Origin of the sequence: Congregibacter sp. (genome assembly GCF_047617445.1) — a bacterium.
GTDB lineage: Bacteria > Pseudomonadota > Gammaproteobacteria > Pseudomonadales > Halieaceae > Congregibacter.
On record NZ_JBLGBE010000006.1, the window covers coordinates 1 to 56,464 of the forward strand.

Sequence of the window (56,464 nt, forward strand, 5' to 3'; positions counted from 1 at the left end):
CAGCGCGCTATCGAAGACGGCGAGAGCGGTGACTACGCCCTGTTCCATCGTTTAGTGGAGCGTCTGGCCCATTCTACAAGCTATGCCGGCGACGATAGCGATCTGGCATTGCCTGCGAAGCCTCAGGAGCGGGTGACGCGCACCTTCTGCGGGACCTGAGGCCACACGCGCCGTATAATCAGGGCTTAGGCATCCGCCCAACTCCCATTCTTGAAAGGCAGCTGCGTTGAGCATCGAATTTTTTGGCAAGACCCTATCCGGCCCCTTCACCATTCCCTCAGGAATCGTGACTACTGCACCGTCAATCATTCAGTACTTTTTTGACCGAGTGCCGCAGATAGGCGTCATCACCACCAAGAGCATTGGCCTGACGCCCCGCGCAGGCAACCGCGAGCCGGTTTATTCCCAGTACGCACCAGGCTGTTTTGTAAACGCCGTAGGTCTGACGAATCCCGGCGCAGAAGCCGCCCTGGCTGGCATTCGGGATCTAAAAATCCCAGCAGATCGCTTTCTCTTAACCTCAATATTCGGCGGCAGTGTCGAAGAGTTTGTAGAAGTCGCCAAACTGCTGGCTCCGTTTTCTGATGGGCTCGAGCTCAACCTGTCTTGCCCTCATGCCAGCGGCTACGGCATGGCCATGGGACAGGACCCGGTGGTGGTCGCAGAAATCGTCGCGGCGGTAAAAGCGGCGGTAGATGTGCCTGTGATTCCCAAATTGACACCCAACACGCCAAACATTGGCGCCATCGCCAAAGCGGCGGCGGATGCCGGTGCTGACGGTTTCTGCGCCATCAATACTGTGGGGCCAGGCTACACCTCGTCCCATGGCGAGCCGGTGTTGTCCAATGGCGTCGGCGGCATGTCCGGCAAAGGGGTACTGCCCATCGCGCTTAAGTGCATTCGCGAGATCCGGGAAGTCAGCGATCTGCCTATTATTGGTTGTGGCGGCTTCTCCAGCGCATCCGATATAGATGAAGCCTTCAAAGCGGGCGCTGACGTGATCGGTGTGGGCTCTGCACTCACCGGCATGAACAGCGAAGAGATCGGTGACTATTTTTCGCAGATTGAAAAGGACCTTGAGCGCAACACGGACTTCGCCGAAGCGATGATTCGCTACGACATCGACATGAAGTTTGAGCCCGTCACGCTGGTAGACAACAAACGCGTTTGCGAAGACATTGCGCTCCTCACCTTTAATCGACCCATCAACATTCAGGCCGGCGAATTCATCTACCTATGGATACCCGGGCTAGGCGAAAAGCCGTTTTCGGCACTCGTCGACAACCCCTTCACCCTTGTGGTGGTTGATGTAGGCCAGTTTACCCATGCCTTGATGGACTTACCGCTAGGCACCGAAGCCTATGTACGGGGCCCCCACGGCGTTCCCGTAGCGCCGCCAGAAGATGCACATATCATAGCGGTTGCTGGAGGCACCGGATTGGCGGCGGTGTATCAAATCGCTCGAGATTTTGGCAACTCAGAGTTTTTCGTAGGAGCACGCAGCGAAGACCGTCTGTACTTTTTGGACGAGTGCGCCGAAGTCGCCGAGCTGCACGTAGCCACTGACGATGGCAGCCGCGGCTATCACGGTCGGGTGACCGAGATGCTGCGCGAGCGCTTAGCCGACATGAGCGAAGCAGAGCTTGCCAAGCTTGTGTTTTACAACTGCGGGCCAGAGCCCATGGTCCGGGCCGCCATTGCCGTGCAGCGCGAATTTGTTAAGGAAGAACAAATACTTAGCGCCGTGGACTATTTGACCAAGTGCGGCGTGGGGATCTGTGGTGCCTGCGCAACGCCCGATGGGCGCCGCATCTGCGTTGATGGCCCCTTTTTGAGCGATTTGAACCCTTAACTAAGCCCTAGGGCTAAACCGCTAAAAACTTTACCTGGATCAAGGTAAAACCAATCTCCAAAGACTAGTCTCATAATGAGTTAGTTTTTGGAGACTTCCGTGCGTTACCTACTCGTCCTTGTTCTCTGGATTCCGACACTGTGTTTTGCGCAGGGCTCTGCACAGGAATCTGCCCGGGACATTGTCAAAGCAGCGGTGGTTTGGGGGCACGAGGAACTGACCGTCCGCGATGACTGGGTGTTCCTGCACCATGCCTTTTACGATCAGGAATGGACGGAAATGCGCGCACGTGAATTAGCCTTTGACGTCCCGCTCTCAGACACGCAGTTCACTCTTTCCAATCTTCGTAATCCTCGCCAATGCGCATTTCCTGGGTGCTTGCCTGGCGCAACCTGTGGCGACATCGCCGTCGCAACTGGCTCACTGTGGGTGCCATGGTGCTGTGCAACACCTTGCTGGTCGGGCTGATCTCGCTGCAATTTGGGGTCTACTCCATGATGATCGACAACATGATCGGCTCGGTCACCGGGCATCTGCAGATACAGCATCCGAAGTATCTCGAAGACGAACGCATGCGACAGACCGTGCCAAATGCAACGGACTGGACAGCCAAGCTCGCGGCGTCACCGTACGTGCCACGGGCTTTGCGCTGGCTGCCGGCACAGAACGCTCCTTTGGCATCCGAGTGGTGGGCGTCCAACCGTCCCGGGAATCGGTGGTGTCATCTTTGCCGGGGCTCGTAAAACAGGGTCCTACCTTAAGGATGGCTCCGCCGCCGAGGCTGTCATTGGCGCCCGTTTGGCAGAAAACCTAAAAGTTACCCTGGGTGACGAGTTGGTACTTCTGGGTAGTGGTCGCGATGGCTCAGTGGCAGCCGCCATCGCCACGATCGTGGGCATCATCGAGAGTGGATTCCCCGAGGTTGATCAAACGCTGGCGCAAGTACCTTTGCCATTTTTCGATGATACTTTTTCCATGCGCGGTGAAGCACACAAGGTGGTGATTCGTCTCGACGCGCTAAATGATCTAGCTGGCGTCGCCGCAAACATCCAAACACTACCACCACACGATAAGTCACTTTCTCTGCAGTCCTGGGAAGAGCTGCAGCCCGGACTAAAGCAAGCAATCAAATCAGATATGGTGAGTGCCTGGTTCATGTACGCGGTACTGATCGTGCTCGTTGCGCTGTCCGTGTTGAACACGCAACTGATGTCTGTACTGGAACGCACTCGCGAGTTTGGCGTCATGCTGACTCTCGAACTAAGTCCCGGACGGCTGGCGTGCTTGGTGGGCATGGAAACCTGTTTGTTGGGTCTGGTGCTTGGCTTACCGCTGGGGCTAGTACGCACGTTTTATCTTAGCGTCCACGGCTTCACTTACCCGGGCATGGAGGAGCTGGCCGCGCGCTTCAATCTCTCCGGTCGCATGTACCCACAGATCAGTCTGATATCCGCTTTTTGGGGTCCGCTCACCGTTTTTGCAGGTGTATTACTAGCCGCGGTGTATCCCACAATGCAGATTTTTAGTATGCGCCCGGTCGAAGCGATGCAGGCGGTATGAGTAATCTACCGCTGCTATTTGCGTTGGCATGGCGCAATTTATGGCGCCGGCCCCGACGCACGGGCGTGATGCTTGCCGCCATCATCATGGGCGTGTGGGCGATGATTTTCATGAACGCACTCATGCGTGGCATGACCGATCAAATGGTCAGTAATGGTCTTAACACCCTTCCCGGACAGGCGCAGCTGCAACACCCGGACTACCGCCGAGACCCCAGCGTGGTCAATAGTATTGCCAAGCCCAGCGAGCAGTTAGCCAGTTGGCTGAAAGCCGAACCCCATATCCTGGCCTGGACCACACGAGTGCGGGTTCTGGCCGTTATTGCCAGCGCCAGAGAGACTAGGGGCGTACTGCTAATCGGCGTCGACCCGGCGGGGGAGCTGGCAATGGGTGCCGACCCCAAAGACGCCATCGAAGGCCGTTTACTCCAGAGTCCCGACGATCGCGGTGTCGTGATTGGCCGTCGCCTCGCCCAGCGACTGGAGACCGATCTTGGCAAACGCATCGTCTTGTCCTCTCAGGATCCGAATAACGAACTGCTAGAACGCGGCGCGCAAATTGTAGGTATTTACACGGCACGACTGGAAGCCAGCGAAGAAGCCTATGTCTACACCGAGCGCAGTCCCTGCTAAATATGAGCGACAGGATTTCTCAGCTGGCGGTAACGGGAGACAACTATCGCAGCGTGAGTGTCTGGCTTGGGGGACTACGCGCCGCAGCTGGCGACGTAGTGACTTTGCCCTGGAACGAGCTGGACAGCTTTTTGGGCACCATGCTCGGGGTACAGGACGGCTTCGCGTTAATTTTTACTCTCGTGATATTTGCTGTGCTGTCTTTTGGACTGGTCAATACGCTGGTCATGGCGGTATTTGAACGTACCCGGGAAATCGGCCTGATGCAGGCACTGGGTATGAGTCCGCGTCTCATTATTGCTCAGGTCATGCTGGAGAGCGCGTTTTTGCTGTTTGTCGGGCTGTGCATCGGGTGCCTCATCGGCGTGGGCACACTCCTGTTGTTGCGCGATGGCATCGGTGGCCTCGATCGTCCGGATGAGGGCCAAATCACCGTCGAAGGCCAGCGCCTGGATCAGCTTTCAAGCAACGCCCTCGCCAAGGCGTCTGCACTCCATTGGCTTTCTCTACGGACAACGGCTACTGAACTCCGGCAGTGATTGGCAGGCCGTTGCAGTGCAGCGCCGGGACCCCCCAGGGAAACGCCAGCGCCCGGGCACGCTCCTACGCGCTTAAGTATCACGGCTTCACGGGAGTTCGATCTGCTCCTAGCCGAACACTTTGAGCAGTCGATGCTCGGCGTCGGCGGATCCACTAACTTGGGCGATGCCATCCTGCGCGGGGACCTTATGCTTACCGACGGGATTGATGGCTGGACGGCCAGCGGAGTACTCAATAGCTCATGGTCCTGGGTAACGCGAGGTCGCAATATGAGCGGGCCCATTGAGTACTTTTTTAACGGATTTGGTCTGCGCGAATCAGATTACGGCGAAGCGGGGTTTTTAGGCTCGCCGGACCTTGTGGCTCGTATTCGGCGCGGGGAACTGTTCACGGTAGGACGACACTATCTAGCGGCGTCCGTAGGCATTGAGATGCACCCCCTGATACAGCTCACACCCAGCCTGTTCTATAAGCTTGGGGGCAGCTCTGCCTTGGGCCAGCTGAGCATCAACTGGGACCTTGCGGACAACTGGCAGCTCATCGGGGCCGTCAATATTCCGGTCGGGCCCACCGGCACCGAGTTTGGAGGGCTGTCTCTTCCTTTGGGAGAAGAACCTCGAACTCTGGGAACCGGTGCTTCGGTGCTCCTTCAACTAGCCTGGTACTTTTAAGGTCCGCTTAAGCCAGCGCCTGATCCTTCACGGGCAGGTTACGGATTCGAACCCCGGTTGCAGCGTAAACAGCATTGAGCACGGCCGGTGCGGCTACCGCGATAGTAGGCTCACCTACACCCCCCCAAAATCCACCGGATGGCATGACGGTCACTTCAACCTCGGGCATCTGGGCAAGTTTTAATGAGGGATAGCTGTCGAAGTTCTCTTCAACAATGCGACCATTCTCGACAGTACATTCCCCATAGAGCGCGGCGCTGAGTCCATAGACAAAGGACCCACCCACCTGCGCCTCGATCTGCTGGGGATTCACCGCGAAACCCGGATCGGTAGCCGCCCAGATCTTCTTCATCTGCAGCTTGCCATCAACCACTGCGACTTCGGCACACCCAGCGACATAGCTACCAAAGGCCTTGCACACGGCAAGACCCAATCCGTGACCCTCGGGCATTTTTCGGCCCCAGCCGGCTTTTTTCGCGACTTCTTCGAGTACCGCCAAAGCGAGAGGACTCTCTTTTAGTAACTCGCGTCGGTAATCCAGCGGATCTGTGTTGGCTTGCCGCGCAAGCTCATCCACAAAACTCTCCATGTAGAAGACGTTCTGATTGATGTTCACGCCACGCCAGAATCCAGGCCGCAGGTGCGTATTGCGCATCGCGTGATCGGCGAGCAGATGTGGCACGGCGTAGATCATCGAGTGATCGCCCTCGGGTGCCATAGACTGGAACACCACTGGGTCTTTTTCTGGCTCACCCAGTGCTGGCCTAAAGAAAGCTAGTATCGATTGCCCGGAGATGCGCACATGCAGTGCATCAAGCTTGCCATTGCTATCGATTCCCGCTGTCATACGACTCTGGGTGATCGGGTGGTAATAGCCACGCCGCTGATCTTCCTCACGGCTCCACAACAACTTCACCGGTGTCCCCGGCATCTGTTTGGCGATCTGCACGGCTTGTTCGGCAAAGTCATGGGCGCCACGGCGACCAAAGCCACCACCAAGAATCATTCTGTGTACTTCGCATTGCTCGGGGAACAAACCCGCCGCATTGGCGACTGCCTCAAGGGCGGCTTCGCCGTTCTGCGTGGGTACCCAGGCCTCGCAGGACTCCTCGGTCCATAGCGCAGTGGTATTCATAGGCTCCATGGGCGCATGGTTCTGATACGGGTAGCTGTAATCAGCGGTCAGCGTATTGCTGGACTTAGCTAGAGCAGCTTTAACATCGCCATGTTCATTTCCCACAAATGCATCATCTGCAGTCAGACCTTCTTCGAGCATCTTGCGAATGCTCTCGCTGTTGACCTTGCCAACTTCGCCGGTCTCCCACTCGATCTCAACAGCATCCAGTGCAGTCTTAGCTTGCCACCAGCTGTCGGCCACCACGGCGACGGCGTCATCGCTAACCTCTAGCACAGCGCGTACGCCGGGCATGCTTTTAGCTTTGCTGGCGTCATAGCTTTTGCGCTTGCCAGTGTGTACCGGGCAGGCATGAATGGCGGCGTGCAACATGCCCGGAAGCATAACGTCGGCACCGTATTGCAGTTTGCCGCTGACCTTGTCGATAGTATCCAGACGTGCCACAGGCTGACCCACGAGCGTCCAATCCTTGGGGTCTTTAAGGGTTACAGAATCTGGTGCGCTAAGCGTCGCAGCCGTCGCAGCAAGTTCACCGTAGGTCATGGTCGCGCCACTAGCCGTATGCGTCACGACGCTCTCTTTCGCAGCACACTCTGCCGCAGGTACGCCCCATTCCTTGCTCGCGGCCATAATCAATAGCTCACGCGCCAGTGCACCACCTTCTCGGACATACTGATGACTACCGCGAATCCCGCGGCTGCCACCGGTAGCAAAACTGCCCCACACCCGTTTGCGAGCGAGGCTTTCAGCAGGTGAGGCGAACTCCCAAGTTACCTTGTCCCAATCACACTCGAGCTCTTCGGCCACAAGTTGTGCAAGACCGGTGAGTGTCCCCTGCCCCATCTCTGCGCGAGCAATACGAATGGTCACCGTATCGTCGGGGTCGATTAAGACCCAGGCGTTTACCTCCGTCGCGCCATCTTGAGCAACCGCGCTCACACTGCCCAGGGGCAACTGCATGGCCACCATGAGGCCGGCGCCGGCCGCAGCGGAACCCACCACAAAGCGTCGCCGACTAATATCCACAACACCTGACTTCTCAGTCTGACCGTCTTGAGCTGAGCCCATCAACTTACTGATATTCATGATTGTGCTCCTTCATCACCGGCGGCGATCGCGGCAGCTCGATGGATCCCCTCACGCACCCGAGGCAGGGTGCCACAGCGACAGATATTGGTGATCCGCTGGTTGATGTCTTCATCGCTGGGATTCGGGTTCTCAGACAGTAAGGCAGCCGCCGCCATGATCATGCCGGGCTGACAGTAACCGCACTGCGGCGTGTCGATCTCTACCCAGGCTTGTTGCACTGGATGACTCGCGTCCTCAGACAGGCCTTCGATAGTAGTGATGGATTTACCTTCGGCGGCGCTCGCCGGGTATACGCAGGAACGCATAGCTCTGCCATCAATATGTACGGTACAGGAACCACATTGAGCGATGCCACAGCCATATTTAGTCCCGGTGAGACCCAGATGATCTCTCAGGACCCACAAAAGAGGCGTGCTTGGATCGGCTTCCGTCTCCATGGACTTACCATTGACCTTAAGTTTGAGCATGTTGAACCCTTATTTGGCGACTCGCTGAGAACACCAGACTATAGCGCTCCGAGCAAAAAATACAGCTGGCACAGCATACCGGCTTGCCCGTTCACGGCCGCATGTTAGCCTGCAATTCCTTCCAGGACCCGAGGTCTGCGGTATGCGCTGGCTTTTAAGGTTACTCATCGCCATGCTTTTACTAAGCGTCCTTGGGCTAGGCATCTTCCTGGGCCCAGCACACCTGCAAATCCGCAACATCGCACCACCGCTGCCCACGGAAGCAGATCTACGGGCCCTCGCAACAGTACCGGGTGGGCCGATCTCTATACGCGTCGTCCAATCATCTTCACAGATTGGACCTAGCAGAACGCTCGGTCATACCGCCGTAGTCATTCAGTGGCCTGACGGTCGTAGCTTCATGATTGATGCAGCAATGGACCGCCAAGCCAGTGAAGATTTCGGCGAACTCGTCGCGAAGTTATCACCCAACATGGAGCCGGTGGCATTTCATGGCACGACTCCCGAACTACTGGGAGAAACAATAAACTCCATCGAGGGCGTCGGCTTTACCCACTTGCACATCGATCACGTACAGGGAGTCGATGCCTTTTGCGACGCGCGGGGTCAAGGGGCCCGCGTCTATCAGACACCATGGCAGGCCGAGGAGCATAATCTGCATACCAAAGACAGCGCTCGGCAGCTCGAGTCCTCCTGTCTTGAACAGCTTGTACTCGAAGGGGAAGGCGGTCTCATCACTATGAGCAAATTCCCGGGCCTGGGGATCGTGGCGCTAGGCGGTCACACTCCCGGATCGACACTTTTTGCCGTGCATGTCGATGGAACCCTGTGGCTAATGAGCGGTGACATTTCTAATGTTAAGAGCAATCTTTTGACGAACACCGATAAGGGGTGGCTGTACAGCAATATCATGGTTCCCGAGAATACCGCGCGCACCGAAGAGCTGCGCCTGTGGCTGGCCGCATTGGATCGCCAGCAGAACACCGAGGTGATAGTTGCACATGATTTTGCTGCAGCGCTGGCCAGCGGTATGCTTCGGCTGCAAACAGGGTATCAATAGCAAGCCCGCAGGAGATCGCTCGAGCGGTAATTGTTATGACCAACGTCATTTATCCAACCACCAATTTTAAAGCCACCGAACAGATCGTGGTGGAGCGTGGTGAAGGCGTTTACGTCTACGATAATAAGGGCAAGCAGTACCTCGAAGGCTTGGCCGGGCTGTGGTGTACATCGCTGGGCTATGGCAACCAGGAACTGATTGACGCGGCGACCGCGCAGATGGGCCAGCTGTCCTTCTACCACGCCTTTGGCGGCAAGACGCACCCCACCATGATGGCACTGGCCGACAAGATTCGAGAGATGATGCCTGTAGAGAATGCCAAAATATTTTTTGGTAACTCAGGCAGCGATGCCAACGACACCTTTATCAAAATTCTGCGTTACTACGCTAACGCTACGGGCAGGCCCGAGAAGCGCAAGATCATTACGCGAGAGCGCGGCTATCACGGCGTTACCGTTACATCAGGGGCGCTCACCAGCCTCCCCGCCAACCTCACGCATTTTGATGCGCCCGTCGAAGCCCTAGGAATTTTGCGCACGGACCATCCTCACTACTACAAAGGACGTCACCCGGGCGAAACCGAAGACGCTTTTGTCGATCGTATTGTTGGCAATCTCGAAAAGCTCATCCTTGCCGAAGGAGCCGACACTATCGCTGCCTTCCTTGCAGAGCCCATCACCCGTGCCAGCGGCGTTATCGTGCCGCCTGCCGGATACTACGAAAAAGTACAGGCGCTGCTGAATCAGCACGATATCCTTTTCTGGGCTGATGAGGTCATCTGTGGATTCGGGCGCACGGGCAACGACTTTGGCTGCACGACCATGAACATCGAAAAGCCCGCACTCATGACCCTCGCCAAACAGCTATCCTCGGCTTACGTACCTATTAGTACATCCGTGGTTCGCGGCATATCTACGAAGCACTGGTAGAGCCTGTGTCCGAGGTAGGCGTGTTTGGTCACGGCTACACGTACTCAGGGCACCCTTTGGGCTGCGCCGTGGCTTTAAAGACCCTCGAAATTTATGAGCGGGACAATATCTTTGCTAAAGCCGCCGAGACCGGAACGTATCTTCACGACAAGCTGGCGCCCTTTAGAAATCACCCCCTAGTGGGCGAGGTTCGAGGCAGAGGCTTAATCGCCGCTCTTGAACTTGTGAGCGATAAATCAACGGGAGAAGGGTTTCCGCCGTCGGTTGCTGGATTCCTTACTAATGCCTGCGCAGACGCGGGACTCATCGGCAGACCGGTTGCGGGTACGGCCTTTGCACTGTGCCCACCGCTCATCATCACCAAAGCACAAATCGACGCATTGGTAGAAAAGCTGGGTATCGGACTTGATGCCACGCTGGAACACGTTCACAGCGAAGGGCTGATTAAAGCGGCGAGCTAGGCGCTCGCCTTAGCTTCCAGCTTATTCAGAACCCGTACGAAAGTGTCGGCTTCCTGTGCGCCCAGCACAGAGTATTTATCGTTAAAAATAAAGGCCGGTACCGCGTGAATCTCACGATCAAGCCACCAGCGCTGATCCTCGCGGACTTCCTCAGCGAGGCTCCCCGTTGCAAGCACTTGCTCGGCCTCGGTCCTGGGTAGACCCACACTCTCGGCGACAGACAACAGCACCGCATCGTCACTGACATCTTGTCGTTGACTGAAGAATGCAGAAAACAAAGCAAGCTTTAGCTCGGTTTGTTTTCCCTGGGCCTCTGCCCAGTGCAGCAACTGATGCGCCCGAAAGGTATTCACGACGCGCATGCCATCAAAGTAGTCAAAGTGAAATCCGAGAGAGTCGCCGATGCTCGATAGTCGCGCTCGGGCCTGCTGGCTCTGCTCGGCAGATGAACCGTACTTCTGGGCGATGTGCTCTCGAAGATCCTGCCCTTCTGGCGGCATTTGCGGATTCAACTCAAAGGGGCGCCAATGCACACTCACATCAAAACGACCGGATAAGGTCGCTAAGGCTTTTTCGAACTGCTTGTAGCCGATGACACACCAGGGACACACGACGTCCGACACAATATCGACTTTCAGGGCTAGGGATGTGATAGAGAACTCCTCTATTTAGAAGGTGAACAGCTCCCGGAACTTGACCAAATCTTCGGTCATGGTGGAGCCGCCGGGCAGCATCTCTTGCAGGCGCTCATCGCAGCGCATCGTCAGATCATAAAGGGGAATATGCTGATCCACAAAGATCGTCTCGAGATCCGGATAAAGCTCTTTGAGTGAATCGACCAGATCCATGGAAGAAAAATCCCGATGCGATAGATTGTACACATCCGAATCCATCTCTCGCTTGATCATTCGCGCAAGCAACTCCACTAGCCGGTAGACGCTGATATGGCTCAGCGTGTGGCTGGGGTCACCGTGTACCGCCACACGATTGGTGAAGTGTGCGTCAAAGACGAACTGATTCACTGTCGTCTCAAAACGCAGATTCTTGGAGTATCCGTACACGTTGGCGCAACGCAGTAGCTGTACCGGGATCTTCTCCATGAGGCGCATGACGTGCTCTTCACCACGCATTTTAGAAATGCTGTAATAGCTGCTGGGCACGCGGGGATGATCGGTATCGGTGATTTCGCCTTGTCCGTAAACCGATTGGCTGCTTAAGTAGATTAAACGGCCAATGCCCACTTCCTCAGCGGTGTAGATGACCTCGGCAGTGCCCCAGTGATTGGTCTGCTCAAAATCATGGGCGTTTTGATCGGCAAAGGGCGTCTCCACTTTTGCCGCCAAATGAATAACCACGTCCATGCCCTCCATGCAGCTGCGCAAGCTGCGGGAATCCAGAATGTCGGCCTGAATAAAGCGCACATTGTTGTCCGGCACTTTGCGCAAACCCGTAAACAGGTTGTAGTTGCCCTTGCACAAATTGTCGTAGACCAAGATGTCTTTAATGCTGGGCTCGGCAGAAAGCCTGTATACCAGTTCGTTGCCGATATAGCCGGCGCCACCTGTCACCATTACTTTCATCAGTTGCCGCCTGATACCAAAGTTGTATTAAGACCACACTCGGTTTTGTTCATACCGAACCAGCGTGCGTTACGCGAGTTACCTTCGCCAAAGGCCTTCATGGTGCAGGGCTCACAGCCGATACTGAGGTAGCCCTGCGCTTCCATTGGGTGCTCGGGAAGATCGTGATTCTTGCGGTAGAAGTGCACCATGCGCGAGTCCCAATCGAGCATGGGATGGAAGCGCGTGCAGCCGTGCTGAGCGGGCTCTTCTACCTGCATCGCCGCACGCACGGAGCTTTGATCCGAGCGCACGCCGTTAACCCAGATGTCATGCTCGCGAAGCACCGGCTCCAGCGGCTGCACCTTGTTCAAATAGCAGCAGTGATCAGGGTCCGACGCATAGAGAAACCGCTTCTGTCGATCCAGTTGCTTGATCTTGGGTACCTCCGGACGAAGAGGAATCACCTTGAGACCGAGTTGATCGGCAAGCCGATCGGCAAAGCGAATAGTCTGCGCAAAGAGAAACCCCGTGTTGGTGTAGTACACAGGAATATCGCGATCTACCCGGCTGATCATATGCAGCAGGGGAAGACTCTGGGATTGAAAGGAGCTGGTGGTGAAAACTTTTTTACCGGCATCCAGATAGGCGTGAAGTTGCTCAACCACCTTATCGGCTCGCGCTTCCAGATCTTTTTTGTCGAGAATATCCACTAGCTGCCTGCTGATATTTGTGAGACGGGGAGTCTACTGGTATTCAGCGCAGGAGTATTAGACGGCTTTGTTTCTTGCTAATGCTTGGACGGAATATCAACCCATCAACAAGCGGTAGTAGTGAGGCGCTTTATCTACGGCCAGTACGATGGAGACCGCAAGGCCAATGAACAAGATGACGTTACGCCACCACTGTGCTTTGAACTCACGCATCACGCTGTCATTGTTAGCCAGAAGAATCACAATCACAAAAGCTAGGGGGATAACCACGACGTTAATGCCCATGAGCAGAATGACCTTAAGTAGGGCCGGAAAATCCCAAAACGGTGCCAGCGCAGCTGCCGCCAATACAAACACGGTGAGCACGCGGTGATACAGCTTGTTGTCTGCAGAAAACCGCCATTCCTGACCGGCCATGTCCAGCATGAAGTAAATGGTGACCTGTGCCGCCACCACAAGCGTGGTCATAGCCGCTGTGAACAACCCAAGGGAGAAAATCGCTGGCCCGAGCTTGGCAAAAACACCGGGTAGCGCATTTCGAAACACCGCCGATGCCTGACCAACATCGGCAAAACTCGCATGATCCGCCAAAGAGTGCAGTGCATAGCCTCCGGCGACGACCACAAACACCGCATAAGCGCCAAAGATGAAGCCCATGTTAATGATGGCTTGTCTAAACGCCTGAGCTAATTGCTCTCGGTTGCCCCCATCATCCGCGCAGAGATACGGCATCCCTAACAAAGCAGCCGGCGCTACCGCCGCGCCCACCATAGCGATGATCGAGCTGGTAGCAATGCGCGGTGTCTCACTGCCCGGCGCAGGAAGGTCCGCCGGTAGCGACGGTATAAAGCCGGCAAGGATCGCTGGCAGCTCTACCAATCCGCGCAGCGCGACCACAAAAAAGCACACGAGCATCAAGACCATGAGGAGGGTCATGATGCGCTGCATACGTTCGTAACCGCGGGAGAACACCAGCCACAGAACTGCAGCGGACAGCAGCACTGACAGTAATACCTCAAGCCTAAGTCCGAGCGATCCACCGGCTGCATCGGCAGGCACACCCAGCAAGGTCATAAACGCCGATGACATTACCGAGATCTGTCCCATGGTCACCAAAAAGTGTACCGGCACAATGAGCAGCAAAATAATCCATGCCAGGCTGGCGCTGATGCGAGTTCGAACGAGCGCAAACATGCCCTCATCGGGGTTCAGCGCACCAATACGAGATGCTGTGTCAACCGACACCACAAACACCGGCAGCATTGCCAGAATCACCCACAGAAGATCGTAGCGAAACCAGGCCCCGGCCAGTAAAAAAGAGGCTACCGCACCAGCACCCATGGTGCCCGCGGCCATCACCGCGGCGGGGCCCACAAGGTTGCTAAACAAACGCAGAATCATGGATGTATCACTATTGGTTTCTTATCGATAGACCCGACATCGTGCCGGCCGACAGAGGCTTAGGGTGCGATCAGTCTGTTGATCTCTGGCCCGAGCAGAGTCATGGGTAGCGGACCCGCGCGCAAAACCGCGTCTACCCAAACCCTGGTGGGCTCCTCATCCGCGGTCGCAAGATATTCACCATACAAACGTTTGAATGCCCAAAAGCCGGTAAAGTAATCGGTAAGCTGCAGCGGTGAGTTCACCACGCGCTGCCATAAGTTAGTCGCAAACTGGGGCGCTAACAGACCCTCTTCCCGGGCAAAACGCAGAACCTGCTCCTCACCCCAACCGGCAGTATTGACCTGCACACTCACATAGGCGCGGGTGGCATTCTCTAAGCGCTTGCGAAGATGTGCAAGCCGGGTCAAAGGCGCATTGTCGGCCCATCCAGCGTCCAGCATAAGTTCTTCCACAAAGCTCCCCCAACCCTCGACGTAGGACCCGTTGGAAAACAACGAACGCAGCATCGGTGCCTCAGTCACCGCAACCTTATATTGCAGATAGTGCCCGGGAAACATCTCGTGAGACAGAATCATGGTGTTGAAGTGCGTATTAAAGGAGCGGTAAAACCCGTCCTTTGCTAGCTGGGGAGCATCGTCAGCGATGGAGGGTATATAGAACAACGTGTCTGCCTGCGTATCAAAGGGGCCGCTGGGGTAAACCCCGCCTACAGCAGCACCGCTAAAATGCGCAGGCGATAAGGCAATCAACAGTGTTGTGGGTTTTGGGATAGTCGCTATGCGATTCGCTGCGACAAAGCTTTCGGCCGCGAAGGTCAATCGCGTAAAGCTCGCCAAAAAATCCAAACTATTACTTTGGCGATCGCTTTCCATCGCTACGAGGGAGGCATCAAGGCGTTCGTCGTCAGTAAGCTCCAGTAGACGATACTGTGTTGCGCGGTCGGTCTGAGCTTGAGCCCAGCGAGATGCCTCGTAGTACATCAAGCCCCGGACGCTGCGCAGCTCCTCTCCCACAGCCGCCACCAGGCTCTCCGGCGTATAAAGCCCCGAGGTGCGTCTTTGCAGCTTCGCGGTGTAGGCTGCGACTCCGATAGACGTCGGAATTTTTGTCACCGGCAGAACATCGTCCTGCAGATGACTTTGCAGATCCGCCATGGCACCAAGCGCAGCATCGATCGCATCATCAAAGCTTGGCCCCTCGGGCACTGCCGGCCAGTCGGCAACCAACTCACGCAAACCGTCATCATAAAACTGCTGGCTACTCTCGAGCACATTTAAGGCTCTGCGCGTGCGCATGGCGTTCCCGGACTGCAACGACAGCGTCCCGAGCCGACAAAGTCGCTCCACGCCGTCTAAACGGCTGATCAATGCCTCACTGCGCGATTGTGCAGAAAGCTGATCGCGAACCAACAAATGTGTAAGCGCCTGGGACACCTGCTCGGCGTACCATTGGGGCTGGTTAGTGAGCGGCGCGTCTTCCTCCCAATTAGCCAGTTCGTCTTCGACCTGAGCCCTGAGCACCAACGCATCAGTTTGCAGTAATTCATTCACGGCCTCAGTGGGACCCGAAAGCGCAACATCCAGGGCACCCATCACCGCGGCATTCAACGCCAACCAGTTGCCAACGCGCTCCTCGCTAAAGTCTTCAAAGGCTGCAGCGCTCTCAACGTCGCCGTAGGCAAAGGCCTGCGATGGGTAAAAGTCTTTCCAGGACTGAATGTAACTGAAAACTAGCTCGTCAATCACAGGCGGAGAACTGTTCGCGCTGGCAAACGTGCCGCTAACGTTGGCTAACAGAGCGAGACAGAACCACTGACACACCTGTCTCGCCCGCTTTACTGGTCCTCCCAGGACCTGTCGAGGACTAAGCGCTGGCATGGCTACAGATTCTGGTCTGCGATTTTTGAGTAATTGCCGTCCGCAATCTGTCATCACAGCGACCTTGTTTGCGCTTGCGCTCTCCATTTTACTTAACCTGTTGTTTGTCAAAGATATGCTGAATTTGTGGCTCTACGCGCAACGCCCGTGGGCGATGCCTGTTGGTCTCGGGCGCGTGCCTTAGATAGTATGCCTTTGATCCGGCCAATAACAGGCGCATCATTGCGGGACAAATTTTCTCGCTCTTCACTAATACGCTGCAAAAAAAGCCGAGTAAGCACCATGACAGAACCTCAGTTCAGCTTATACGACCTGCGGGTCGAAACGATTGAAGGCGATAAGCCTTTTGTCTGTGGCCATGAAATTGGCAGCGCTTTTGAAGTACGGGGAGAAAATCTCTTCTTCGAGACCGACAAACCTTTTTCGCTCTATGCCCTGTCCGCCCTGCTTCCCCTTTTGCCCACTAAACAACGTCCACTTAATGAATACGACTGGATGGCAACCGATCATGTCATCGCCTGCCCGGATCCCCACTGCGGCGCCAGATTTCGCATTAGCCGCATTGGAAAGCAGGTGTTCACGCGCTCCGATACCACCATCGAACCACTTCTTGAGAACAATCCATGGAAGGAATGATTGCGCGCTATCCGCTCACGCAGGACTATCAAATATCCCGTGTAATCAAAGGTGGTTGGCAACTATCCGATGGTCATAGCCAGGAGATATCCAATAACCCTGTCGCTGATATGTTCGCGTTTGCAGAGCGTGGCATAGATACCTTTGACTGTGCAGATATCTACACCGGCGTCGAAGCGATGATCGGAGACTTTGTGACCGCCAATGAGGCGCGGAGCAATCCCGCATCGATCAGAGTCCACACCAAGTACGTACCCGACTACGACCAGCTGGGTCGACTCAAGAAAAGCGATGTAGAAACGGTCATCGACCGCTCCCTTGCACGACTCAATCTCGAAAGACTCGACATGGTGCAGTTCCACTGGTGGAACTATGCGGCGCCGGGGGCGGTAGAGGCCGCCGGCTGGCTCAAGGATCTACAACAAACAGGAAAAATCGAGCTGCTATCGACGACCAACTTCAATACCGAAAACACCCGGGAAATACTCGACGCCGGGATTAAGCTTGCCACGACGCAGGTCCAGTACTCGTTACTGGACCCCAGGCCGGAGAAGGCACTGCTGGGACTCTGCGCAGAGCACGATATGCACCTACTGTGCTACGGCACGCTAGCCGGCGGGTTTTTGAGCGAGCGCTGGCTGGGCGCAACAGAGCCGCACTCGTTTAGCAATCGCTCGCTGATTAAGTACAAGCTCATGATCGACGAGATTGGTGGCTGGGATCTGTTCCAGTCGCTGCTGCAAACGCTGGATCGTATTGCCAAGAAGCACGGCGTTACCATTGCCAGCGTGGCTTCGAACTGGGTGCTCGCCCAGGCGCAGGTAGCCGCCGTGATCATCGGCTCGCGTAACGCCGCGCACGTAGATCGTTATAAAGAGGTTTTTGATTTGCAAATGGATGATGAGGACCGTGCGGCGGTACAGGCTATCAAGACACAGATGAGCATTCCCCCGGACGACGTCTTTGATCTGGAGCGGGACAAGACCGGTCCCCACGGAAGCATCATGAAATACAACCTCAACGCGCAATAGAGGACGAGGTTATGAGCGTCAACGCAGAACGCTACGATGACTGGATACGCTCCAGCTTTATCGAGATTAACAGTGAGCTCGAAGAGCTTTACTTTGCCCAGGGCGATCCAGCGGATGTGAGCTTGGGCGGAAAGAACCGGCGAAAGCTTTTGCACGACGAAGGCCGCGAGCACATCACCGGCCTGCATAACGAAGGCAATACCGACGAAGGCTTCGAGGCGGCTTTTGCTCTGCTGGGTAACGTCGGTCTTTATATGGGCGCCTGCAGACGCCACGAAATTACGGAACCCTCCCGGGAGCAAAGCTCCCCACTTATCGAGGCATCAGGACTGGCCTTGCACATTGGCGCCTCGCTGGGAGTAGCACCCCGCTTTGCTACCAGCCATCTCTCGACACACAATCTGGCCCGCGACGGCGTGTACCGCAGTTTCACTACGCTCAAAGACGAGTTCCTGTTTTTGGACTTCAATACCCGAGGAATATTTGCCTACAAGCGTGCCGCAGATGCGCTAGCGCGAACCGTACCCTTAGGCATCACACACCCGGTTACTGGCGATTTACTATTGGCCGCACGCCATGCTCTGGAAGATGTTGCCCGTTACAACGAACAGTTGTTTGAGCAGCTTGATCCAGCGCGGTTCTTTTACTCTGTGCGGCCTTACTACAAGCCCTATCGCGTTGGGAAAAGCGAATATCGCGGCGCCAACGCCGGGGACTTTGCTGGCATTAACGAGATCGATCTGCTGCTGGGCTTATGCCAAGCAGAGGACCCCTCTTACTCGCAGTTACTCGTGGATAAATTTCTGTACATGATGCCCGAGGACCAGGCGCGCTTGCGAGATTGCATGCGCCGCGAAAGCCTCATGGACCAAATACTTCTGGGCTTGCAGTCGCCCCAATCATGCGGCGTCTATTTTGAGCAAAATGCCCAGCTGTTTTTAGAGGTCTGCGAAGCCCACGGTCACGCCGCGTCCCAGCATCACAATCAGCTTGTGCAGCGCTTTATTGAGCAGCCTTCTTCTGCTCTCGATCAAAAGCACCTGGCGCATATCACCGCCAGTGGACCACCTTTGGAAGTGTTGATGGCCGCCTTGCAAAAACTTCGGGATTTACGTACCGCCGCACCCCGGGACGATATTCGAAGCCGACACAAAGACATCGCGAGTATTCGCGCGGCAGTCGGTGAGGCCAACTGATGACAACACACTTGGACCTGGCTCAAGGATGGCCGGATGGTAAAGGCTACCTGCTGAATCACTCCGCGGGGCTGCCGCCGCTCAGTGCAGCCGATGCACTCAATCAAGGATTGTTTGGACCGTGGGTTGCCAGCGACGATCAGGTTTGGACTCACTGGATGACTGCCTTCGATCGTTTTCGTGCTGCTTTGGCGCAAGTCATTAATCACGAGCCTGCAATGATCTGCCCCCAAGCTAGTGTGACCTCTGGCTTGAGTCAGGTGCTCAACTCACTCCCTGCCAAACCCGGTCGGAATCGGCTGGTCATTGCCGAGCGCGCATTCCCCTCTCTCGGCTTTGTCTTATCCGTTGCTCAGCGCCATGGATTCGAGCTGGTGATTATTCCCCGATCAGAAAATACGCTCGACCCCGCTGTTTGGTCACGCTACCTGAACAAGCACGTGTACTGTGTAGTGTTTACACATGTGCACTCCAATACCAGCGAGTGCCATGACATAGCGCCGCTATGTGCTCTGGCCCGCGATAGCGGTGCCATCAGCGTGGTCGACGTAGCCCAATCCATCGGTGTTCGCCCGGTGGATGCCCGAGCCTGGAATGCAGACTTTATTGTGGGCTCCTGCCTCAAGTGGCTGTGTGGCGGTCCCGGGGCTGGATTCATGTGGGTGAACCCCGAGCGACTTGCTAACTGTGAACCCTCAGAGGTGGGATGGTTTTCTCACAGCAACCCCTTTGAATTTGATATCCATCACTTTGAATACGCGGGTGATGCATTGCGATTTTGGGGAGGCACCCCCAGCGTCGCGCCAGCGCTAATTGCCGCGCATGCCATCGAGTCACTTCTGGAGATCGGACTTGAGCGTCTAGAAGCCCACAACCGAACGCTCATCGACCAAGTCTGCCGAGAAATTGCACCGCAGTATTTGGTATCGCCCCCCGAGGCGTTTCAGCGAGGCGGCACCGTAGTGCTGGATCTCAAGTCAGCTCAGGATCAGTTTGCGCAGCAACTGCGCGACGCCAAGCTGCAGTTCGATGTTCGTAAAGAGGGCATCCGTTTATCACCGCATTTTTACAACGGTGACGAAGATATGGCTCAGGTGCTCAGCTGCTTACCCAGAGACTAAGGGCTCACTCGCGCTGCTCAGCCCGTCGCATAGGCATTGCATCAATCATCGCGTAGAGCGCCTCAAGGTCGAGTCGATTTCCCCGGGCTTTTACACCGCCATCTAAACCGATAAGCAGTGCTTCGTTGAGGCCAGCATTGAGCTGACTTCGAATATTCGTCGATAGCTCATCGCCTGGCGTCTCGGGATAGTTTGTCTGCACAGTCCCGCCGTGAAGTACAAACCAAATCAATCGACGCTCGTCGAAGGCCGCTGCATTAGTAGACAGCCGTTCAAACAAGGCCTCGGGATTGTGCGGTTCGTTAAGGACCAAAATACGATGTTGCCATTGAAGGTCGCGAAGATCAGAAATCATCGTGGGCTCCTGAGCCAAAGCACGCATACAAAGCCCTGCACACAACACACTGAACAACAATTTCTTCACAGGATGTGGGCTCTCAAACAGGCATTCCAAGGTAGCATCCACGGCGCAAAATCTGCCGACAATTCCCACTCCAGGGAGCCTGGCGAGGGCTGAAAAATCACTTACCCGGCGTCAGGAAGTTTTTATAACACAGTAAAAAAGGGGTTTAGGTGAAAAACCCAGTAAATGTTTGAGAAAGAATTTGTGGCCATGGGTTATTAGGAACCGGAGACGATATGAACGCAAAACGGGCTTAAGCTTCTCGCGCTCACTGAGCGCGTTGTGCTTCCTTCAATTGCCCTATGACAGCCATGAGGTTGTTCACGTCCGGCTCGATCTCATTGATCGCCTGATAGTACTGCAGGAGCCCGGCATCCGAGCTGGGTAGCGGTACAGGCTGACCCCGCTGAACGGTGAAGGCCTGAGCCCTCACTATTAGCACGCTGGCTAGATGCCCCCCGTAATACTCCGAGATGCCACTGTCCGCCGCGAGCACTCTCGCATCGTAACGAGGCACAATCGTCCCAAAGCCGGGCGTGTGCCCAACTACGACCCGGTCTACCTCAAACTGTTGCTGCAAATTAGCAACATGTGCAGCTATCTCAGGCGACTGCGCACCCATTGATAGCCCGCGGTACCAAAGTGGCCCGTTCTCATCATCGATGATGCTTACGTCTCCGGCGGTCGGTGTCGTAAGCGCGACTCTCACCGCATCGTTCATGCTCTCGAGGGACTTATCCAGATATTCCGGACTGATACCACCATGTAAAAACAGGCTGCGATTAATGCGGATCACCGTATTGTGATTTGCTACCCAGGCACCAAATTCGCCATTGGGGTGCCAGTGTTGGCGGTGCTCCACAAAGCCTACGGGGTGCTCAGCCAACCACTTTTCTTCGAAGGCCTGATCCAGCGCTGGCCCGCCTTCCTGTTTAGAAAGGTAATCCACTACCTGCTGGTAATACCCTTCTTGCAGGTTTCGAGACTTGCGAGTCTTAAGCGCTGCGTACTCTCCCGGGTCCACGTAGCGAAGATCACCCGTCATGTTCATCACTTCGTGGTTGCCAATCAGGGCATGCACACGCCCGCCAGCTTTCTTAGCTTCAGTTTCAAGCTTCATCAAATGCCGGATAATTTTTGCCGTGTCCGGCCCGCGATCAGGCACGTCGCCAAGCTGCACCAAGTGCGTAGCCCCGCCAATCCAGCGGCCCCGCCGGTTAACCAACTCGGCCTGCTCCAGAACCTTCATATAGTTATCGTAGTCACCGTGAACATCAGCGACGGCAACCACGCGATCGACACCCTGCCAGTCCCACTGCTCTCCCAACGCGGACGCAATTGAGAACGCGCTAAGGACAAGAGCGAGACAAAAACCCTTGAGGGGCCTTACCGACAAACGGGAGGAGAAATTAAAAACCATGCTTAGCGACACTCCTCAACAATCTCCCGACGCACTTTCTTGGGGTCATCAAGTACCGAGTAGAACTTGTCCAAATACTTGGCGGTACGCTTCACAGACTTTTCGGATACATAGGTCGTATCTGCAGCGATGGCATAAATCGCCTCGCGATTGGACTGCAAAAGTGCGATCGCATTTGCAGTCGTATCTTCGGGCGCGCAATAGCCTCGATACATCCGCTGCTTTACATTGCTCTGCCCAATACCTCCTGCAGGCTCTGCGTAGGAGGTATTCACGAACCCCGTAGAATCGTAGTCGTAAGGCAAGGGATACAAAGCGCCACCCTCCTCAGCCTCAAGAAGCTTGATGTTGTGACAGCAGGTCTCGCCAGGCGCCGCAGCGATGAACGAATAGTCGGTATTGGAGACAAGGTACATAAAGAGCGCGACAAGCGCGCTTCGGTCTGGATCAAGACGGCTTTTATTCGCCGTAATCTCTTTATACACCAGCATGTCATTTTGTTTAGCCAGGCGATCCTGATGCTGGATAAAAAACCCAATCTGCTCACGGGTCTCGCCACCCTCAGAGTCTTCATAGGCAACATTGAGCATGCGGGTGTCCAGACTCAGGTCGGATAGCGTCCGGAAAATCTCGTAGGCCTGATGCTCCCGACCAATGTATTCGGCGTAACGATCAGAGTCCTTACATTGCACAACGAGCTTGAGCTTGTTCTGCTTAGCGAACAACGTCCCCTTAAGTTGGCTCTTTTTTAAATTCACCCACAGTTGGGCGTGACTGCAGATATCTTTGCGAAGGCGGAAGTTACCGCGTACCGACAGTTTCGCGTCGAGCGTAGTGGGGCCAAGCTCAGGGTCTTCGTAGCTGAGACTACCGGTGTATTCTTTCTCTTTATCACGCTCTTTATCGATCAGCTCAAAAGGCGCAGCCAGTCTTAGCTCCAGTAATTCATCGCTATCAAATAGGGGCGCGGCAAAACCGCTGGATGTGAACAGCAACCCAATGGCAGCCAGGCGTCTTAGCATCACTTCAAATCCCCTCAGACAAAATTGTTCCTACAAACGACAGCACTCATGTAAGCCAACGGCACTCAAGCAGGTGGCAACGCACGAAAACGAAACTCATCTAATTGAATGTCATCCAGGCCGATCTGATCAAATGGGTTCTCCATTTGCACCTGAACGTTGTATAGCGCAATAAGAATGAAACCGTGAAGCACGCTCAAACCATAGGTCAAAAGCAACGGAGCATCCGGCAAGTGGTAAACGATCGTGGGCGCAAAGACGAAAGGAAAAAGGAACACAAACACCAGGCAGTACGCTCGCATGCTAATGGGCGTGCCATGCATTTTTAAGCAGATGGTGTTTTCCATCCCGTCATTCACATCCTGTACAAAGCGAATAATCTTCAGCGCCAGGCTGTTGGAAATCGCCGAATCATTCCTCTTGATGAAGTGAATAATCTCGTTGACTGAGTCTTCTGCCGGACGGATATCCGCCTCTTCAGATCGCAAAGCATCAAAAAACTGCGAAGACGCTCTGTCGAGTAGCTGAGATACCTCGGTACGCTGCTCTTGACTCAGCTTCTTGCACTGCTCAAAACAGTAATGCACGGAACACAGTGACGACTTGAACTGGCTCAAAAACTTAAGCGCGTTGTCGCGACGCTTAAAGGCTTCGCGAATGGTGAAGACCAAGGGAAAAATAACCGCGATACTGAAAAGCGTGATATTCAAGTCGTAAGCAATGTTGTAACGAAAACAGACGTAGGTGACTGCGATACACACCACGCTGAGCAAAAGCGTTTTGGAATCAATGATTGCAAGGTATTTATTCATAGCGCTCATAAGCTCATAGACTCCATTGGCGTATCACTAATTGCATGGTACCGAACGAGCTGTCTTTCAAGGTCCGTTTTGAGCGTCGCAAACAACGCGAATCTGCTCGCTGGGCTTACTACAGTGAGCGAACCGGCATGGGTGCTAATCTTAAACCTCCAGGCAACACTATCAGTGTTGTCGAACAATACCCAAAACAGCATAGTGACGCCAAGTAAATCGGTATAACTGGCAATCATGATGCATTGCACTCAAACCCTTGAATCGACGCCAAGAAAACCTGCAATATCGGCCTGCTGCCACATCGCATCGCGATAGCCAAGTGCAATAAGCGTCTCGACAAAGGGCCTTGCAAACAGTAAGTACGATGCTGCCGTAGAGCCCGCACCGCTTTCGGTTCCGCCGGTGGCGCGAAGCAAAAACCGCACGCTTGGCGGCAAGGATGCGGTGTTATCCGCCGCAATCATGTCCAGCTCTTCTGATGGCGAAATCACCTGTCGGTCGATGTAACGAAGGCTCGAACCTTGCTCCAAACTCTCTTTGGGTACCAGCTCCACCAGCTTATTGATACGATCCAAGCGCTCGATATCGCTCTCGAGACTATCGATAAACGCGCTGTTAAGCAGGTGTCCAATAATCTGCGCCATGGACGGCGAATGGCTAGGCCTCGCCGGTACTGCGGACTGAGGACGCTCGCGGTTAGCACTGACACCAACGATAAAGAGTCGATCTGCGCCCAGATGCAGCGCCGGACTTAAGGGCGCCAACTGCCTGACTGCGCCATCACCAAAATATTCAAATTCGATTCGCGTAGCGGGGAACATCGTGGGAATGGCGGACGATGCCATGAGGTGGTCGGTATTGAGCAATGCTCGCCGACCGCTGCGTCTATAACGGGTCCATTCTTCGATACCGGCCTTTGCCTGATAAAAACACATGGACCGGCCGGAGTGATAACCCGTAGCTGTCACGCAAACAGCATCCAAATCACCACGTGCAATGCCGCGATCTATTTTCTCAAAATTAATAGTGCGCTTAATGAGACCCCTCAGCGGCGAGTTATCCAGCAATGCCACGGGCTTGCCAACACCCACGCCACGATTCACCAAAGAGAGCATCAAGCGACCAGCACTTCGGGCAATTGCCCCCCAGCCGCAGCGATACACCTGCTCCGGCGTCAGGTCCATCCACACAGATTCTAGCGTCTCCACAGCGTGGGCAAAGCTGCCATCGTAGGCCGCGAGAGTGACCGCATTAATTGCTCCGGCAGACGTGCCGCAGATAATCGGAAAAGGATTCGTGGCGCCCTCAGGGAGCAGCTCTGCCACAGCCTTGAGCACACCAACCTGATAAGCAGCTCGAGCACCACCGCCGGAGAGGATCAAGGCGTTTTTCATAGACTTCCTGGTAGTATTAAGGGGCCGCTAGAAAAATACGGTTTTCGTAGCTGACTCAAGATCATCGAAGGCAGGAACATACATAGGAGGTCACGCTGCCATTCTACACTCAAGTATTGACGAAACACTGAGAGTGTCGGTGCAAGCCCACATAGGCCCATAGTAAACGCTATTCTCAATACTCCGGCAGCATCGCGTCCTCGAGGCCTTGGCGCTCTAACTTGCCTTGCTGCGCGGGCCAGCGAAGAACCAAATGATGAGTCCAAGAACCGGCAACACCAAAACCAGGACCGACCAAAGAACTTTCGAGCCGGTGCCCGCACTTGACTGCACAATGCTGATGATTGCCCAAACGTTCGCAACCAATAGCAAAAGCCCGACAATCCCATTAACTTCAACACCCATTTTTATTTCCTCTTGTTTAAAGTCATACAAATCCTAAGCCGCTCAACGTTTCAGGTGAACCGACTTGCATCGCACAAGACCGACAGTTGTTCGATAAGCATTGGAGCCATTCGAGTGATGACCGTGTCAGCCGGACACTAGGTGGCGTCAGGCCTTCTTAACAAACTCCGACTTAAGCCCCATGGCGCCTACACCGGGGATCTTACAATCTATGTCATGGTCACCTTCAACCAAGCGAATATTTTTTACCTTGGTCCCCACCTTCACAACCGCCGACGAGCCCTTCACTTTTAGATCCTTGATGACCACGACGGAGTCGCCATTAGCAAGTGGGTTGCCGTTGGCGTCTATTATCACCGGCCCCACTTCTAGAGACTCGCCGTCAGCCTCTGTCGACCACTCTTCGCCACATTCGGGACAGACCCACAGGTCTCGGTCTTCGTAGGCATAGGGTGACTGACACCCGGGGCAGTTCGGTGGCATGTTTTTAATTTGACTCTTCGGTGGAGTTTCTCAAGATAACCCGCAAGGGACTACCGGGGCCAGATGGATTGATCACAGCATGCCGGGCCTGTTGTGCCTCCTCGCGCTGGACACATCACTTTGTGCCAACCAAAACATCGGGGCAGAACCCTTCAATCCATCAATAGCCGATGTCCTTGCCATCCGCTTTTGCCAAACCACTCTCATAGGCAAAGACCACCGCCTGAGCCCGATCGCGCAGGCCTAGTTTCGAAAGCATCCTCGCTGACGGTCACCAAATTCATGCCAGTGAAACAGAAAACCCGGATCTGTTCTGGGCAGCCCGGGGCGCTGGTCCTGGATTTTTTCCCGTGGTCTTGCGCTATCACCTCAATCTCCATCCCCGGCACGCGTACTCGGCCATAAAAATGCAGATCTTCCGTCAGAAGCACCTTGAGGCGGTTTATCGCCGGGCCGCAGAGATGGGTCCGGATGTCGCGCGGTCGGTGGAACTGCAGATGCTCATCACCCCCAAGGCCATGGGTATCTTTAAACCGGGCATAGAAGTCATCGCCCCGGTGCTCTCCACTAGCCGTAAAGAGGCAAAGGAGGCGGTGCGGTTTATTGATGACAGTCCCATCCGTCACCTGGCGAGTATTACCACGCCGCTAATACCGATGCGCACAAGCCACATGTCCCTGGTGGCCAACGTGACGCATTTTCCGCCCGATGTACGTTGGTGCACTGACAATATCTGGATTGATGCGCCGGTCAATAATGTGCTTCCCGGCTTAAAGCACATCGCCGACACCATGCCGCCCGCGCCCAATCATTCTCTGAGGCTTAACTGGCAGCCTGCTGCAAGTCGGCCGGATATGGCCTTCTCTTTAGAGTCCAACAACTATCTTGCCGTTTATGGCGCATGGACGCGTCCGAAGTATGATCACAAGTACGAAAACTGGGCGACCTAGTGCATAAAAAATATAGAAGAGCAGGCTTTGGGCATCCAGTTGGCGGACGAAAATCGAGGCCGCAGACCTGCGTGCTTTATGGCTGATGCAAACCTGTGAAAATTAGACGCCATGCGAGAGAAATACGATTCCCAAGGATTGTTTCGAGATCGGATGGGGCGCCACGATCGGTGCGCAGAATGAGGCTTAGCCCTCAGCGTGATAAACAGTCTCTTAGTCGCAGATAACACAAAGGACGGCTCTATTCATGCTTTCAAAAACTCTACGGTATAGCGGTTTCATTATTCTCGGCCTAGGCATTCTGACTTTCCTTGCCTGGCTGACATCAGTAGACCCCAAGTTCAACGTGGCGAGTTTCGAGAGCGAGTCCCTTACGCTAGAGCTCGCCGACCTCGACACAGCGCTAACGCTTGCGCAGTACACTGCTGCCAATGGCAACAGGGTCACCTTACTCGTGGAGGCCGTTGACGGCCCTCAAGTGACCGGCGTCAGCCTTAGGGATCTTGGCGCTGCGCAAGTCAGTGATCCATTTTCCGCGCTAGCTTCCATTGAGGAGGAACAATTAAAGACCGCATTCTCCACGGAGAAAAAACGCCATTTGATCGATATCGCAAGCCTTCTGCCTACCGGCCCCAAGGGCAAGCGGCATTTAGGTATCGGAACCAACTTTCCGGAACACGCGGCGGAGGCATCCAGTACTTCTGTTTTCAATTTTCCAAAATTCGGAGCCGCCACACCCGCCCGCACGACGGTGCCTGCGTCCCAAGACAGCCTTTTAGACTATGAGGTCGAGCTATGCATGCGCTTTGATCGGCCCATTGAGTCTTTGGCGGATTTTGATGCGGCTGTAAAAGGGGTTTTTCTCTGCGCAGACTTTACCGATCGGATTGCTCTTCTGGAACTCGCCGACGCGGACAATCTCAACTCGGGATATGGCTTTAGCGATGCAAAAAGCGGCCCCGGATTCTTTCCTACCGGCCCATTCCTTGTTATCCCAAAAGACTGGAGCACATTTGTTGCGAACATCCGCATGATGACATTCGTCAACGGTGAGGCGCGTCAGGACGCGCGGGGAAGCGAAATGATTCTTGATTTTCGCGGGCTCACAGAGAAAGTGCTCGACGACATGACGGCACGACGTTTTTACTACGATGACACCTTTTACAAGCTCGCACCCAATGAGCGTATCGACAGCGACATGACCTTGATGTCCGGCACCTCCGAAGGCGTCATCTTTACCCCCCCTGCACGGCACGATTACATCGAAATACTGCTCGCCTACCTGCTCAAGGGTGGCCCCTTAAGCCACCACAGTCTTATGGATATCGCGATCCCCGTCTTCATTGACAATGAACAGGCCTCGGGGCACTTTTTAAAACCGGGCGACACCGTGAACTATCGGGCCAGCCAGCTTGGCGACATCGTGGTGGACGTAAAGCTATAGGCTTTCGACGACTAGCATAGACGGTCGCGCCGGGCTTTTTGACTCTCAGGCGGGCACCACCGTGACAATAAAAATCCTATGGTCACGCGTCGCGCTGATTTTTCTGGGCTTGGTCATGCTGACTGCGGCCAAGGCAGTGGCACCTTCATCGTCTACTGGAAACGAAGCCTAGCCCCTAAGCGCATTCAACAGATGATTACCGTTCAGGACCTGTTCTCTACGCTACTCTCAGCCACAGATATAAACCTGACGGAGTCATCAGCAGCGCCAGCCATGGAGTTTGCCGGAGTGGACCAATGGCAGAGCGAGAGAGCTCCTCAGGGTTATAGTCGACGCCATCCCTGATCACGAGCCGAATATTTCGAGCTGTCTTGATATCGTCCAGTCGGTTGGCGCGCACCACGAAAAGATCCGTCAGCGTCCCCTTCTCGATCGAAGTCAGACGATCCTCGACGCCCAGGGCTCTGGCGCCGTTACTCGTAGCCGCCCTTCCGCGGCGGCTACCATCCGTAACTAATCGTTCATTGCCGTCGGTCAGCGAGAACACCAGAATGTGGGCATCCCTATAAAAATTCGCTCCGAGTGCATTGGGCAAGAACTCATGCCCGTGTATGCTGCGATTCGTCTGGTAAAACCAACCCATAACAGCCAAGAGATCTGATGACTGATAAACCAGCTCCGAGTACAACCGTGGAACGCGCGGGCAATGCGATCACGAGTGCAGACGCAGTGAACGCGGCAACGCCTGCAGCAGCTTCCGAGAGTGTCCCGGACAGCGCTGACTTCACAGCCAGTGAAGGCTACAAGCGTTACGTCATTTGGCTGTTGTTTGCGGTTTATGTCTTCAACTTTCTGGATCGCCAGATCTTCACCACCTTGCTCCAGCCCATAAAGCAGGAGTTTCAGTTTTCCGACACACAGATGGGACTGCTGGGTGGCCTTGCTTTCGCACTCTTCTATTCGACGCTGGGAATACCCATTGCCCGCCTGGCCGACCAGCGTAACCGCGTGAACATCATCGCCTTTTCCATTGCAGTCTGGAGCGTGGCTACGGCTGCTACGGGGTTTGCTAAATCTTTCTCTCATCTGCTCATTGCCCGGATCTGCGTGGGTATCGGTGAAGCGGGATGCAGTCCTCCCGCCTACTCCCTAATCAGCGACTACTTCGCGCCCGAGAAACGCGCCCGGGCCATGTCGATCTATTCTATGGGGATCGGCGGCGGTATTTTCCTGGGTTATCTTGTATCAGGCGTCGTCGCCGAGCAGTACGGATGGCGCGCTGCTTTTTTTGTTGTAGGAATACCGGGCGTTTTGCTGGCGCTGCTATTGAAGCTGACGCTACGGGAGCCGCCCCGCGGTTTCTCCGACAACATCAGTGTTGCGTCACAGCCGCCGCCTCTTGCAGAGGCTTTAGAGGCACTCTGGCGCCGACGCTCCTTCCGTCATCTTTCTCTCGCCGCGGCGCTGCACGCCTTTGCCGGCTACGGCGTAGGCTCGTTCGTGCCAGCGTTCCTAATCCGCTCCCACGGCATGACTGTCTCCGAAGTTGGGTTCGCGCTTTCTATGATCTCTGCCGTGGGTATCATGGGCGGTATATATCTTGGTGGCTACTTGTCTGACCGTACCGCAAGTAAACGCAATGATCAGCGTTACTACATGCTGGTCCCTGGCATTGCGACACTTCTGGCCGTACCGATTGCACTGTGTATTTACCTGCTTCCGGACAAGTTTCTCATCCTGGCTTTAATGCTGCCTTCAGGGTTGCTGGGCTACATGTATCTGGGCCCCACCTTCACCATGACCCAGAGTCTGGCCGGCATTCGTGAACGCGCCCTCGCAGGTGCTGTACTACTACTAATCATCAATCTGATTGGCCTGGGCCTGGGACCTACTTTGGCGGGCTGGCTAAGCGATATGTTCCGCATGTCCCTCACGGCAGGCGGTATGGAGGAGAGTTTCGCCACGGCTCAGGGGCTCCGCTATGCCCTTTGCGCGGTCACGCTGGTTAACGTCTGGTCCGCTTTCCATTACCTGACGGCAGCGCGCTTCCTGCGGGGTGATCTGGCCGACGTAAAAAGTGAACAAGAAGCATCCGCCGCGGCGCGGGCCATGGCCTGACCTTATCGCTTGGGACAATTTAGAACCATCTCAATAAGCGACTCTCACGCTAAGCTATTCCCCGACCAGCCTCGACGCGGCCTTCCAACACGTTTTGTCCTGTGTTCATTTCATTTGCTCCACGTGCCTTGGTAAACCCTGGCCTCTCACTTGAGCCCATGCAAAACGCTTAACAAGACAAAGCTGTTTGATACAAGTAAAATTTCGAACCAACGAAGGCCCTAATGCGGCACAATCGCTGTGAACCCCCCGGCAAAGCGCATTAGCGTTGCAGGACTATCATGAGCACTGATTACTCGAGTGACGGCTTATTACTATTTCTCAGGGACGCGACTCTCGCTGGACGGTTAACTCCTTCTGCAGCCAAAAGCCGTCGGGCCGCTGCACAAACCCTGTTTGCAGAACTCTCAGACAGCGAGTCGGCGGATTTACGCACCCTGGACATTGATGCCCTGAAATCACGGTTTCTGGATACCCAGGGGGGCCGCCTGCGTGCTGAAGTTGTCGAGTTGTACGCTGAACGTCTTCGCTGGGCGCTCGAGGACTATTTTCGTTTTGTAGCATCACCCAACCAGTTTGTGTCCTCCTCTGCTGCCGCTAGTCAGGATACCGCGCTACGCCGGGATGAACTGCTTCCAAAGACGTCGCAGGAGCGGGCGCTAGAGGCGGTGCGTCTGACTGCGCCCAGGCAGCGGTCGGATGTCATACCGATTCCGCTGAAGGCTGACCGTGTTGTCTACCTGCATGGTCTACCGGTGGACCTTACGCCGCAGGAGGCGCGTAAGATTGCACGGGTTGTTGAGGCGCTTGCCACCGAAGCGGAGGATGCGCAGTGAACCGCTGGTTGCTTGCGGCACCGCTTGTGGTATTTGGGATTGGGGGCATAGGGCTCTATGCACTTTTTATGTCCCAGGCGGATGACAATGCTTTTCGGGAGAACCTGCTACCGGAGTTGATTGGCTTCTGCCTTGAGGGATTCTTCCTCGTAGGACTCTTTACCTTTGTGCAGCAGTTGCGGGATTACTACCGCCGTCGCGAGCTGTGGCTGAGTCTGCGCAGCGCCTTAAGAGACTTTTTATCCCATCTCGATCTGGCCTTTCTGGGTCCAGAGAGGGAGCCAGCGACCTCGCGGGATCTCGAATCGCAGCCTCTAGTGGTGCGCCGCTTAACAAGCTTGCTCGACAAGGCTGAGCTCGGCATCGGGACGCTCGTTTCATTGAAACATGTCGCGATTTCCACCCTGCCACTTGCCCGTGACCTCATTAACATTGCGGCGCAGCTCAGTACACGGCACATGCGCTGCTGGATTGCCATTGTCGAGTCGATCGATCAGCTTACGGAAGCGGATACGCGGGAACAGGTCGAACGGCCATTGAACGAATTGCTGATGCGACTTACCGAGTTCGATAATCTGAAGCTGTGATGGCGTGGATGACTGGTCAGCGCATCCGCAGCTTATAGCGATATACATGGCCACTCACGGGGCGATCAATTCCAGTCAATAAAAAAACGGCCGCCCCGAGGCGACCGTTCAGCTGCCTAGCTAGTTTAGCAGCGCTACTTGCGTAGCTGTGCCTCCCTAATGCTTCGGGCTACATAAACGCGTGCATCGTCGCACTCATCGAGGTCGCCGAAGATGTCGTCGGATTTTGCCCGGCCGCCACCGTTAGCGATCATTTCCCAGTCGGATCCCAGCTCTTTAAAGTTGGGGTAGGCGTAAACGATTTTGTAGTCCAAGTCCTGATCACCACCGCCGAAGCTTGGATACCAGTGCCACATTCCCGCCTTTGACCCGTTGTCCTTTCGATAAGCGGCCCATTCGACTTCTGCCGCCCGGACGTCAGAATAACGCGTGCCTTCTTCCATCTTACAGTCACTCATCGTCATGACGGATGAACCCGGCGTTGAGTTCTTCGGCGGTGCCTGGTACATCGCAGAGCTCAGGCCAATATGTGCCCCGCACTGAATAACTTCATCGAATCCCGCAGCGATTTCGCCGCCATTCAACACATACTCGTGCGTAGAATTACCCATGGCGTTACCGTCTGAAGACGCGCCCATCCAGATCATGTCGAAATTTTGCTCACCACCGTAGTAGTAGGGCGTGAGTTGCCAGGCGGCGTAGTTACGGATTTTTTTGTCGTCCATAAAGTCGGACCATTGCGCGATAACAGCGTCCAGGTCGACCTGACTTTTACCTTCGACAAAGTTACAAACAAACATTTCAACTGGAACGATCTTGCCCATTCCTTCTTCCGTGACCTGTGCAAATGCAGCTTGTACAGCAAAAACTGAAACGGCGGCGGTAAGTACCGCTCCTTTATGCAATTTATTCATTTTCTACCCCTCGAGATCTATTATTATAAATTCGGTTTTTCGGCGTATTTTTAGGCCAACTGAATGAGTGTAATAGACGAATGGGATTTCTGCCGTTGGCAATAACGTAAGCTTGTTGAGGCTCTAACAGCGAACTTGAGTCAGGCATTTTTGGGGTGCTCGGTACGGCCCACTCCATCACGGTCAATAGCAATCACAGCGTTGATAGTGGGTCCGATTCATCTGGGGCGTGGTAGCTGCGCTCCCGCGTCTAAACAACGGCGCAGTTTGTGAAACCGCAGGCCAGGTGCAAAGTGCTGGACGCGGGAAATCAAGCGGGCGCACACTCGCGATTTCCCCCAGGTCTAAATCTGAAAATGAACAACCGCAACCGCTTCATAAAAATCGCACTGCTTGCCATCGCCCTCCTTGCGATGGCGGGCTGTAAACCTTCACAAGAGGGTATTGAAACCACCGCGAACTTCGGCGCCGCAACACCCGCGGCCATTCAGGCCGATATCGTCGCCCGCAATGGCGGCATCTATACCCTCGACCAAGAGAGGCCCTGGGTGGAGGCGCTGGCCGTCAGCGACGGCAGTATCGTCGCTTTGGGAAGCAACGAGGACATCGGACAGTGGATCGGGCCAGAGACCCGGGTCATAGACCTAAGAGATCACATGCTACTGCCCGGATTCCACGATGCGCACCTACACGCTCTGCTGGCCGGACGTACTCTGCTCGGTTGTGCGCTCAACGAGGAGAACACCGTGGAGGACCTCCTCGATACCTTCGCCGACTGCGTTAGAAACACCAAGGAAACCTGGATACAAGGTCTGGACTTTAACCTGGGCCTCTTTCCCGATGGCAATCCGCACAAAGCGCTGCTGGACGCGCTCGTGCCCGACCGGCCGGCCTACTTAATTGCCGCAGACGGGCACTCAGCCTGGGTAAATTCCCGGGCGCTGGAACTGGCCGGCATAAGCGCCGCCACACCAGACCCCCCGGGTGGCGTTATAGAGCGCGACGTTTCCAGCGGCGCACCCACCGGCACCCTCCGCGAGAGTGCGCAGTACCTGGTCAGCGCGCTATTACCTACGCCGACTCTCCAGGACGACGTGGCGGCCCTACGCGCAGCTATTGCGCACCTGAGCACCATGGGTATCACCTCCTTTATCGAGGCGCGGGTTGGCGAGAGCGCTTGGCAAGCGTTTCACGCACTGGACGACTTGGGCGAGCTGAATGCGCGGGTTACCGCCTCCCTTGGCTACGGTGCCTTTAGCGATCACCCCGACGCAGCGGACTTCGATGCGGTGCTAGCGCGGCGCAAAGACTACGCCAGCGAGTACCTGCACACCGACTCAATAAAGCTCTTCCTCGACGGGGTTCTGGAAGGAGAAACAGCCGCACTACTGAGCCCCTACCTCGGTGAAAAAGGCCAGAGCGGCACGCTGAATTTCACGCCTGAGGAGATTGAGCGTGCCGTGTCAAAATTTATCGGGATGGGTCTGCAGATTCACATGCATGCGATCGGTGATCGCGCCGTTCGCAGCGGCCTCGACGCCATCGAGGCGGCGCAGGCACTGCACGGGGACACGGATAACCGCCCGCATATCGCTCACCTGCAGCTGGTGCATCCCAACGATATCGGACGTTTTCAGGAACTGGGGGTGAGCGCAAATATCCAGGCCCTGTGGGCCTACCCCGATGTATACATTACCGAGATCAACCTGCCGGCAGTGGGACCCGAGCGAGTGCAACGCATGTACCCCTTTGGCAGCCTTGCGCGCGCCGGTGCGCGCATCGTCGGCGGGAGCGACTGGAGCGTCTCCTCTGCAAACCCACTGCTGGCCATCGAGACCGCGGTGCGACGTCAGGATGCTCTGGGCAACGAGCCCGGGGTATTGAACGCAGACGAGAGGCTTGATCTGGCAACCATGATCGCGGCCTATACCAGCAACGCTGCCTGGCTGATGCGTCAGGAAGAAAGCACAGGGCGCATTGCCGTTGGCATGCGCGCGGACCTGGTGGTGCTGGATCGGAATCTTTTCGAAATTCCCAGCGAGGACATCAGCGAGGTCCGGGTGCTGCTGACGCTGTTTGACGGCAAAGCGGTGTATGAGGCACCCGCAGCCGGAGAAGACAAGGCACCTTAAACTCCAGGCCGGGGCTGCCCTCCTAACGAGCAGGCAATGTGGTTCCCATACGCAGCGCGGCTTCTCCGTCCTCGTAGTAAGCCTCGATGCGACTGAGTTCACGAAACCCAAAGCGCTGGTAAAGAGCCTGTGTACGCCGGTCGCCGACGCGCACTTCCAGTCGCAGGCGACGATAACCCCGCTCGCAAAGATCGTCGACCAGTCGCTCCAGCAGAGCAAAGGCTAAGCCGCGCCTGCGAAAGTCGGGCGCCACAGCTAGGGAATAGAGCCGCGCCGGCCGGTCCGTGCGCACCGGAGTGAGACAGCTTAGGTAAGCAACCGCACGAGCGTCACTGTCTGCGACGAGATTCAGCGCTCTGGCCCGAGTAAGGAGATAGCGCATCTGCCGCGGTTTAATGCGGTCTGTCACAAAGCACTGCTCTTCGATGCGCAGGAGAGCGGGAGCGTCAGCGGGAACCGCCTCGCGCAGCTGCACGGCTTTCATGCTAGCGCCCGCGCGCCTCCAGGCGCCTGAGAAACTCGGCCATGATCTGCCGGTACAGTTCATCACCCAGATAGCCGTCCTCGACATCATGCTCGATACTCGGGTTATCGTTGACCTCTATTACAAAGGCAATATTGTCCTTCTGCTTGATATCTACACCGTAAAGACCGTCGCCCACCACCGCCGCCGCGGCACAGGCTGCATCGAGCACCGCTTTGGGAGTCTCAAAGGTCGGCAGCGTATCCCAACGGCCATCAACCACCTTCTGCGCACTGTGGTTATAGATCTGCCAGTGATCGCGGGCCATGTAATAGCGGCAGCTGTACAGCGGCTTGCCATTGAGTACGCCCACACGCCAGTCGTACTCCGTGTAAAGATACTCCTGGACCAGTACCAGGGCCGTTTCCCGAAGCAGACTCTCAAGGCGTTGCTGCAGAGCTAACCGGGACTCGGCTTTGAACACACCGGTGGAAAACGAGCCCTCCGGCGTCTTGATAACCACCGGGTAGGTAAACAACTCCTCCAGACGGTCCAGAGTCTCCGCCGAGCTATCCATTACCACCTCGGTTTGCAGCGAAGGCACGCCCTGGTAGTCGAAAGCGTCATGCAGGAACACCTTGTTGCAGCAACGCAGGATCGAAGTAGGATCATCCATCACCACGAGACCAGCTTTCTCTGCACGCAGCGACAAACGGTAGGTGTGGTGGTCTATCGCTGTGCCTTCCCGAATGAACAGCGCGTCGTAATTAGCTATGTTTTCCAGCTCCGCCGCCGTTACCGCTTCGGCGCGAATACCCAGAGCCGACGCCGCCCGAATAAATCGCCCTATCGCCGCCTTGTCGCTGGGTGGCAGTGCCTCCTGAGGGTTTACCAGTATGGCCATATCCCAGCGCAGATTGGCGCTCGGCACAGTCTTGCGCCAGTCTTTGCCGATAAACGCTTTCATCGCCTCTACAAAGCGCGCGTGCTGCTCCCCGTGCAGATCGGCGTAGCCGGCGCGCGCGACTTTCAGCGCGTATCTACCCTCCTCGCGCAGCAGCGTAAAACGCAGTATAGGTGCGGGATAATGACGAAACAGGCGCGACGCCAGCTTCTGCAGCGCCGGCGTAGTACTTTGGCCAAAGAATGCGAAATGGTCCTCGTTGACGACGCTCTCGTGGACGCCCTTGTAATCAGATTCCAGGAGTGGAAAGTCGTCGCTCTTCCACACCCCCGAGCGCAACTCATTCACCGTCTTGAGCGCCGGCATCGCCCGATGCCGCCGAGCCTCTGCCAGCAGCGAACAGTAGTAGCCCCGACTCAGATAATGCTCGGTGTCACAAAGGTTGATAATTCGCGCACGCGGCTCATTTTTCTTTGGGTAGTCCCGCAGATAGACGGTAAAACTGATGACATCGCTAAAGAAGTCATCGAGTGACGATGTGTCATCGTCAACAACAATCAGTGTTTGCAGCACGAAAGCACTCTCTAAGCAGGAAAGTCGGTATCACCGAGTCGTCCGAGCACGCGCAGGAAGGCGCTCACCGACGCCATGGTCGCGGTCTCGTTCATCGTATGATAGCCAGAAGTCGGTATTTGTAGGGTAGTGCCCGTAACCAGTCCATTGGACGCGGCAATGATCCGCCCCATCTCCGTAGACCCCAGTGACATGGGTGCTTGCCCCGTAGCCATGAGTTGGACGTTGCGCTCTTCAACGTAACGGTCCTTGTACTGAATCGGCAGCCCCAACTCCTCGCACACCGCCTGCAGACGAGCGGTGAGCTCGCCGTGAAACGCGGCATTCGCATCTTTGTCGCGCAGCACCAGCAGCTGCCGGGCAGCAGCCTCGTCATCGGGGAACGGACTGGTATCCACCACGATCAGCTGGTTGGTGGAGCTGCCGAAACGCCGAAACCACTGGAGGAGATAACGCCAGCTCTTGCCGATCTCTTCCTCGGCGGTGAAAAATGCGGTGCCCTGGTAGCCGCTCTCAAACAGGTACACCAGCGCGGCCGCACTTAATACGTTGTCCAGCTGTCCCGAGATCGTCGCGACATCGACGTGCAGGCGATCCAGAAACGCCACCGGCGTGCCCGCCACCAGGTGATCGAGCCCTTTGACCGAAAAAATGAGGTTGTTGCGCCGCTCACAGATCGTCGCCTTTTCGATTTGTCCGCGGCCGCGGTACACCCCGGACCAAGGTTCGTAGGCATACACCTCCTCGCCCTGAAAGCGATCAACGACCTTCCACATGAATTGCTCATCGACGGAGTTGCCCAACAGATCTGAGCGGGCGCCAGCCACGAACGCGGCATACTGGAATTCGTTCGGGCCAGTGCACACCAGCCCGTGGCGATCCACATGGGCGGAGAGAAACAGGCTGTCAGGCCGCGTGCCCTGAGCTACCAGCAGACCCTCATACCACGTGACGGTCACTCCGCGTTCCTCAAGCTCCCGCTGCAGCACACGAAAGAACGCGTGCTCGGCGCCTACCACCGATGGACTGCGCAGCAGCGTAGATAGCAGATTCAGAAACGACGGCGGTAACGTCGGGGCGAGCACGGGGACGCTCGCGGGGCGTGAAACTCTGACACTCATGGACATCGGCTTCAGTGAGATAACTTAGCGCAGTATATGGACTATCGCCGAGCGCCAGCGATAGTCTGTAATTGGTAAAAAGTCGGGCAAATGCACGATGCATCTGACAGATCAGAGATGATCAAAAAGCGTGGAGCGTCCTACGTATTAACCCGGACGTTGCCTTCGCAGCTGGTCGCTCGCATTTGCCAAAGTATCGTCTTCGAGACGCCGTGCCGCTTTTTGAATCGGGTCAAGAAAAAACACCAAAGCAGAAGTACAAAGAAGGCCAAACAGGTTTCCTAGCGCCGCTGAGAGAATCAGCTCTGCCAGACCCGAGATAAGAAAAAAGACCGCGACAAATAAGGCTACGACGATGGTCCGCTTGAGCGTGCGCTTGATTCTCAGATCTATATAAAAGCGCTGCGTGCGCAACATGTCGTAGGCAACCAATGGCTCGTAGATAATTACTGCAGACACATAAAGTCGGGGCTTTAGATACTCCACAGCGACGTTACGCTCGTCTAGATAGCCGCGCATGTAAAGAATCATGACGAGAAAAGTGGGCATCCAGATGGTGTCACGTATACCGAAGGCGATCGTGAATGCGCGCGCTCGACATCTTGATGCAGTAGCTGTGGCGATTATCCATGCGTGCACAGTCGCTGCGCATGACGCGGTCAAACATCTCAGTCTCCGCCCAGCACGCGCTCGGCCTGCGTCTCGGCCAGTTCCCGGGCCTCTGCCAGTCGGCGCCGTGCGTCCGCCGCAGCCTGCTGTGCCCGCCGCGCCGAGGATGCATCGCTGGCAAGCTGGAAACGAGCCAGCTCGTCATCGAGCTTAAGGAGCACGTCGCCGCGTTCAACGCGGTCGCCGGCATCGACCAGCAGGTGTGAGACAAATCCGGCGGTGGCGGGAGACAAGGAAGACACGCGGAGGGCCGATACGCTACCTACGAATTCGAGCTCCCGCCGTATAAGCATCTCCTGCACGATGGCTACCCGTGCGGGTGCACTTCGACGGTCCTGGGCAAGGCCTGCAGGCGCATGAATCAGGACCGCGAGCAACAACAGCGCCCCTGCCCGTCTTCGCGAGCAGTAATAAAGAAGAGTCAGCATGACGTGCAGTCATGCCCCCAATGGCGTCGCCGTGAATCACGCCACCCGACCATCCGTCTTGTTCCTTCCGGCCAGGCATGTAAAGTCGACCCCCCCGGCGCCGCTTAGGGTTGTTCATGAACGCGATCGAAACCACCATGCAGGTCCCCCAGGGCTGCTTCACATTGCAACGGCGCCCACGACGGCGCCACGAATTGCTGCGTGCCTGGGACTCGGCGGACGAGTATCTACTGCGCGAAGTGGCGGAGCGGATACAAGCGGACACGGACATGCGAGTGCTGGTGGTCAACGACAGCTTTGGTGCCCTGGCGGTTGCCCTGGCGCCCTTGGCGCCGCAGATGTGGTCGGACTCCTTTCTCAGCCAACTGGCGACGCGCGACAACCTTCTGGCCAATGGCATCGATCCGGCCGGAGTGACCCTACTGAATAGCTTGGAGCAGCCGGCCGGTCCCGTGGACCTGGTGCTGATCAGAGTGCCCAAAACTCTGGCTTTGCTAGAGGATCAGCTTATGCGGCTGCGGCCGCTGCTCACTGCGGATACCCAAGTGCTGGTGGCCAGCATGGTCAAAGCACTGCCGCGTAGCGTGTGGGCGATGCTGGAAAAACTGCTGGGGTCCACCGACACGGGCCTGGCGTGGAAGAAGGCCAAGCTGATCCAGGTGACCCCGGATCTGACGCTGACCGTGCCGGACAACCCATACCCGGTGCAGTACCGACTGGAGGGTACGGACTGGCTTATCAGCAACCATGCCAACGTGTTCTCGCGCGACAGTCTGGATATCGGAACGCGTTTCTTCCTGCAGCACCTGCCCTTGATGCAGCAGGCACATGACATCATCGACCTCGGATGTGGCAATGGCGTGGTGGGGCTGCAGGTGGCGGCGCAGCATCCACAAGCGACTGTGCATTTTGTCGATGAATCTTTCATGGCGGTGGCCTCAGCGCGGGAGAACTTCAGCCGGGCGTTCGGTCCAGAACGGGCTGCGTTTCATGTAGGCGACAGCCTGGAGGACTTCTCACCCGCGTCGGCGGACCTCGTGCTGTGCAATCCGCCTTTTCACCAGCAGCAAGCGGTAGGTGATCAGATTGCGCAGCGCATGTTCAGGCAGGCGCGAGAGGTGCTGCGGCCGGGTGGCGAGCTGTGGGTCATCGGAAACCGGCACCTGGGTTATCACCTGGCGCTAAAGCGCTTGTTCGGCAAAGTCGAGTTGATAGCCTCGAACGCCAAGTTCGTGATCCTGCGCGTCGGGCGTGATGGCGAGGATTAATCACAACAGCTAGGGCCATCGCTCAAAGTGGAATGCTCGGTCCCAAGCAGTTTCGCGACTCCAGGAAGGGTTGGACGGGCCTATGAAGCGCATGCTCAACACCGCAAACAGGATTTTCGGGTCACTCGGCGGGAACTTCGACAGATCAGTGAGCCCCGTCAACAGAATCAGCGAGAGCGTCTTCCTTTAATAGGCCGTTATCCCGGGTCACCGAGAAATCTCTGTGTTTGACTCAATGTGTTAACTAAACCATGACCCAAAACGAGTGGCAGAATGTTTTTACGCCCAAACCAGAGATATAAGAACGATAAACCCAAGCCAATCGATCCTGTAATAATTGCGCCCTTAATACCTCGATAATAATAAAACTGACCGTTAGCCAAAGCCCAGATTAGGAGAGCCTGTCCCCCTACGGAAATGACAAAGGTGGCAGCCAACAAAAAGGCAATGGCGGTACTCGTAATCGCAACATCTTCGTATTCATGGATCTGCCGTAGCCAATAAGTCGTAAGACTTAATCATACCAACGGCCTGCATCTTGCGACGACGCGTATCCAGCTTTTGTCGAGTTACCGGCGCGTCGGCGGGCGTATCAGCAAATCTTTAGGGAGAGAACTTACTGTGCAATTCACGGATTTATTTCGGCCAAAGCAGCAAGCAACGACCGCCAGGGTGCGAAGCAGCGCCTGCCGGGGTTACGTGGTGGAGTTGGATCCTGGGAAAGGAAAGTCTTCACGCATGGTCGAAAGCCCGGCAGGGCGCACGATACATTTTCGATCGCTTGATCATGTGCGGGATGCACTGCGGCGGCGGGGCGTTGAGCGCGCCACCCTGGTTCAGCATCATGCCTGCGAGGAACTCAGCGCTTTGGGTGTCTCCAGGCCAGAAGAATCAGGCGTACCTCTTTTTTAGACCCACAACTTTCTATGAGCTAGCGATTTTCAAACGCCCGCCTGTCGTACCCCGCTACCCTCGGGTGCTGCTTGCGGGGTTTGTGGATTGCGCCCAAACACTTATTGACGCCTGTCTGACTCGCGCACTTCGGTAGCTTGCATTTTTAGCTTGCCGAGCTCGCGAAAACCAAAAACAAAACCGCGTCCTCACAATCACGGCTTGTCAAGAACAATGCATCAGACAAAACCTGCACGCCTGAAAATCGGTCGCCATTGACGGTCGCCACTGGAAAGCGGAATGCAAACAATTCTCATACGCACCAATGTGGTGCACATGACCGCGACGAAAGCTGAACAACGGTGAGCCGATCATTCAGCGCCCCACGTATCATTTGCGAAACACACTCAACTGGAGAGTTCATGATGAACAACATCAATCGTCGCAAATTTTTACAGTCATCGGCCGTTGCCGGCGCGGGCCTTGTCATTGCCCGGTTCAGTCATGCGCAGGAAGTGGTGGGCGAAGAAGAGGGCATCGCGGTGGCCATGGGCTATAAGGCGGATCACACCGCCGTTGACATCACAAAGTGGCCGAAAAAAGCAGGAGCAGACGGTGCACAGCAGCAATGTACCAACTGTTCTTTGTATCAAGTTATCGATGATGAATACGGTCTGTGCCCGATTTTTGCCGGTAAGCGCGTACATGCACGTGGCTGGTGTAACGGCTGGGTAGCGTGATCCGGAGAGCGTCGTTATGAAAGCTTGTTTGCTGGGTTCCACGGGCGTCGTTGTAGAAACATCGCGCCTGCAACGATTGGCCTACAACGCGGCCTTTGAAGAACTGGGCCTTGATCTCTACTGGAATGTAGCGGCGTACTGCTCACTCCTGAAGACCCCCGGAGAAATTCGCCGTCTGGAACTCGCCTTGGGCGACGAGGCGCCAGTGGGCCTTGCAGATGAGGCTCTGGCTATGCAACGCAAGCACTTCACCCGGATTGCCGAGGGGGGGCTGCAGTTGCGGCCCGGTGTTGCGGATGTCATTGGTTTTTGCAAACGCAACGACATCCGGCTCGGCTGGGTCACTACAGAAGATTCCGCGCTCGTCGATCTTTTGTTGGAACGCACCGTGGGTATCGGCGAAGGCACTTTTGATATGGTCTTGAGCGAAGGTGACGTGAGGGCAGAAAAACCCGACCCGGCTATCTATCACCACGCCCTGAGCCGACTCGGAGAAAGACCCGCCAACGTCATTGCGGTGGAGGACACTGCGTTGGGTCAGGCAGCGGCTCTGGAAGCCGAGCTGCAGTGTTACCTGTACGGGGGAGAGTATGCGATGTTGGAAAACAACGTGTTAGCAACGCGCGATATCCATCAGACAATCACCCGGGCGCACTCGCTGTGGGGCCGCAGCGATGATCTTCCAAACGCGATGGCAATGCTCAGCAATGCCAACCTCTGATCGACTGCATGGCCGCTGCGTCTGCCGGATAAGGGCTAAGCCATGATCGTCAATGCTGTAGCCAGGATTAGAGCCAGGACGTCGGAGCAATGAGCGTGCTGTCCTGGCAGCTCGCGGCGTCGCAGCTTATGGTGGCGTTCCTGTTCGGTGGGTCGCTGCTCTACTCATCGGCCGTCGCTGCGTTTCTTTTTAAAACCCTGCCTCCCAGCGAGGCGGGGGTTTTGCTGCGCAAAGCGTTTACGCTGTTTTATCGATGGCTCATTGCCACATCTCTGATCTCAGCACTGCTGCTAGTGAGCATCGACCTTGGCAGCAGCGTTATCCTTGCGGTCATCGCTCTGATAACCGTGCCCTTACGACAACAGCTTTTGGCGCACCCAGTGTTATTGGTGAACTGGTCGCCGGCATTATCCTGGGACCCAGCCTGCTGGGCTGGCTTGAGCCCACAGAGCTGATCCGTTTACTGGCCGAGCTTGGCATCATCCTTTTGCTATTTGAGGTGGGCGTAGACACCGATCTCTCTCGCCTAGCGCAGTCGGGATGGCGCTCGGTAACTGTCGCGCTTGGTGGTTTTTTATACCCTTTGCGCTGGGCTTTGGCGTCAGCCGCTATGTGTTTGGACAGGAGTTGCTGCTCGCGCTGTTCATTGGCGGAACACTGACCGCGACAAGCATCGGGGTGACGGTACGTATCCTGCGCGATGTCGGCCGGCAGGACGGCCGGGAAGGCCAGCTTGTTCTTGGTGCCGCGGTGATAGACGACGTTCTGGGCGCACTGTTGCTGGCCTTCTTGTACGAATTTGCACAAACGGGCGACCTCAGCATTACCAATATAGGGCGGCTGGCGTTGCTCGTGGGTTTGTTTTTTGTGCTTGCACCGGTCTTGGCAAAGATACTTTCTGCATTGATCAGCCGTTTTGCCTCCAATGATGAGAGCACCGGCGTGGTCGCCACGCTTGTAGTCGCCCTGGTGATGCTCTTCGCCTGGGCAGCGCACGCGTCGGGAGCGCCCGAACTGCTTGGTGGCTTTGCCGCCGGATGAGCTCTTTCGCGTCGATTCTTTCTTCCCTTTAGCGCCGCTCTGGGTCGAGACCCTAACTTTGTCTGGTTGTTTTCCCTCAGTCTCGCCATCGTGGCCATCGCAGAAAAAATTGCCGGCGGCTTCGTATTAAAGGGACAACACTGGTTGATGAAAACAGCCGTGGGAATGGCGATGGTGCCCCGGGGTGAGGTCGGTCTTATCTTCGCCGAGCTTGGGCGTGTCGCCGGGATCTTTGATGGCCCGACCTATGCCGCTATCGTGTTGGTCATTGCCTACACGACGCTGTCTTCACCCTTTTGGATAAAAATAGTTTATCGACTTTACGGCGATCGAAAAGAGCTTGCTTAAGTCACTACCAGCGAAAAGCTTATGGAGCACACAAGATCAAAACTTTCTTAACGGTCCTGTTACCGCTCCTTTCTGCGTGCACGGGGATTGCCCAAACGGGTGTGACGCTCCCTGTCATCCCGGCTGACGCGCAAATTATCATTTTGGGCGAGGTGCACGACAACCCGCAGCACCACCTGACGCAGGCGGCCTATATTCGCGCGTTGCAGCCCTCTGCAGTGGCTTTTGAGATGCTGACACCCAAGCAGGCGGCAGTCGCCAACGGTATGTCGGCTCGGGATACGGATTTGCGTGACGCTCTGGAATGGTCGGAGAGTGGCTGGCCCGAGTGGCGCCTCTATCAACCTGTTTTTGAGGCCCTGGGTGATGCTCGAATCTACGGGATGGCTCTGTCGAATGAGCGTGTAAGGCGTGCAGTTACCGAAGGCGCCGCCGCGCTCTTTGAGGGTGATGCGACAGCGTTTGACCTGCTTGCGCCCCTGCCGGAGCAACAGCAAGCGGCCCGGGAAGCTCATCAACAGGACGCGCACTGCAACATGCTGCCGCCGGGCTTGCTGGGAGGTATGATCGAAGCCCAGCGCCTGCGCGATGCGGCTTTTGCCCGGACAAGCCTTGATGCGCTTGCCCAAACCGGCGGACCGGTCGTGGTAATCACCGGTACCGGCCATGCCCGCAAGGACTGGGGCATGCCAGCGGCCATCAGCCAGGCATCGGCAGCCACGGTTGTGGTCAGCGTTGGCCAGCTTGAAACAAGTGCTCAGGGCGAGAGTTTTGCCGACACACCTCCCTACGACATCAGGCTATTCGCTGACCCCGTGCCACGGGAAGACCCCTGTGCGGGGTTCAAGATGATGGACAGGAGCCCAGGCAGTTAGCTCAAGTCAGCACCCTGGGTTTTCATTTGCGCAGCACCGATGCTCTGCGCCGCCTCCGCAGCAGCCGTCTACAGGCGATGAAACAGCCTGCCACCATGGGCGCAGGCCGATAAAGAGAAGGTAAGGATAGGGTAATTCAGGGCTGAGTAATGGCACGCTGCGCGGTAATCGAATTCAGAACAATTTCACTGCCATGCTTTCGTGGTCGATACACTATTGGGGAAGCTGTCGAGTTGATCGTCGTGCAAAAAAACCACTAATAAGGAGCATCACTGAATGAAAGCCATCTGGAACGACACGGTACTGGCCGAATCTGACAGCACCGTTGTCGTAGAGAACAACCACTATTTTCCGCGCGAGTCGCTAAACGCTGAGTTCTTTACACAAAGCAGCAAAACCACCCACTGCCCCTGGAAAGGTGATGCAGCGTATCTGTCTGTTTTGGTGGACGGGCAGACAAACGCGGATGCGGCCTGGTACTACGCATCGCCTTCGGCAGCTGCAGCAGAGATCAAAGACAGAGTTGCCTTTTGGCGCGGCGTCAAGGTTGTAAATTAAAGTGGGCACACTGCGTCTCTTCCTGCTTGCCCTCACTCTCAGTGTTTATACCAGCCCCGTATTCCCGGATGAAACCCTTTCGCTTAGGGGGCTTCAGGCACCCGTGGAGATTCTGAAGGATAAATGGGGTGTCTCGCATATTTATGCGCAAAACCAAAAAGACCTGTTCTTTGCCCAGGGTTACAACGCTGCCCGGGACAGGCTGTTTCAGTTTGAGATCTGGAGACGACGTGCTCTGGGTACGCTGGCTGAAATACAGGGCGTTAAAGCAGTTGCACACGACGAGGGTGCACGGCTACTTCGATACCGCGGTGACCTTGAAAAGGAACTCAATCACTATCATCCCGATGGAGCCGAAATCGTTAATGCGTTTGTCGAGGGCGTAAACGCCTACATCGATCAGGCGAATGAAGATCCGGAAAGTCTCCCGATTGAATTTGGCGCCCTCGGCATCACCCCCGGGCGATGGACGGCTGAGGTCGTCATCTCTCGTCACAATGCCTTAACCGGCGGTTTGTCTACCGAGGTCATGCTGGCAGAAACCATAACCGCCCTCGGTGAGCAAATGACCGCAAGGGTCCTGCCCTTTGCGCGCGAGGCGACGCTGGTGAGCAAGCCGGGCATTGACCTTTCTCTTATCACCAAAGACGTCATGGCAAAGTACCGTGCTTCGAGAACGCCACCACCTTTTGACGCCACTACTGACCCCACTACCCGGCTTGCGGCCCTGAACAATCAGGATGATCACCCGCTCCTGCGTGCCGAGTCGGTCGGCAGCAACAACTGGGTCATCGCCGGATCACGGACGGCATCCGGAAAACCCTTGATGGCAAACGACCCCCACCGGCAAATTCAGACACCGTCGCTACGCTATATGGTGCATCTTTATGCACCCGGGCCCAAGGGCGAGAGCGGGGGCGAAGGCTGGAACGTTATCGGTGCCGGCGAGCCAACGTTGCCTGGAGTATCCATCGGTCACAACGAATACGGAGCCTGGGGCCTGACCATCTTCGCGATTGATCAGGAGGATCTATATGTACATGAGATCAATCCCGACAATCCCGATCAGTATCGCTACCAGGGGAAATGGCGCGATATGGACATTGAGGAAACCGTTATACCGGTTCGGGATGCCGCCCCTGTCCAGGCAAAGCTGCGCTACACCGTGTTCGGCCCGGTGATCCACGAAGACACAGACAAAGCGCTGGCTTATGCACTAAAGGCCGTGTGGCTTGAGCAGGGGGCGGCGCCCTATCTCGCGAGTCTGCGCATGGATCAGGCTAGCTCCTGGGAGTCCTTTCGAGCTGCCTGCGAATACTCCGGCCTGCCCGGAGAGAATATGGTCTGGGCCGACGCAGCGGGCAACATCGGCTGGCAGTCCGTTGGCTATACCCCGATTCGCTTCGGCTGGGATGGACGCCTGCCGGTTCCCGGGGATGGCGAATTCGAGTGGCAAGGTCTGGTGCCCATTCGATCAATGCCGCATATTCTGAACCCCGATTCGGGCTGGTACGGTACAGCCAACCACAACAACGTGCCCGAGCACTATCCGAATATCTTTGCTGACTTCTACTCGGATCCCGCCAGGTCCTATCGTCTCAAAGAGGTTCTTTCGCAAACATCAGGACATACCGTTACCGACTCGAGCCGGCTGCAATACGACACCAAATCCATGACCGCCGAGCAGATCACTCCGCTCATCCTTGACCTGCAACGACCACAGGCCCTGGAGAAAGCGTTCTTCCTGTTGGAGACCTGGGATTACCGCATGGACAGGGAAAGCGTAGGGGCGCTGATCTATGACAAGTGGGAACTGATCATGCTGAGGAAGCTGAACGAGAAGGTGCTGCCGGGCCAGGAAGAACTTGTGGGCAGACCCAAATTACTGGAGTGGCTCGCCCATCCACCAGAATTTTTGTTTGGCGAGAACGCCGCCGTCATACGCGACAAAATGATGCTGGCTAGTCTCGCTGAGGCCGTCAGTCAGTTAAGTAAAGAACTCGGCGCCGACGAGAGCCAATGGCAGTATGGACGGGTCCACGTGGCCGAAATTGAGCACCCTCTCAGCCATACGATTGCTGAAGTTGCGCAGCTCAAGCATGGCCCTCTACCGCGAGGCGGGGCATCCAACACGCTAAACGCCAATCGCGGCAACGATCGGCAAACCGCCGGCGCCAGCTTCCGCATTATCGTTGACACCGCAGATTGGGATAAAACAGTTGCGACCAATACTCCTGGCCAGTCCGGTAATCCCGCCAGCTCACATTACGGCGATCTATTCGAAGCCTGGAATGAGGGACGCTACTTTCCGCTATTTTATTCCAGAGAGAAAATCGAGTCGGTCACAACGGAACGGCTGCTGCTTGAGGGCATGGCGCCCTCAGCTTCGGCTCCATGATCGGGGGGCTGGGTGGTAATGACGGGCAACTAGCTGCCGCACAAACCTTCCTATAATAGCTGTGGCACATTCGTGCGACTTCTTGAATTTTTTGCTCAGTGCCAGACCGCGTCCGAGGCTATTCCTATGTGTAAGCTATTTTTTGCGAACCTCCTGAGCCATCTGCTGATGCTACTCCTGCTGCTAGCGGGACAGGTCTCTGCTGCGGGTGCCCCGGATATTCTTCTGCAGGTGGACGAGTTCACTCTGGACAGCGGTCTGCGGGTGCTGGTGCACGAGGACCGCAAAGCCCCGATCGTGGCGGTGAGCATCTGGTACCACGTGGGTGCCAGGAACGAACCCCCGGGCAAGTCTGGTTTTGCTCACCTGTTTGAGCATCTGATGTTCAACGGTTCTCAAAACTAGGATGGCGAGTGGTTTGAGCCCATGCAGCAGATCGGTGCAACCGGTTTAAACGGCACCACATCACTCGATCGAACGAACTATTTCCAGACCGTGCCCACGCCGGCGCTCGATCTGGTGTTGTGGCTGGAATCCGACCGCATGGGCCATCTGCTTGGCGCGCTGACGCAGGAGAAACTCGATAACCAGCGCGGTGTGGTGCAGAACGAAAAGCGCCAGGGCGATAATCGTCCTTACGGCCGTGTTAACTACGCGCTGTATCAGGGACTGTTCCCTGCGGGCCATCCCTATCGGGAATTGACCATTGGCTCCATGGAAGACCTCAATACCGCATCCCTTGAGGACGTTAAGGCCTGGTTTCGTGGCTACTACGGCCCGAACAATGCCATTCTTGCGCTGGCGGGCGATATCGACCTTGCGACAGCTCGCGAGCAGGTAGCAAAGGCCTTTGGCGATATCCCCCCCCCCAGTCCCGAGGTCGACAGCTTTACAGCCTGGGTCCCGGCGCCCAGGCAGGATACCCGGGAGACCCAGTACGACGAGGTTCCGGCGGTCCTTGCGAATCACGCCTGGGTGCTTCCGGGTCGTTCGACCCGGGAACGCGCGCTTCTGGATCTTGCTGCAGCGGTGCTCGGTCAGGGCAAGTTGAGCCGGCTGTATCTCGACCTTATTTACGAATTGCAACTCGCGAGCCAGGTCGCTGTATCAGTAGTCCCCTACGAACTCGCCAGCTTGCTGGATATGGCTATCACACTGAATCCTGGCGTCGAGGCTGCCGTTGCCACAGCGGCGATGGATCGACTGGTGGCAGCGTTTATCGAGAGTGGCCCCAGCTCTCGCGAGCTCGAGCGCGTGGTCACAAGTTTGAACGCCGGGATCATTCGTGGCCTGGAACAGGTCGGCGGCTTTGGTGGCAAAGCGGTTACCCTGGCGGAAGGAGCACTTTATGCTGATGATCCGCTCTTCATTGCGCAATATCTGGAGTGGATCAACGGCGCGACACCCGAAGACGTGCGCATGGCAGCGTCGACCTGGCTCACGCGAGGCTCCCATCAGGTCGACGTTGTGCCCGCTCGGCAATACCAGGCCAGCAGCAGCGGGATAGACCGCTCCGCCGGCCTCCCGGCGATACCGGGAGCCACTCCGTCTCTGCGCTTTCCCGACATTCGCAGCGCAAGGCTGTCGAACGGCATGGAAGTCGCCGTCGCCGAACGGCGCACAATCCCCTTTGTTGAATTTGCTCTGGAGTTTAACGCCGGGTATGCGGCGGATGCCGGCAGCACACTGGGCCTGGCATCGTTCACCATGCAGATGCTCGAAACAGGCACCGTGGGTCGGGATGCACTGGACATTGCCGAGGCCGAAGAGCGTCTGGGCGCACAGATTGCTGCGCGCTCAAGTCTCGACGCCCCATCGGTAACCCTGTCGGCGCTGCGCAGTGAATTGCAGGCCTCCGTCGAGCTTTGGGCGGACCTGATACGCAACCCGCAATTTTCCCAGGCGGAGATAGAACGTCTTCGCGGACGCTGGATGGCGGACATCGCCCAGGAGAAGGCGCAGCCCCGCTCCCTGGCACTACGCCTCCTGCCCGCGGCGCTCTGCGGCGAAGGGCATGCCTACGCGGTACCGCTGACCGGCTCTGGGACCGAAGCCTCTATCGAATCGATTACCCGGGACGACCTGCTGCTTCAAGAAGTCCTGGTTGCGCCCGGACAACGCGCGCCTGTTTATCGTGGGCGACACTTCACTGGAGGAGATTATCCCGGTTCTTGAATGTGCCTTTCGCGGCTGGAAGGCGCCCCCGGAGCCTTTGCTAAAAAAGGATATCAGTGCAATCGCGCGCCGGGATACGCCACGCATGATCCTCATCGACAAACCCGGCTCTGAACAATCCATGATTCTGGCGGGCTCGGTGGTTCCGGGGTCTGGTGGCAATGAGGATCTGGCGTTGGACGCCTTGAATGACCTACTCGGGGGCAGCTTCAACTCGCGTCTCAATATGAATCTGCGCGAAGACAAGGGCTGGTCATACGGCACCCGGACGACCATCGTAAGCGCCGAGGGGCCGCGTCCACTGCTCTTGATAGCGCCAGGACCACACGGGTGATTCCCTGAGAGAATTGCTGCGTGAACTCAACGATATCAACGGCGACCGACCGGTGCGGGACAGCGAATTAAAGCGCGTCATTGCAGGCGCTACCCGCGAGCTACCGGGGCGCTTTGAAACAGCCCGGGCAATGCTGGACAGCATGGTGAGATCGGCCCGTTACCATCGACCGCTTGACGATGCTTCAACCCTGGAAAGGCGCTACACAAGCCTTAAGCTTGACGATCTCCAGCGCGCTGCGGCGACCAGCGTGAATCCGAACGCCCTCGTGTGGGTCATCGTTGGCGACCTGACCAGGATTCGGTCGCAGATCGAAGATCTGGGAATCGCCCCCATCGAAATCCGGGACGACACAGGTAATGCGCGCACCACCGGGGGCACGCCCGCGGGAGGCGACGGCCGAGATCGGGTCCGCGACTGAGGCAAAGGTACCGGCCAGAGGCTTGCGCTTGTTTGCGCTCTCACCGCTGTACGGAGGGGTGGTGCCGCGGTTCGTTCGCCAGCGCCGCCTGCGCATTGAGACCGCAATCAAAGACCACGTCAGACCCCAACGAGAACGCCCGCATCTCAGGTCTGATGGCATCGGACAGCCGCTCACTGGCCCCCGGCAACGTCAAGCCCTGGGGCCCGTCGCCGATCAACAGCGGCGCGATCGCTATCTGCAAGCGGGTCAGCTGCTGCGCCTGAAGAAAACGCGCAATGGTGGTGCCGCCTCCTTCTACGAGCAGGCTCTGCATGCCCTCCCCGTGCAGCGTCGATGCGATGTCCGCGGGATCGAGCTGCCCCTGCCGTAGTTTCAGCCGGATCACCGTCACATCGGCGCGCCGGGGGCAGTCTACCGCCTGAATCACGATCCTGCGCGTGGCACCCTCCGCCAGCAGCGGCGCATCATCCGGAAGCCGGCCCTGGGGGTCGATAACCACCCGCGTGGGGTCCTTGCCCTCGCAAAGGCGGACAGTCAGGCGCGGGATATCCTGAAGCGCGGTGTTAACGCCGATAACAACGGCATCGGCGAGAGCGCGCATCCGGTGTAGGTGGGCCAGGCCATCGGGGCCAGACACATCGCGCGCATCCCCGGTAACCGTTGCTACACGGCCATCCAGCGATTGGCCAATTTGCGCAACGACGAAGGGTCCCAGATCACGCCGCGCCAGCGGCCCATAGAGGTCCAGGGCGGCGCGCTCGCCGGGCGTCCACTGGCCGCAGCAGGTGCACGCTCGACCCTCGCGTACAGCCAGTAGACGACTCCAGACCTTTGGGGTGACGTTAACTGAGAGCATGCTGGGAACCGCGGGAAGTCGACGGGGGCACGGCGAGAATATCGATATGGCCTATGTCGCAGTGGGAATGGTCCGCCATCGCATTGCGGTGCCGGCCCCAGGCGGATGCGTCGGTCATGCCGGCTTCGCCGGCGGCGACGGCAATACCATCGGTGAGGGCGCGTTGCAGCGGGGCCGAAGCAGGCCCAAGGTGCCAGGGGCTGTCAGCGCTATGCACTTTAAAGCCGGTACGGGCAAAAATACTGGCGGCACGCTTCCCCGCCTCCGCCCCCAATGCCGGGCCGAGGCCCTTGTCGCCGCGCTGATGACGGTTAAAAGCGTCAGTAACGGCGGCGTCGTGGGCACTTTCGGGGACCCATCGCATGGTTCCCGAATAGCTCAAGGCGGCATAAAAGGGGACCTTCAGCCGCTGGGCCAAATCACAAATCCAGCTTTCCGGCACCAGGTCAAGCAAGGCCGAGGCCGTGACCAGAGTGGCGCGCTCCAGAGGCAGCGCTGCGAGATCAGCGATGTCGGCCTCGACGGTTTCCGCGCCGCCGGCGACGGCAGCAGCGGCCGCCAGCAGTGCTGGATCATTGTCCACAAAACACCAGCGCGCGCCCGCAGGCAGGTGTGGCGCCAGGGCCCGCCAGGTGGCCCCGGTGCCACAACCCAGATCCACAATCAGCGGCTCGGGGCCGGCAGCTTCGACGGCCATGCGTACCAGCGATTCATCGCGTGCCGCCCGATCAGCAGATTCGCGCAACGCCAACCACTCTGCAGAAAAACCCACGCGTCAGAGATCTCCTTCGAACCAGGCACGGGCCACGTGGCTCTCGTGCAGGGTAATGCGCAGCCGTTTCACCCGTCCATCGTCGCCGAGCCGACCGGCGCGAACGCGCTGCGCCATCGCCGTAAAAATATGGCCGCAGAGGAACTCTGTAGTGGTGAATTTGTGCTCAAACTCGGGCACTTCGTCGAGGTTCTTGTAGCGCAGGGGTGCGAGAGTTTCTGCCAGTGCCTCGGTGGCCAGCCCGATATCCACCACTAGCCCATGGGCATCAATATCTTCGGTAAAAAAAGCCACATCGACGGTGAACGTCGCCCCGTGCATGCCCTGGGCGGGACCAAAAACGGGCGAAGGCAAGGAGTGGCCGATCATAATGTGATCGCGAACTTCGACGGCGTACATAAGAATTCCTTGTCAGCAGCTTATTGTTAATGGTGATGGTAGATCGTTAATTATCGTAATAAATACGGTGACACAGCGTTTTCGGGTCGCCAAGGATTGCACCGTAGGCGGCGGGCAGATCGGCAAACGCCGTTGCGCCGCTGATCAGGGCATCCAGCACGGGGTCGCACAGCAGATCGAGTGCCAGCGCGATCCGTCGTGCATGATTCCAGCGGGGCACCCGGTCTGCAGGCAGGCGGCCGACCTGCGAACTGATGAGGCGCAGGCGCCGACTATGAAAGCTGCCGCCCAGAGGCACGGGTGTAGAGCCACTCCCGTACCAGCTGCCCTCGACCACAGTCGCCTCCAAACCCGCACAGTCGATGGCGCTGGCCAGGCCGCTCGCCGTTGCGGACAGGTGCAGGACAACGTCGCACTCCCGGGGCGGCGCTTCTGCGGAGGCAAAACGGCACCCGAGGCGATCCGCCAGCGCCGCGCGATCCGCCAGCGTATCGACCAGCGTCACCTCGGCACCCGGTAAGCGCGCGGCAAGATAGCCCACCAGTGCGCCGACTACCCCGGCGCCGATCACCGCGATGCGGTCCCCGGCTCCCGCGCCACTGTCCCAGAGTAGATTGAGAGCCGTCTCCATGTTCGCCGCCAGCACCGCGCGCTCGGGAGGCAGTGCGTCGGGTAACGGAGTCAGCGACGCCTCGGGTAGGCGAAAACGCGCCTGATGCGGATGCAGGGCAAAGACCGGACGTCCCGCCAGAGCGCCCTCGCAGGCGCGACCGACGGCGCAATAGCCGTACTTCACGGGAAAGGAAAAAGCACCCTCCTGCGCCGGGCTGCGCATGCGGTCCCCCTCGCTGTCGGGAACCTGACCGCGAAACACCAGGCGCTCAGTGCCCCGGCTGATGCCCGAGTGCAGCGTTTCTACCAGCACCCCCTCACCGAGAGCCCCTTCGCGCAGCTCGGCCTGCTGAGGACCAACACACCACAGAGCCGGCGCAGTGCTCACAGCACACCCCCCGAACGTTTTACCCCGCACAGTGCCGCCGCCCGGTGTGTCCCGGGGCGCCCGTGGTAGTCTGTCATGATATTGATTCTTGCGCCGGAGTGGTGAGCGATTGCACTGTCAGGAACATTGAGCAGTCTTTTGGGCATGTATGGCGTCCCTAGCGGTGTCGAGAGCGCACTATACGGCCTTTGCGGTACAAATCCCGCCCCGGGCGCTGCCGGAGACTTTACCCGGTGTTGACGGCATGAAGCGCTGGCTGGGCTTTGCAAGATCACTGCTGATTTACCACAATCCGGCAACGCTGCGGGCCTGGCGACGATTTTATCGTGAGATCCTGCGCCCCGGCGATGTCGTTATCGACGTCGGAGCCCACGTCGGGACGCGGGCGCGGGCCATGCGCGCCGCCGGAGCACAGGTAGTCGCACTGGAGCCCCAGGCGCTGTTTGCGCGCTTCCTTCGGCTCACCCTGCCCTCGGACATTGTGCTCATCCAGGCGGCCGCCGGCTCTGCCGAGGCGCTGGCTGACATGGCCGTCTCGTCGCGCCATCCCACCGTGTCTTCGCTGCAGACCAGCTTTGTAGATGACGCCGCAATGGCGCCAGGTTTTGAGCATGTGCGCTGGGATCGCCGCGAGCGCGTGCAGGTGACCACGCTGGATTTGCTCATCGCGCAGCACGGCCGACCCGCCTATATCAAGATCGACGTTGAGGGTTTCGAGCTCGAGGTGCTGTCGGGGCTGTCGCAGCCGGTACCCCTGGTCTCGGTCGAATATCTGCCAGCTTTTGCCGCGCTCACGCATCAGGTAATTACACGACTGGAGGCCCTGGGCACCTACCGCTTCAATCCCGTGGTCGGCGAGCGGTCGGGGTTTTTGTGGCTCGATTGGCGCAGCGGCGCTGCGGCTCGGCAATGGCTGGACGGGCTGGATACGACGGCGTCATCGGGCGATCTCTTCGCACGTCTTTCCAACGACGATTAGGAGCCGCGAAGGCAGGTGGCAAAGTCACAGAACAGCGCGGGGGTCGCAGCGATGACGGTGCCGCTTGCCGCGGGACTCTCGTCCGGGGTCCCTCCCTCCACCAGTGCCCCGGCCTCGCGCAACAGAACAAGACCTGCGGCAATATCCCAGGGCTGCAGCCTCCGCTCCCAGAATCCGTCAAGCCGACCGGCAGCCACGTAGGCGAGGTCCAGCGCGGCGGCCCCCATGCGTCGCACACCGGCGCAGCGCGGCATGAGCCGGGCGATGTCGGCGGCGTGCTCGTCGATGTACGGCATATCCCCGAACGGAATACCGGTGCCAAACAGCGCATCGCTCATGCTGCGGGCACCTGAGATCGCAATGGGTCGTCCGTTCAGGGTGCTACCGCCGCCGCGTATGGCACTGAAAGTCTCGCCCTTTAGGGGATCGTGGACCACACCCACGGTCAGCGTTCCCCGGTCTTCAAGCGCCACGGATACGGCCCAGTGCCCGATCCCGTGCAGAAAATTTGTGGTGCCATCAAGCGGGTCGACGATCCAGCGCCGCGGTCCGCCCTTACCGGCTCCCGTTTCCTCACCCAGCCACCCATCGCCTGGACGCGCGCGCAGCAATGCGCGCCGAATATGCGCTTCGGCCAAGCGATCAGCATCCGAGACAAAGTCGCCCGCACGCTTGCTTGTCACGGTCAAGCGGTCGCGATCGCCCCAGTGAGCCAGCAAAATGTCACCTGCCTCCTGTGCCAGGGTCACGGCCAGCTCCAGATCCTGTGCCAGCGTCGGCTCAGACACCTGCCACCACCCGGTCGAGAACCGCTGCCACCACGCCCGCAGTGCCGTCCCAACCCGGCAGTTCGGAGCCCGCCGCAGCGGCCGCCGCCGCCATGGCGGACCGCGCCCCGGCGTCTTTCAACACTCGAGCCAGCGCCGCGGCAAAAGCCCGGGGATCGTCGGGAGGGACCAGTTGCCCCGCGCCGGGTGCGACCGTCAAGGGCACCGCGCCAACCGCGCAGCTCACAATGGGCAGACCGTGGGTCATCGCCTCATCAAAAACGATACCGTAGCCCTCGTAGCGCGTGGCGAGGGCAAACAGGGTCGCCTGTCCATACAGCTGCGCCAGCTCCTCCGGCGTCACCTCACCGGCCAGGCGGACACGCCGCGACAGGCCGAGCCGGGTCAGCAGATTCCCAAGCAGTTCGGCATGCGCAGCATCCCGGGCGGAGCCCACAATAATCGCCTGCCAGGCGTCGTCGGCGATGTTGGCCAGCGCGCGCAGAAGCACGTCGTGGCCCTTGCGCGGAATCTGGATACCCACCGACAGGATCAGCGGTGGATCGGCGGGCGCAGCCGGGGCTTTTGGACCGTCGCTTCCGGGTCGGGCAACGGTGATACGCGCCGGCGCTACTCCGTAGTCCGAGGTCAGCAGTGCTGCGGTGTGTGTGCTGGTGACGATGACGTGAGCAGCCAGGGCCAGGTTGTCGCGCTCGGATCGCAGTAAGCGCGCGCGCAACGCGGCGTCGAGCCCACTCTCCTGGGCGAGGGGATGATGAACCAGCGCCACAATCGGCGCCGACAGCTTGGCCAGCACGCTGTGATCCATGGCACCCATGGCCAGTCCGTCAATGATGACCGGGCAGTCCGCCGACACCGCTGCCAGGCGTTTGCCGGCGTCAAG

At 57.1% G+C, this 56,464-nt stretch carries 59 protein-coding genes and 2 pseudogenes (1 of these 61 cut by a window edge); 33 read left to right on the plus strand and 28 right to left on the minus strand.

Features of this window, described 5'->3' with window-relative positions; genetic code table 11:
• Positions 1-226 precede the first annotated feature (226 nt).
• From ACI9KD_RS02760 to ACI9KD_RS02790, 7 genes are all read left to right on the plus strand, one after another.
• On the plus strand, positions 227-1,852 hold the full coding sequence (locus tag ACI9KD_RS02760) for a tRNA-dihydrouridine synthase (RefSeq protein WP_414979623.1): 1,626 nt from the start codon (positions 227-229) through the stop codon (positions 1,850-1,852).
• Between the two features lie 99 nt (positions 1,853-1,951).
• The gene (locus ACI9KD_RS02765) at positions 1,952-2,320 is read left to right on the plus strand and encodes a hypothetical protein (protein WP_414979624.1); all 369 of its coding nucleotides are present in this window, start codon (positions 1,952-1,954) and stop codon (positions 2,318-2,320) included.
• A 41-nt stretch (positions 2,321-2,361) separates the two neighbouring features.
• Positions 2,362-2,595, plus strand: coding sequence for a hypothetical protein (locus ACI9KD_RS02770; RefSeq protein ID WP_414979625.1), 234 nt, complete (start codon positions 2,362-2,364; stop codon positions 2,593-2,595).
• Positions 2,596-2,650: 55 nt separating this feature from the next.
• Positions 2,651-3,412 carry an ABC transporter permease gene (locus ACI9KD_RS02775; RefSeq protein WP_414979626.1) on the plus strand — a complete coding sequence of 254 codons (762 nt, stop codon included), beginning with the start codon at positions 2,651-2,653 and terminating at the stop codon, positions 3,410-3,412.
• A complete protein-coding gene (locus tag ACI9KD_RS02780; protein WP_414979627.1) occupies positions 3,409-4,044 on the plus strand; it encodes an ABC transporter permease in 636 nt (211 codons plus the stop codon). The genes ACI9KD_RS02775 and ACI9KD_RS02780 overlap by 4 nt, the downstream gene beginning before the upstream one ends.
• A 2-nt stretch (positions 4,045-4,046) precedes the next feature.
• On the plus strand, positions 4,047-4,583 hold the full coding sequence (locus ACI9KD_RS02785; RefSeq protein WP_414979628.1) for an FtsX-like permease family protein: 537 nt from the start codon (positions 4,047-4,049) through the stop codon (positions 4,581-4,583).
• 132 nt (positions 4,584-4,715) lie between these two features.
• The gene (locus ACI9KD_RS02790; RefSeq protein ID WP_414979629.1) at positions 4,716-5,255 is read left to right on the plus strand and encodes a hypothetical protein; all 540 of its coding nucleotides are present in this window, start codon (positions 4,716-4,718) and stop codon (positions 5,253-5,255) included.
• A gap of 7 nt (positions 5,256-5,262) precedes the next feature.
• On the opposite strand, the gene ACI9KD_RS02795 is transcribed toward ACI9KD_RS02790, so the two are convergent.
• Both ACI9KD_RS02795 and ACI9KD_RS02800 read right to left on the minus strand, forming a co-directional pair.
• Positions 5,263-7,476: a molybdopterin cofactor-binding domain-containing protein gene (locus ACI9KD_RS02795; protein WP_414979630.1), complete on the minus strand. Its 2,214-nt coding sequence runs from the start codon at positions 7,474-7,476 to the stop codon at positions 5,263-5,265.
• Positions 7,473-7,946, minus strand: a complete 474-nt coding sequence (locus tag ACI9KD_RS02800) for a (2Fe-2S)-binding protein (RefSeq protein WP_414979631.1) — start codon at positions 7,944-7,946, stop codon at positions 7,473-7,475. Before ACI9KD_RS02800 ends, ACI9KD_RS02795 begins: the two co-directional genes overlap by 4 nt.
• 142 nt (positions 7,947-8,088) lie before the next feature.
• Here ACI9KD_RS02800 and ACI9KD_RS02805 point away from each other — a divergent pair, with 142 nt between their 5' ends.
• Both ACI9KD_RS02805 and ACI9KD_RS02810 read left to right on the plus strand, forming a co-directional pair.
• The gene (locus tag ACI9KD_RS02805) at positions 8,089-9,006 is read left to right on the plus strand and encodes an MBL fold metallo-hydrolase (RefSeq protein ID WP_414979632.1); all 918 of its coding nucleotides are present in this window, start codon (positions 8,089-8,091) and stop codon (positions 9,004-9,006) included.
• A gap of 35 nt (positions 9,007-9,041) precedes the next feature.
• A pseudogene (locus tag ACI9KD_RS02810) lies at positions 9,042-10,396 on the plus strand (aminotransferase).
• Here the strand turns inward: ACI9KD_RS02810 and ACI9KD_RS02815 are convergent.
• The 5 genes from ACI9KD_RS02815 to ACI9KD_RS02835 form a co-directional block, all read right to left on the minus strand.
• The gene (locus ACI9KD_RS02815; RefSeq protein WP_414979633.1) at positions 10,393-11,019 is read right to left on the minus strand and encodes a DsbA family oxidoreductase; all 627 of its coding nucleotides are present in this window, start codon (positions 11,017-11,019) and stop codon (positions 10,393-10,395) included. The pseudogene ACI9KD_RS02810 and the gene ACI9KD_RS02815 sit on opposite strands and share 4 nt — an antisense overlap.
• A gap of 45 nt (positions 11,020-11,064) precedes the next feature.
• The gene (locus ACI9KD_RS02820; protein WP_414979634.1) at positions 11,065-11,976 is read right to left on the minus strand and encodes an SDR family oxidoreductase; all 912 of its coding nucleotides are present in this window, start codon (positions 11,974-11,976) and stop codon (positions 11,065-11,067) included.
• The gene (locus ACI9KD_RS02825) at positions 11,976-12,668 is read right to left on the minus strand and encodes a phosphoadenylyl-sulfate reductase (protein WP_414979635.1); all 693 of its coding nucleotides are present in this window, start codon (positions 12,666-12,668) and stop codon (positions 11,976-11,978) included. The genes ACI9KD_RS02820 and ACI9KD_RS02825 overlap by 1 nt, the downstream gene beginning before the upstream one ends.
• A 96-nt stretch (positions 12,669-12,764) precedes the next feature.
• Positions 12,765-14,069 carry an NRAMP family divalent metal transporter gene (locus ACI9KD_RS02830; protein WP_414979636.1) on the minus strand — a complete coding sequence of 435 codons (1,305 nt, stop codon included), beginning with the start codon at positions 14,067-14,069 and terminating at the stop codon, positions 12,765-12,767.
• Positions 14,070-14,128: 59 nt separating this feature from the next.
• A complete protein-coding gene (locus ACI9KD_RS02835) occupies positions 14,129-16,003 on the minus strand; it encodes a DUF885 family protein (RefSeq protein ID WP_414979637.1) in 1,875 nt (624 codons plus the stop codon).
• Between the two features lie 228 nt (positions 16,004-16,231).
• On the opposite strand from ACI9KD_RS02835, the gene ACI9KD_RS02840 reads away from it, so the two are divergent.
• The 4 genes from ACI9KD_RS02840 to ACI9KD_RS02855 are packed head-to-tail and all read left to right on the plus strand — an operon-like array spanning position 16,232 to position 19,933.
• Positions 16,232-16,585 carry a TIGR04076 family protein gene (locus ACI9KD_RS02840; RefSeq protein ID WP_414979638.1) on the plus strand — a complete coding sequence of 118 codons (354 nt, stop codon included), beginning with the start codon at positions 16,232-16,234 and terminating at the stop codon, positions 16,583-16,585.
• Positions 16,573-17,616 (plus strand): aldo/keto reductase, encoded by a 1,044-nt coding sequence (locus tag ACI9KD_RS02845; RefSeq protein WP_414979639.1) that lies wholly within the window; start codon positions 16,573-16,575, stop codon positions 17,614-17,616. Before ACI9KD_RS02840 ends, ACI9KD_RS02845 begins: the two co-directional genes overlap by 13 nt.
• 11 nt (positions 17,617-17,627) lie before the next feature.
• Positions 17,628-18,812, plus strand: a complete 1,185-nt coding sequence (locus tag ACI9KD_RS02850; protein ID WP_414979640.1) for a PrnB family protein — start codon at positions 17,628-17,630, stop codon at positions 18,810-18,812.
• The gene (locus ACI9KD_RS02855) at positions 18,812-19,933 is read left to right on the plus strand and encodes an aminotransferase class V-fold PLP-dependent enzyme (protein ID WP_414979641.1); all 1,122 of its coding nucleotides are present in this window, start codon (positions 18,812-18,814) and stop codon (positions 19,931-19,933) included. The genes ACI9KD_RS02850 and ACI9KD_RS02855 overlap by 1 nt, the downstream gene beginning before the upstream one ends.
• A 4-nt stretch (positions 19,934-19,937) precedes the next feature.
• On the opposite strand, the gene ACI9KD_RS02860 is transcribed toward ACI9KD_RS02855, so the two are convergent.
• The 7 genes from ACI9KD_RS02860 to ACI9KD_RS02890 all read right to left on the minus strand — a co-directional run bounded on the left by ACI9KD_RS02860 (position 19,938) and on the right by ACI9KD_RS02890 (position 25,884).
• A complete protein-coding gene (locus ACI9KD_RS02860) occupies positions 19,938-20,426 on the minus strand; it encodes a DUF4174 domain-containing protein (RefSeq protein WP_414979642.1) in 489 nt (162 codons plus the stop codon).
• 178 nt (positions 20,427-20,604) lie between these two features.
• Positions 20,605-21,756 (minus strand): metallophosphoesterase, encoded by a 1,152-nt coding sequence (locus tag ACI9KD_RS02865; protein ID WP_414979643.1) that lies wholly within the window; start codon positions 21,754-21,756, stop codon positions 20,605-20,607.
• A gap of 2 nt (positions 21,757-21,758) precedes the next feature.
• Positions 21,759-22,778 (minus strand): hypothetical protein, encoded by a 1,020-nt coding sequence (locus ACI9KD_RS02870; RefSeq protein WP_414979644.1) that lies wholly within the window; start codon positions 22,776-22,778, stop codon positions 21,759-21,761.
• A gap of 65 nt (positions 22,779-22,843) precedes the next feature.
• Positions 22,844-23,590 (minus strand): hypothetical protein, encoded by a 747-nt coding sequence (locus ACI9KD_RS02875; protein WP_414979645.1) that lies wholly within the window; start codon positions 23,588-23,590, stop codon positions 22,844-22,846.
• A 251-nt stretch (positions 23,591-23,841) separates the two neighbouring features.
• Entirely contained in the window at positions 23,842-24,987 is a 1,146-nt protein-coding gene (locus ACI9KD_RS02880; RefSeq protein ID WP_414979646.1) for a patatin-like phospholipase family protein, read from the minus strand.
• A gap of 216 nt (positions 24,988-25,203) precedes the next feature.
• Complete coding sequence (locus ACI9KD_RS02885) at positions 25,204-25,392, minus strand: PLDc N-terminal domain-containing protein (RefSeq protein WP_414979647.1); 189 nt, start codon at positions 25,390-25,392, stop codon at positions 25,204-25,206.
• Positions 25,393-25,539: 147 nt separating this feature from the next.
• On the minus strand, positions 25,540-25,884 hold the full coding sequence (locus ACI9KD_RS02890; protein WP_414979701.1) for a zinc ribbon domain-containing protein YjdM: 345 nt from the start codon (positions 25,882-25,884) through the stop codon (positions 25,540-25,542).
• A gap of 398 nt (positions 25,885-26,282) precedes the next feature.
• Here ACI9KD_RS02890 and ACI9KD_RS02895 point away from each other — a divergent pair, with 398 nt between their 5' ends.
• A complete protein-coding gene (locus ACI9KD_RS02895; RefSeq protein ID WP_414979648.1) occupies positions 26,283-26,825 on the plus strand; it encodes a hypothetical protein in 543 nt (180 codons plus the stop codon).
• 247 nt (positions 26,826-27,072) lie between these two features.
• Entirely contained in the window at positions 27,073-28,269 is a 1,197-nt protein-coding gene (locus ACI9KD_RS02900) for a fumarylacetoacetate hydrolase family protein (RefSeq protein ID WP_414979649.1), read from the plus strand.
• A gap of 217 nt (positions 28,270-28,486) precedes the next feature.
• On the opposite strand, the gene ACI9KD_RS02905 is transcribed toward ACI9KD_RS02900, so the two are convergent.
• Positions 28,487-28,864 carry an amidohydrolase family protein gene (locus ACI9KD_RS02905; RefSeq protein WP_414979650.1) on the minus strand — a complete coding sequence of 126 codons (378 nt, stop codon included), beginning with the start codon at positions 28,862-28,864 and terminating at the stop codon, positions 28,487-28,489.
• 65 nt (positions 28,865-28,929) lie between these two features.
• On the opposite strand from ACI9KD_RS02905, the gene ACI9KD_RS02910 reads away from it, so the two are divergent.
• The 3 genes from ACI9KD_RS02910 to ACI9KD_RS02920 all read left to right on the plus strand — a co-directional run bounded on the left by ACI9KD_RS02910 (position 28,930) and on the right by ACI9KD_RS02920 (position 31,810).
• Positions 28,930-30,387 carry a spinster family MFS transporter gene (locus ACI9KD_RS02910; RefSeq protein WP_414979651.1) on the plus strand — a complete coding sequence of 486 codons (1,458 nt, stop codon included), beginning with the start codon at positions 28,930-28,932 and terminating at the stop codon, positions 30,385-30,387.
• Positions 30,388-30,668: 281 nt separating this feature from the next.
• Positions 30,669-31,223: a hypothetical protein gene (locus ACI9KD_RS02915; protein ID WP_414979652.1), complete on the plus strand. Its 555-nt coding sequence runs from the start codon at positions 30,669-30,671 to the stop codon at positions 31,221-31,223.
• Positions 31,220-31,810 carry a hypothetical protein gene (locus tag ACI9KD_RS02920; protein WP_414979653.1) on the plus strand — a complete coding sequence of 197 codons (591 nt, stop codon included), beginning with the start codon at positions 31,220-31,222 and terminating at the stop codon, positions 31,808-31,810. The genes ACI9KD_RS02915 and ACI9KD_RS02920 overlap by 4 nt, the downstream gene beginning before the upstream one ends.
• Before the next feature lie 134 nt (positions 31,811-31,944).
• Here the strand turns inward: ACI9KD_RS02920 and ACI9KD_RS02925 are convergent, their stop codons facing one another.
• On the minus strand, positions 31,945-32,724 hold the full coding sequence (locus ACI9KD_RS02925) for a hypothetical protein (protein ID WP_414979654.1): 780 nt from the start codon (positions 32,722-32,724) through the stop codon (positions 31,945-31,947).
• Between the two features lie 356 nt (positions 32,725-33,080).
• On the opposite strand from ACI9KD_RS02925, the gene ACI9KD_RS02930 reads away from it, so the two are divergent.
• Positions 33,081-34,856, plus strand: coding sequence for an amidohydrolase (locus ACI9KD_RS02930; RefSeq protein WP_414979655.1), 1,776 nt, complete (start codon positions 33,081-33,083; stop codon positions 34,854-34,856).
• 22 nt (positions 34,857-34,878) lie between these two features.
• Here ACI9KD_RS02930 and ACI9KD_RS02935 read toward each other — a convergent pair whose 3' ends face one another.
• The 5 genes from ACI9KD_RS02935 to ACI9KD_RS02955 all read right to left on the minus strand — a co-directional run bounded on the left by ACI9KD_RS02935 (position 34,879) and on the right by ACI9KD_RS02955 (position 39,014).
• A complete protein-coding gene (locus ACI9KD_RS02935) occupies positions 34,879-35,340 on the minus strand; it encodes a GNAT family N-acetyltransferase (protein ID WP_414979656.1) in 462 nt (153 codons plus the stop codon).
• A gap of 1 nt (position 35,341) precedes the next feature.
• On the minus strand, positions 35,342-36,796 hold the full coding sequence (locus ACI9KD_RS02940) for a RimK family protein (RefSeq protein WP_414979657.1): 1,455 nt from the start codon (positions 36,794-36,796) through the stop codon (positions 35,342-35,344).
• Between the two features lie 11 nt (positions 36,797-36,807).
• Entirely contained in the window at positions 36,808-37,917 is a 1,110-nt protein-coding gene (locus ACI9KD_RS02945) for a peptidase M42 (RefSeq protein ID WP_414979658.1), read from the minus strand.
• A gap of 147 nt (positions 37,918-38,064) precedes the next feature.
• Positions 38,065-38,436 carry a hypothetical protein gene (locus ACI9KD_RS02950; RefSeq protein ID WP_414979659.1) on the minus strand — a complete coding sequence of 124 codons (372 nt, stop codon included), beginning with the start codon at positions 38,434-38,436 and terminating at the stop codon, positions 38,065-38,067.
• A 149-nt stretch (positions 38,437-38,585) separates the two neighbouring features.
• Positions 38,586-39,014 carry a biotin/lipoyl-binding protein gene (locus ACI9KD_RS02955; RefSeq protein WP_414979660.1) on the minus strand — a complete coding sequence of 143 codons (429 nt, stop codon included), beginning with the start codon at positions 39,012-39,014 and terminating at the stop codon, positions 38,586-38,588.
• A gap of 116 nt (positions 39,015-39,130) precedes the next feature.
• On the opposite strand from ACI9KD_RS02955, the gene ACI9KD_RS02960 reads away from it, so the two are divergent.
• From ACI9KD_RS02960 to ACI9KD_RS03020, 13 genes and pseudogenes are all read left to right on the plus strand, one after another.
• Entirely contained in the window at positions 39,131-40,282 is a 1,152-nt protein-coding gene (locus tag ACI9KD_RS02960; protein ID WP_414979661.1) for a methyltransferase, read from the plus strand.
• Positions 40,283-40,903: 621 nt separating this feature from the next.
• Positions 40,904-41,194: a DUF6482 family protein gene (locus ACI9KD_RS02965; RefSeq protein ID WP_414979662.1), complete on the plus strand. Its 291-nt coding sequence runs from the start codon at positions 40,904-40,906 to the stop codon at positions 41,192-41,194.
• Positions 41,195-41,595: 401 nt separating this feature from the next.
• Complete coding sequence (locus ACI9KD_RS02970) at positions 41,596-41,913, plus strand: high-potential iron-sulfur protein (protein ID WP_414979663.1); 318 nt, start codon at positions 41,596-41,598, stop codon at positions 41,911-41,913.
• A 16-nt stretch (positions 41,914-41,929) separates the two neighbouring features.
• Complete coding sequence (locus ACI9KD_RS02975) at positions 41,930-42,634, plus strand: HAD-IA family hydrolase (protein ID WP_414979664.1); 705 nt, start codon at positions 41,930-41,932, stop codon at positions 42,632-42,634.
• An 89-nt stretch (positions 42,635-42,723) separates the two neighbouring features.
• Entirely contained in the window at positions 42,724-43,089 is a 366-nt protein-coding gene (locus ACI9KD_RS02980; RefSeq protein ID WP_414979665.1) for a DUF4149 domain-containing protein, read from the plus strand.
• Positions 43,047-44,023 (plus strand): annotated as a pseudogene (locus ACI9KD_RS02985) (cation:proton antiporter). The gene ACI9KD_RS02980 and the pseudogene ACI9KD_RS02985 overlap by 43 nt, the downstream one beginning before the upstream one ends.
• 101 nt (positions 44,024-44,124) lie before the next feature.
• Positions 44,125-44,898 carry a ChaN family lipoprotein gene (locus ACI9KD_RS02990; RefSeq protein WP_414979666.1) on the plus strand — a complete coding sequence of 258 codons (774 nt, stop codon included), beginning with the start codon at positions 44,125-44,127 and terminating at the stop codon, positions 44,896-44,898.
• Between the two features lie 276 nt (positions 44,899-45,174).
• A complete protein-coding gene (locus ACI9KD_RS02995; protein WP_414979667.1) occupies positions 45,175-45,456 on the plus strand; it encodes a DUF427 domain-containing protein in 282 nt (93 codons plus the stop codon).
• A 1-nt stretch (position 45,457) separates the two neighbouring features.
• A complete protein-coding gene (locus ACI9KD_RS03000) occupies positions 45,458-47,854 on the plus strand; it encodes a penicillin acylase family protein (protein WP_414979668.1) in 2,397 nt (798 codons plus the stop codon).
• Between the two features lie 126 nt (positions 47,855-47,980).
• Positions 47,981-48,259, plus strand: a complete 279-nt coding sequence (locus ACI9KD_RS03005) for a M16 family metallopeptidase (protein WP_414979669.1) — start codon at positions 47,981-47,983, stop codon at positions 48,257-48,259.
• Between the two features lie 21 nt (positions 48,260-48,280).
• A complete protein-coding gene (locus ACI9KD_RS03010; RefSeq protein WP_414979670.1) occupies positions 48,281-50,029 on the plus strand; it encodes a M16 family metallopeptidase in 1,749 nt (582 codons plus the stop codon).
• Positions 49,989-50,363, plus strand: a complete 375-nt coding sequence (locus ACI9KD_RS03015) for an insulinase family protein (RefSeq protein ID WP_414979671.1) — start codon at positions 49,989-49,991, stop codon at positions 50,361-50,363. Before ACI9KD_RS03010 ends, ACI9KD_RS03015 begins: the two co-directional genes overlap by 41 nt.
• 13 nt (positions 50,364-50,376) lie before the next feature.
• Complete coding sequence (locus tag ACI9KD_RS03020) at positions 50,377-50,784, plus strand: hypothetical protein (RefSeq protein ID WP_414979672.1); 408 nt, start codon at positions 50,377-50,379, stop codon at positions 50,782-50,784.
• A gap of 40 nt (positions 50,785-50,824) precedes the next feature.
• Here ACI9KD_RS03020 and ACI9KD_RS03025 read toward each other — a convergent pair whose 3' ends face one another.
• From ACI9KD_RS03025 to ACI9KD_RS03045, 5 genes are read right to left on the minus strand one after another with little or no spacing between them, the layout of a single operon-like run.
• Positions 50,825-51,643 carry a RibD family protein gene (locus ACI9KD_RS03025; RefSeq protein WP_414979673.1) on the minus strand — a complete coding sequence of 273 codons (819 nt, stop codon included), beginning with the start codon at positions 51,641-51,643 and terminating at the stop codon, positions 50,825-50,827.
• Positions 51,630-52,415 carry a methyltransferase domain-containing protein gene (locus ACI9KD_RS03030; RefSeq protein WP_414979674.1) on the minus strand — a complete coding sequence of 262 codons (786 nt, stop codon included), beginning with the start codon at positions 52,413-52,415 and terminating at the stop codon, positions 51,630-51,632. Before ACI9KD_RS03030 ends, ACI9KD_RS03025 begins: the two co-directional genes overlap by 14 nt.
• A 3-nt stretch (positions 52,416-52,418) precedes the next feature.
• On the minus strand, positions 52,419-52,814 hold the full coding sequence (locus ACI9KD_RS03035; RefSeq protein WP_414979675.1) for a 6-pyruvoyl trahydropterin synthase family protein: 396 nt from the start codon (positions 52,812-52,814) through the stop codon (positions 52,419-52,421).
• Between the two features lie 46 nt (positions 52,815-52,860).
• Positions 52,861-53,814, minus strand: a complete 954-nt coding sequence (locus ACI9KD_RS03040; RefSeq protein WP_414979676.1) for a zinc-dependent alcohol dehydrogenase — start codon at positions 53,812-53,814, stop codon at positions 52,861-52,863.
• A complete protein-coding gene (locus tag ACI9KD_RS03045) occupies positions 53,811-53,960 on the minus strand; it encodes a hypothetical protein (protein ID WP_414979677.1) in 150 nt (49 codons plus the stop codon). Before ACI9KD_RS03045 ends, ACI9KD_RS03040 begins: the two co-directional genes overlap by 4 nt.
• A gap of 98 nt (positions 53,961-54,058) precedes the next feature.
• Between ACI9KD_RS03045 and ACI9KD_RS03050 the strand changes: the two genes are divergently transcribed.
• The gene (locus tag ACI9KD_RS03050; RefSeq protein ID WP_414979678.1) at positions 54,059-54,793 is read left to right on the plus strand and encodes an FkbM family methyltransferase; all 735 of its coding nucleotides are present in this window, start codon (positions 54,059-54,061) and stop codon (positions 54,791-54,793) included.
• Here ACI9KD_RS03050 and ACI9KD_RS03055 read toward each other — a convergent pair.
• Both ACI9KD_RS03055 and ACI9KD_RS03060 read right to left on the minus strand, forming a co-directional pair.
• Positions 54,790-55,581, minus strand: a complete 792-nt coding sequence (locus ACI9KD_RS03055) for an inositol monophosphatase family protein (protein ID WP_414979679.1) — start codon at positions 55,579-55,581, stop codon at positions 54,790-54,792. The two genes, ACI9KD_RS03050 and ACI9KD_RS03055, sit on opposite strands and share 4 nt — an antisense overlap.
• On the minus strand, positions 55,574-56,464 hold the 3' portion of the coding sequence (locus ACI9KD_RS03060; protein ID WP_414979680.1) for a glycosyltransferase family 4 protein. The gene runs 168 nt beyond the window's last position; 891 of the gene's 1,059 nt are visible here — the last part of the coding sequence; its start codon lies beyond the right edge, outside the window — the gene reads right to left on this strand; the stop codon is at positions 55,574-55,576. The genes ACI9KD_RS03055 and ACI9KD_RS03060 overlap by 8 nt, the downstream gene beginning before the upstream one ends.

Excerpts from the sequence above, each read along its gene's own strand:
- ACI9KD_RS02780 (WP_414979627.1), top strand. The coding sequence starts at position 3,409 with ATGAGTAATCTACCGCTGCTATTTGCGTTGGCATGGCGCAATTTATGG.
- ACI9KD_RS02900 (WP_414979649.1), top strand. The coding sequence starts at position 27,073 with ATGCTTTCAAAAACTCTACGGTATAGCGGTTTCATTATTCTCGGCCTA.
- ACI9KD_RS03035 (WP_414979675.1), bottom strand. The coding sequence starts at position 52,814 with ATGTACGCCGTCGAAGTTCGCGATCACATTATGATCGGCCACTCCTTG.
- ACI9KD_RS02785 (WP_414979628.1), top strand. The coding sequence starts at position 4,047 with ATGAGCGACAGGATTTCTCAGCTGGCGGTAACGGGAGACAACTATCGC.
- ACI9KD_RS02770 (WP_414979625.1), top strand. The coding sequence starts at position 2,362 with ATGATCGGCTCGGTCACCGGGCATCTGCAGATACAGCATCCGAAGTAT.
- ACI9KD_RS02855 (WP_414979641.1), top strand. The coding sequence starts at position 18,812 with ATGACAACACACTTGGACCTGGCTCAAGGATGGCCGGATGGTAAAGGC.
- ACI9KD_RS02895 (WP_414979648.1), top strand. The coding sequence starts at position 26,283 with ATGCAGATCTTCCGTCAGAAGCACCTTGAGGCGGTTTATCGCCGGGCC.
- ACI9KD_RS02950 (WP_414979659.1), bottom strand. The coding sequence starts at position 38,436 with ATGCGCGGCTATCTAGACGAGCGTAACGTCGCTGTGGAGTATCTAAAG.
- ACI9KD_RS02970 (WP_414979663.1), top strand. The coding sequence starts at position 41,596 with ATGATGAACAACATCAATCGTCGCAAATTTTTACAGTCATCGGCCGTT.
- ACI9KD_RS02910 (WP_414979651.1), top strand. The coding sequence starts at position 28,930 with ATGACTGATAAACCAGCTCCGAGTACAACCGTGGAACGCGCGGGCAAT.
- ACI9KD_RS02840 (WP_414979638.1), top strand. The coding sequence starts at position 16,232 with ATGACAGAACCTCAGTTCAGCTTATACGACCTGCGGGTCGAAACGATT.
- ACI9KD_RS02820 (WP_414979634.1), bottom strand. The coding sequence starts at position 11,976 with ATGAAAGTAATGGTGACAGGTGGCGCCGGCTATATCGGCAACGAACTG.
- ACI9KD_RS02830 (WP_414979636.1), bottom strand. The coding sequence starts at position 14,069 with ATGATTCTGCGTTTGTTTAGCAACCTTGTGGGCCCCGCCGCGGTGATG.
- ACI9KD_RS02880 (WP_414979646.1), bottom strand. The coding sequence starts at position 24,987 with ATGAAAAACGCCTTGATCCTCTCCGGCGGTGGTGCTCGAGCTGCTTAT.
- ACI9KD_RS02980 (WP_414979665.1), top strand. The coding sequence starts at position 42,724 with ATGAGCGTGCTGTCCTGGCAGCTCGCGGCGTCGCAGCTTATGGTGGCG.
- ACI9KD_RS02865 (WP_414979643.1), bottom strand. The coding sequence starts at position 21,756 with ATGGTTTTTAATTTCTCCTCCCGTTTGTCGGTAAGGCCCCTCAAGGGT.
- ACI9KD_RS02805 (WP_414979632.1), top strand. The coding sequence starts at position 8,089 with ATGCGCTGGCTTTTAAGGTTACTCATCGCCATGCTTTTACTAAGCGTC.
- ACI9KD_RS02835 (WP_414979637.1), bottom strand. The coding sequence starts at position 16,003 with ATGACAGATTGCGGACGGCAATTACTCAAAAATCGCAGACCAGAATCT.
- ACI9KD_RS02850 (WP_414979640.1), top strand. The coding sequence starts at position 17,628 with ATGAGCGTCAACGCAGAACGCTACGATGACTGGATACGCTCCAGCTTT.
- ACI9KD_RS02955 (WP_414979660.1), bottom strand. The coding sequence starts at position 39,014 with ATGCTGACTCTTCTTTATTACTGCTCGCGAAGACGGGCAGGGGCGCTG.
- ACI9KD_RS02995 (WP_414979667.1), top strand. The coding sequence starts at position 45,175 with ATGAAAGCCATCTGGAACGACACGGTACTGGCCGAATCTGACAGCACC.
- ACI9KD_RS02790 (WP_414979629.1), top strand. The coding sequence starts at position 4,716 with ATGCTCGGCGTCGGCGGATCCACTAACTTGGGCGATGCCATCCTGCGC.
- ACI9KD_RS03005 (WP_414979669.1), top strand. The coding sequence starts at position 47,981 with ATGTGTAAGCTATTTTTTGCGAACCTCCTGAGCCATCTGCTGATGCTA.
- ACI9KD_RS02975 (WP_414979664.1), top strand. The coding sequence starts at position 41,930 with ATGAAAGCTTGTTTGCTGGGTTCCACGGGCGTCGTTGTAGAAACATCG.
- ACI9KD_RS02925 (WP_414979654.1), bottom strand. The coding sequence starts at position 32,724 with ATGAATAAATTGCATAAAGGAGCGGTACTTACCGCCGCCGTTTCAGTT.
- ACI9KD_RS03010 (WP_414979670.1), top strand. The coding sequence starts at position 48,281 with ATGCAGCAGATCGGTGCAACCGGTTTAAACGGCACCACATCACTCGAT.
- ACI9KD_RS02915 (WP_414979652.1), top strand. The coding sequence starts at position 30,669 with ATGAGCACTGATTACTCGAGTGACGGCTTATTACTATTTCTCAGGGAC.
- ACI9KD_RS02935 (WP_414979656.1), bottom strand. The coding sequence starts at position 35,340 with ATGAAAGCCGTGCAGCTGCGCGAGGCGGTTCCCGCTGACGCTCCCGCT.
- ACI9KD_RS03045 (WP_414979677.1), bottom strand. The coding sequence starts at position 53,960 with ATGCCCAAAAGACTGCTCAATGTTCCTGACAGTGCAATCGCTCACCAC.
- ACI9KD_RS03050 (WP_414979678.1), top strand. The coding sequence starts at position 54,059 with ATGAAGCGCTGGCTGGGCTTTGCAAGATCACTGCTGATTTACCACAAT.
- ACI9KD_RS03025 (WP_414979673.1), bottom strand. The coding sequence starts at position 51,643 with ATGCTCTCAGTTAACGTCACCCCAAAGGTCTGGAGTCGTCTACTGGCT.
- ACI9KD_RS02960 (WP_414979661.1), top strand. The coding sequence starts at position 39,131 with ATGAACGCGATCGAAACCACCATGCAGGTCCCCCAGGGCTGCTTCACA.
- ACI9KD_RS02885 (WP_414979647.1), bottom strand. The coding sequence starts at position 25,392 with ATGGGTGTTGAAGTTAATGGGATTGTCGGGCTTTTGCTATTGGTTGCG.
- ACI9KD_RS02800 (WP_414979631.1), bottom strand. The coding sequence starts at position 7,946 with ATGCTCAAACTTAAGGTCAATGGTAAGTCCATGGAGACGGAAGCCGAT.
- ACI9KD_RS02945 (WP_414979658.1), bottom strand. The coding sequence starts at position 37,917 with ATGAGTGTCAGAGTTTCACGCCCCGCGAGCGTCCCCGTGCTCGCCCCG.
- ACI9KD_RS02930 (WP_414979655.1), top strand. The coding sequence starts at position 33,081 with ATGAACAACCGCAACCGCTTCATAAAAATCGCACTGCTTGCCATCGCC.
- ACI9KD_RS02875 (WP_414979645.1), bottom strand. The coding sequence starts at position 23,590 with ATGAATAAATACCTTGCAATCATTGATTCCAAAACGCTTTTGCTCAGC.
- ACI9KD_RS02845 (WP_414979639.1), top strand. The coding sequence starts at position 16,573 with ATGGAAGGAATGATTGCGCGCTATCCGCTCACGCAGGACTATCAAATA.
- ACI9KD_RS02795 (WP_414979630.1), bottom strand. The coding sequence starts at position 7,476 with ATGAATATCAGTAAGTTGATGGGCTCAGCTCAAGACGGTCAGACTGAG.
- ACI9KD_RS02870 (WP_414979644.1), bottom strand. The coding sequence starts at position 22,778 with ATGCTAAGACGCCTGGCTGCCATTGGGTTGCTGTTCACATCCAGCGGT.